Origin of the sequence: Streptacidiphilus monticola, assembly GCF_042658505.1 — a bacterium.
Classification (GTDB): Bacteria; Actinomycetota; Actinomycetes; order Streptomycetales; family Streptomycetaceae; genus Streptacidiphilus; species Streptacidiphilus monticola.
On record NZ_JBHSQJ010000021.1, the window covers coordinates 1 to 57,256 of the forward strand.

General features: G+C 73.1%; 49 protein-coding genes (1 of these 49 cut by a window edge). 34 read left to right on the forward strand and 15 right to left on the reverse strand.

Annotation, left to right across the window (positions count from 1 at the left end; genetic code table 11):
• From ACFP3V_RS06655 to ACFP3V_RS06665, 3 genes are all read left to right on the forward strand, one after another.
• The coding region (locus ACFP3V_RS06655) for an alpha/beta fold hydrolase (RefSeq protein WP_380580761.1) at positions 1-1,059 on the forward strand (1,059 nt) is incomplete at its 5' end.
• Positions 1,059-1,583, forward strand: coding sequence for a tRNA (adenosine(37)-N6)-threonylcarbamoyltransferase complex ATPase subunit type 1 TsaE (gene tsaE, locus ACFP3V_RS06660; protein WP_380580763.1), 525 nt, complete (start codon positions 1,059-1,061; stop codon positions 1,581-1,583). The genes ACFP3V_RS06655 and tsaE, both read left to right, overlap by 1 nt.
• A 29-nt stretch (positions 1,584-1,612) precedes the next feature.
• Positions 1,613-1,768, forward strand: coding sequence for a hypothetical protein (locus tag ACFP3V_RS06665; RefSeq protein ID WP_380580765.1), 156 nt, complete (start codon positions 1,613-1,615; stop codon positions 1,766-1,768).
• 659 nt (positions 1,769-2,427) lie between these two features.
• Here ACFP3V_RS06665 and ACFP3V_RS06670 read toward each other — a convergent pair.
• A complete protein-coding gene (locus ACFP3V_RS06670; protein ID WP_380580767.1) occupies positions 2,428-3,006 on the reverse strand; it encodes a hypothetical protein in 579 nt (192 codons plus the stop codon).
• 120 nt (positions 3,007-3,126) lie between these two features.
• Here ACFP3V_RS06670 and tsaB point away from each other — a divergent pair, with 120 nt between their 5' ends.
• Genes tsaB through ACFP3V_RS06690 form a run of 4 tightly spaced genes read left to right on the forward strand, consistent with a single transcriptional unit; the run spans position 3,127 to position 6,354 of the window.
• On the forward strand, positions 3,127-3,798 hold the full coding sequence (gene tsaB, locus ACFP3V_RS06675; protein WP_380580769.1) for a tRNA (adenosine(37)-N6)-threonylcarbamoyltransferase complex dimerization subunit type 1 TsaB: 672 nt from the start codon (positions 3,127-3,129) through the stop codon (positions 3,796-3,798).
• The gene (rimI, locus tag ACFP3V_RS06680) at positions 3,795-4,316 is read left to right on the forward strand and encodes a ribosomal protein S18-alanine N-acetyltransferase (RefSeq protein ID WP_380580771.1); all 522 of its coding nucleotides are present in this window, start codon (positions 3,795-3,797) and stop codon (positions 4,314-4,316) included. The genes tsaB and rimI overlap by 4 nt, the downstream gene beginning before the upstream one ends.
• On the forward strand, positions 4,309-5,388 hold the full coding sequence (gene tsaD / locus ACFP3V_RS06685; protein WP_380580773.1) for a tRNA (adenosine(37)-N6)-threonylcarbamoyltransferase complex transferase subunit TsaD: 1,080 nt from the start codon (positions 4,309-4,311) through the stop codon (positions 5,386-5,388). The genes rimI and tsaD overlap by 8 nt, the downstream gene beginning before the upstream one ends.
• Before the next feature lie 60 nt (positions 5,389-5,448).
• On the forward strand, positions 5,449-6,354 hold the full coding sequence (locus ACFP3V_RS06690) for a polysaccharide deacetylase family protein (RefSeq protein ID WP_380580775.1): 906 nt from the start codon (positions 5,449-5,451) through the stop codon (positions 6,352-6,354).
• Here the strand turns inward: ACFP3V_RS06690 and ACFP3V_RS06695 are convergent.
• On the reverse strand, positions 6,321-7,520 hold the full coding sequence (locus ACFP3V_RS06695; protein WP_380580777.1) for a THUMP-like domain-containing protein: 1,200 nt from the start codon (positions 7,518-7,520) through the stop codon (positions 6,321-6,323). The two genes, ACFP3V_RS06690 and ACFP3V_RS06695, sit on opposite strands and share 34 nt — an antisense overlap.
• A gap of 345 nt (positions 7,521-7,865) precedes the next feature.
• On the opposite strand from ACFP3V_RS06695, the gene groES reads away from it, so the two are divergent.
• Positions 7,866-8,174, forward strand: coding sequence for a co-chaperone GroES (gene groES, locus ACFP3V_RS06700; RefSeq protein ID WP_380580779.1), 309 nt, complete (start codon positions 7,866-7,868; stop codon positions 8,172-8,174).
• A gap of 116 nt (positions 8,175-8,290) precedes the next feature.
• Positions 8,291-9,919: a chaperonin GroEL gene (gene groL, locus ACFP3V_RS06705; RefSeq protein ID WP_380580781.1), complete on the forward strand. Its 1,629-nt coding sequence runs from the start codon at positions 8,291-8,293 to the stop codon at positions 9,917-9,919.
• A 74-nt stretch (positions 9,920-9,993) separates the two neighbouring features.
• Here groL and ACFP3V_RS06710 read toward each other — a convergent pair whose 3' ends face one another.
• Positions 9,994-10,629 (reverse strand): MOSC domain-containing protein, encoded by a 636-nt coding sequence (locus tag ACFP3V_RS06710; RefSeq protein ID WP_380580783.1) that lies wholly within the window; start codon positions 10,627-10,629, stop codon positions 9,994-9,996.
• A 63-nt stretch (positions 10,630-10,692) separates the two neighbouring features.
• Positions 10,693-11,010 carry a WhiB family transcriptional regulator gene (locus ACFP3V_RS06715; RefSeq protein WP_380580785.1) on the reverse strand — a complete coding sequence of 106 codons (318 nt, stop codon included), beginning with the start codon at positions 11,008-11,010 and terminating at the stop codon, positions 10,693-10,695.
• Between the two features lie 414 nt (positions 11,011-11,424).
• Here ACFP3V_RS06715 and ACFP3V_RS06720 point away from each other — a divergent pair, with 414 nt between their 5' ends.
• From ACFP3V_RS06720 to ACFP3V_RS06785, 14 genes are all read left to right on the forward strand, one after another.
• Positions 11,425-12,036, forward strand: coding sequence for a response regulator (locus tag ACFP3V_RS06720; protein ID WP_380580787.1), 612 nt, complete (start codon positions 11,425-11,427; stop codon positions 12,034-12,036).
• A gap of 217 nt (positions 12,037-12,253) precedes the next feature.
• Entirely contained in the window at positions 12,254-12,907 is a 654-nt protein-coding gene (gene shbA / locus ACFP3V_RS06725) for an RNA polymerase sigma factor ShbA (protein WP_380580789.1), read from the forward strand.
• A 153-nt stretch (positions 12,908-13,060) separates the two neighbouring features.
• The gene (gene guaB, locus ACFP3V_RS06730; protein WP_380580791.1) at positions 13,061-14,560 is read left to right on the forward strand and encodes an IMP dehydrogenase; all 1,500 of its coding nucleotides are present in this window, start codon (positions 13,061-13,063) and stop codon (positions 14,558-14,560) included.
• Positions 14,561-14,771: 211 nt separating this feature from the next.
• Positions 14,772-15,884: a GuaB3 family IMP dehydrogenase-related protein gene (locus tag ACFP3V_RS06735; protein ID WP_380580793.1), complete on the forward strand. Its 1,113-nt coding sequence runs from the start codon at positions 14,772-14,774 to the stop codon at positions 15,882-15,884.
• Positions 15,885-16,208: 324 nt separating this feature from the next.
• The gene (locus ACFP3V_RS06740; RefSeq protein WP_380580795.1) at positions 16,209-17,669 is read left to right on the forward strand and encodes a serine/threonine-protein kinase; all 1,461 of its coding nucleotides are present in this window, start codon (positions 16,209-16,211) and stop codon (positions 17,667-17,669) included.
• 213 nt (positions 17,670-17,882) lie between these two features.
• The gene (locus ACFP3V_RS06745; RefSeq protein ID WP_380580797.1) at positions 17,883-19,013 is read left to right on the forward strand and encodes a protein kinase family protein; all 1,131 of its coding nucleotides are present in this window, start codon (positions 17,883-17,885) and stop codon (positions 19,011-19,013) included.
• A 152-nt stretch (positions 19,014-19,165) separates the two neighbouring features.
• Positions 19,166-20,872: a serine/threonine-protein kinase gene (locus ACFP3V_RS06750; protein ID WP_380580799.1), complete on the forward strand. Its 1,707-nt coding sequence runs from the start codon at positions 19,166-19,168 to the stop codon at positions 20,870-20,872.
• A 107-nt stretch (positions 20,873-20,979) separates the two neighbouring features.
• Entirely contained in the window at positions 20,980-22,599 is a 1,620-nt protein-coding gene (locus ACFP3V_RS06755) for a succinic semialdehyde dehydrogenase (RefSeq protein WP_380580801.1), read from the forward strand.
• A gap of 30 nt (positions 22,600-22,629) precedes the next feature.
• On the forward strand, positions 22,630-24,426 hold the full coding sequence (locus ACFP3V_RS06760; RefSeq protein ID WP_380580803.1) for a GMC family oxidoreductase N-terminal domain-containing protein: 1,797 nt from the start codon (positions 22,630-22,632) through the stop codon (positions 24,424-24,426).
• A 1,075-nt stretch (positions 24,427-25,501) separates the two neighbouring features.
• Positions 25,502-25,780, forward strand: coding sequence for a chorismate mutase (locus tag ACFP3V_RS06765; protein ID WP_380580805.1), 279 nt, complete (start codon positions 25,502-25,504; stop codon positions 25,778-25,780).
• 97 nt (positions 25,781-25,877) lie between these two features.
• The gene (gene guaA / locus ACFP3V_RS06770; protein ID WP_380580806.1) at positions 25,878-27,452 is read left to right on the forward strand and encodes a glutamine-hydrolyzing GMP synthase; all 1,575 of its coding nucleotides are present in this window, start codon (positions 25,878-25,880) and stop codon (positions 27,450-27,452) included.
• A gap of 129 nt (positions 27,453-27,581) precedes the next feature.
• Positions 27,582-28,703 carry an SPFH domain-containing protein gene (locus tag ACFP3V_RS06775; protein ID WP_380580808.1) on the forward strand — a complete coding sequence of 374 codons (1,122 nt, stop codon included), beginning with the start codon at positions 27,582-27,584 and terminating at the stop codon, positions 28,701-28,703.
• A 266-nt stretch (positions 28,704-28,969) separates the two neighbouring features.
• On the forward strand, positions 28,970-29,935 hold the full coding sequence (locus tag ACFP3V_RS06780) for a hypothetical protein (protein ID WP_380580810.1): 966 nt from the start codon (positions 28,970-28,972) through the stop codon (positions 29,933-29,935).
• 63 nt (positions 29,936-29,998) lie between these two features.
• On the forward strand, positions 29,999-30,493 hold the full coding sequence (locus tag ACFP3V_RS06785; RefSeq protein WP_380580812.1) for a DoxX family protein: 495 nt from the start codon (positions 29,999-30,001) through the stop codon (positions 30,491-30,493).
• On the opposite strand, the gene ACFP3V_RS06790 is transcribed toward ACFP3V_RS06785, so the two are convergent.
• Positions 30,424-30,741: a hypothetical protein gene (locus tag ACFP3V_RS06790; RefSeq protein WP_380580814.1), complete on the reverse strand. Its 318-nt coding sequence runs from the start codon at positions 30,739-30,741 to the stop codon at positions 30,424-30,426. The genes ACFP3V_RS06785 and ACFP3V_RS06790 overlap by 70 nt on opposite strands.
• Positions 30,738-32,021: a PspC domain-containing protein gene (locus tag ACFP3V_RS06795; RefSeq protein WP_380580816.1), complete on the reverse strand. Its 1,284-nt coding sequence runs from the start codon at positions 32,019-32,021 to the stop codon at positions 30,738-30,740. The genes ACFP3V_RS06790 and ACFP3V_RS06795 overlap by 4 nt, the downstream gene beginning before the upstream one ends.
• Positions 32,022-32,164: 143 nt before the next feature.
• Between ACFP3V_RS06795 and ACFP3V_RS06800 the strand changes: the two genes are divergently transcribed.
• Complete coding sequence (locus ACFP3V_RS06800; protein ID WP_380580818.1) at positions 32,165-33,502, forward strand: PspC domain-containing protein; 1,338 nt, start codon at positions 32,165-32,167, stop codon at positions 33,500-33,502.
• Positions 33,499-34,152, forward strand: coding sequence for a LuxR C-terminal-related transcriptional regulator (locus ACFP3V_RS06805; RefSeq protein WP_380580820.1), 654 nt, complete (start codon positions 33,499-33,501; stop codon positions 34,150-34,152). The genes ACFP3V_RS06800 and ACFP3V_RS06805 overlap by 4 nt, the downstream gene beginning before the upstream one ends.
• Positions 34,153-34,252: 100 nt before the next feature.
• On the opposite strand, the gene ACFP3V_RS06810 is transcribed toward ACFP3V_RS06805, so the two are convergent.
• The gene (locus ACFP3V_RS06810; protein WP_380580822.1) at positions 34,253-35,326 is read right to left on the reverse strand and encodes a C40 family peptidase; all 1,074 of its coding nucleotides are present in this window, start codon (positions 35,324-35,326) and stop codon (positions 34,253-34,255) included.
• A 173-nt stretch (positions 35,327-35,499) separates the two neighbouring features.
• Positions 35,500-36,048, reverse strand: a complete 549-nt coding sequence (locus ACFP3V_RS06815) for an RNA 2'-phosphotransferase (RefSeq protein WP_380580884.1) — start codon at positions 36,046-36,048, stop codon at positions 35,500-35,502.
• Between the two features lie 71 nt (positions 36,049-36,119).
• On the opposite strand from ACFP3V_RS06815, the gene ACFP3V_RS06820 reads away from it, so the two are divergent.
• Positions 36,120-36,608, forward strand: coding sequence for a low molecular weight protein-tyrosine-phosphatase (locus ACFP3V_RS06820; protein ID WP_380580824.1), 489 nt, complete (start codon positions 36,120-36,122; stop codon positions 36,606-36,608).
• A gap of 67 nt (positions 36,609-36,675) precedes the next feature.
• On the forward strand, positions 36,676-39,174 hold the full coding sequence (gene pcrA, locus ACFP3V_RS06825; RefSeq protein WP_380580826.1) for a DNA helicase PcrA: 2,499 nt from the start codon (positions 36,676-36,678) through the stop codon (positions 39,172-39,174).
• 52 nt (positions 39,175-39,226) lie between these two features.
• Here the strand turns inward: pcrA and ACFP3V_RS06830 are convergent, their stop codons facing one another.
• Positions 39,227-40,471, reverse strand: a complete 1,245-nt coding sequence (locus tag ACFP3V_RS06830) for a M23 family metallopeptidase (RefSeq protein ID WP_380580828.1) — start codon at positions 40,469-40,471, stop codon at positions 39,227-39,229.
• A 129-nt stretch (positions 40,472-40,600) separates the two neighbouring features.
• Positions 40,601-41,389, reverse strand: coding sequence for an esterase/lipase family protein (locus ACFP3V_RS06835; RefSeq protein WP_380580830.1), 789 nt, complete (start codon positions 41,387-41,389; stop codon positions 40,601-40,603).
• A 185-nt stretch (positions 41,390-41,574) separates the two neighbouring features.
• Here ACFP3V_RS06835 and ACFP3V_RS06840 point away from each other — a divergent pair, with 185 nt between their 5' ends.
• Positions 41,575-41,982: a cobalamin B12-binding domain-containing protein gene (locus tag ACFP3V_RS06840; RefSeq protein WP_380580832.1), complete on the forward strand. Its 408-nt coding sequence runs from the start codon at positions 41,575-41,577 to the stop codon at positions 41,980-41,982.
• 783 nt (positions 41,983-42,765) lie between these two features.
• Here the strand turns inward: ACFP3V_RS06840 and ACFP3V_RS06845 are convergent.
• Both ACFP3V_RS06845 and ACFP3V_RS06850 read right to left on the reverse strand, forming a co-directional pair.
• On the reverse strand, positions 42,766-44,247 hold the full coding sequence (locus ACFP3V_RS06845; RefSeq protein ID WP_380580834.1) for a DUF5691 domain-containing protein: 1,482 nt from the start codon (positions 44,245-44,247) through the stop codon (positions 42,766-42,768).
• A gap of 13 nt (positions 44,248-44,260) precedes the next feature.
• Complete coding sequence (locus ACFP3V_RS06850; RefSeq protein ID WP_380580836.1) at positions 44,261-45,625, reverse strand: SWIM zinc finger family protein; 1,365 nt, start codon at positions 45,623-45,625, stop codon at positions 44,261-44,263.
• A gap of 715 nt (positions 45,626-46,340) precedes the next feature.
• On the opposite strand from ACFP3V_RS06850, the gene ACFP3V_RS06855 reads away from it, so the two are divergent.
• The 3 genes from ACFP3V_RS06855 to ACFP3V_RS06865 are packed head-to-tail and all read left to right on the forward strand — an operon-like array spanning position 46,341 to position 51,112.
• A complete protein-coding gene (locus tag ACFP3V_RS06855) occupies positions 46,341-47,432 on the forward strand; it encodes an ATP-binding protein (RefSeq protein WP_380580838.1) in 1,092 nt (363 codons plus the stop codon).
• Positions 47,433-47,486: 54 nt separating this feature from the next.
• Positions 47,487-49,982, forward strand: a complete 2,496-nt coding sequence (locus ACFP3V_RS06860) for a DUF5682 family protein (RefSeq protein WP_380580840.1) — start codon at positions 47,487-47,489, stop codon at positions 49,980-49,982.
• Positions 49,979-51,112, forward strand: coding sequence for a VWA domain-containing protein (locus tag ACFP3V_RS06865; RefSeq protein WP_380580842.1), 1,134 nt, complete (start codon positions 49,979-49,981; stop codon positions 51,110-51,112). The genes ACFP3V_RS06860 and ACFP3V_RS06865 overlap by 4 nt, the downstream gene beginning before the upstream one ends.
• On the opposite strand, the gene ACFP3V_RS06870 is transcribed toward ACFP3V_RS06865, so the two are convergent.
• Positions 51,064-51,573, reverse strand: a complete 510-nt coding sequence (locus tag ACFP3V_RS06870; protein ID WP_380580844.1) for an ATP-binding protein — start codon at positions 51,571-51,573, stop codon at positions 51,064-51,066. The genes ACFP3V_RS06865 and ACFP3V_RS06870 overlap by 49 nt on opposite strands.
• A 408-nt stretch (positions 51,574-51,981) precedes the next feature.
• Here ACFP3V_RS06870 and sucC point away from each other — a divergent pair, with 408 nt between their 5' ends.
• Entirely contained in the window at positions 51,982-53,160 is a 1,179-nt protein-coding gene (gene sucC, locus ACFP3V_RS06875; protein ID WP_380580846.1) for an ADP-forming succinate--CoA ligase subunit beta, read from the forward strand.
• A 17-nt stretch (positions 53,161-53,177) separates the two neighbouring features.
• On the forward strand, positions 53,178-54,059 hold the full coding sequence (sucD, locus tag ACFP3V_RS06880; RefSeq protein WP_380580849.1) for a succinate--CoA ligase subunit alpha: 882 nt from the start codon (positions 53,178-53,180) through the stop codon (positions 54,057-54,059).
• Positions 54,060-54,211: 152 nt separating this feature from the next.
• Here the strand turns inward: sucD and ACFP3V_RS06885 are convergent, their stop codons facing one another.
• Entirely contained in the window at positions 54,212-55,204 is a 993-nt protein-coding gene (locus ACFP3V_RS06885; protein WP_380580851.1) for a sigma factor-like helix-turn-helix DNA-binding protein, read from the reverse strand.
• Between the two features lie 78 nt (positions 55,205-55,282).
• Between ACFP3V_RS06885 and ACFP3V_RS06890 the strand changes: the two genes are divergently transcribed.
• Positions 55,283-56,602 carry a cell division protein PerM gene (locus ACFP3V_RS06890; RefSeq protein WP_380580853.1) on the forward strand — a complete coding sequence of 440 codons (1,320 nt, stop codon included), beginning with the start codon at positions 55,283-55,285 and terminating at the stop codon, positions 56,600-56,602.
• On the opposite strand, the gene ACFP3V_RS06895 is transcribed toward ACFP3V_RS06890, so the two are convergent.
• A protein-coding gene (locus ACFP3V_RS06895; protein WP_380580855.1) for a hypothetical protein crosses the window boundary here: on the reverse strand, positions 56,586-57,256 show its 3' portion. Its footprint extends 106 nt past the window's final position; 671 of the gene's 777 nt are visible here — the last part of the coding sequence; its start codon lies beyond the right edge, outside the window; its stop codon occupies positions 56,586-56,588. The genes ACFP3V_RS06890 and ACFP3V_RS06895 overlap by 17 nt on opposite strands.

Genomic DNA, 57,256 nt, shown 5'->3' on the forward strand with positions numbered 1-57,256 from the left:
GCGGAGGCGGCCGCCGCCGCGCCGGACCCGGATCCCGCGCCGACCGCAGCCACGGCGGACCCGGTCGGCCGGCCGCCCAAGCGGGGGCTGCTGGCCCGGCTGCGCGGAGCCGAGCCGGGCCCGTCCGACGTCCTCGCGGGGAGCGCGACCTGGTTCGGCGCCGGCCGCACGCCGCCGCTGACCGTCGTCTTCAGCCACGGGTACTGCCTCAACGAGGACTGCTGGCACTTCCAGCGCGAGGCCTTCCGCTCCGGCCTCCGGCTCGTCTTCTGGGACCAGCGCAGCCACGGGCGCTCCGAACGCGGCCGCAGCTACCTCGCCGGGGAGCCCGCCTCCATCGACCAGCTCGGCGGCGACCTCAAGGCCGTCATCGACGCCCTCGCGCCCACCGGCCCGCTCGTGCTGGTCGGGCACTCGATGGGCGGGATGACGGTGATGGCCCTGGCCGACCAGCACCCCGAGCTCTTCGCCGAGCGGGTGGCCGGCGTCGCCCTGTTGGGGACCACGGCGGGCGGCTGGAGCGAGGTCACCCTGGGGCTGGGCGGCCTCGGGGCCAAGCTGTTCCACCGGCTGAGCCCGGGCGTGGTCAAGGCGCTGGGCCGACAGCGGGCCCTGGTCGAACGCGGCCGCAGACTCAGCAGCGAGCTGACCGCCGCCGTCTACGACACCTTCTCCTTCGGGTCCGACGACATCGACCCGGCCCTCGCGCGCTTCGCCCGGCGGATGCTGGAGGCCACGCCGATCGACGTCGTCGCCGAGTTCTACCCGGTGTTCCCGGCGCACGACAAGCTCGCCGCGCTGCCCGTGCTGCACGGCATCCCGACCCTGGTCATGGGCGGCACGGCCGACCTGCTGACCCCCTCCTCGCACAGCGAGGCCATGGCCGAGGCGCTGCCCGACGCGGAGCTGGAGATCCTGCCCGGCACCGGGCACCTGCTGATGCTGGAGCGCCCGGACCGGGTCAACGCCGCACTCGCGCGCCTGCTCGTGCGGGCCGCCGCCCGCACCGGGTCCCCGCTGCCCGCCTACGTCAACGAGCTCGCGCAGGAAGGTCACTGATGCCCCACCAGACTCTCGCCGTCCCGGACGCCGCGTCCATGACGCGGCTCGGCCGCAGCCTGGCGCAGCTGCTGCGCCCCGGGGACCTGGTGCTGCTCTCCGGCGAGCTGGGTGCGGGCAAGACCACGCTGACCCGCGGCATGGGCGAGGGCCTGGGCGTCCGCGGCGCGGTGACCTCGCCGACGTTCGTCATCGCCCGCGTCCACCCGTCGCTGCGCGGCGGCCCGGCGCTGGTCCATGTGGACGCCTACCGGCTGAACGGGGGACTGGACCAGATGGAGGACCTGGACCTGGACGCCGAACTGACCGAGTCGGTGGTCGTCGTGGAGTGGGGCGAGGGCAAGGTCGAGGGCCTCGCCGACTCCCGCCTGGAGGTCCGCATCCGCCGGGCCGTCGGAGGTGACGCACCGTCAGGTGACGCGGTCGCGGAGGACGACGCCGACCCGCGGACGGTCACCCTCACGGGTGTCGGCCCCCGCTGGGAGGACGCCGAAACGGAGCTCAAGGGCCTGCGGCTGTTGTGATTCCGACGCCGTGTCGGAATCATGGGGGCATGGCAGAGATGGCAGAGCCAGAGCCCGAGGCCGACGAGGTGCCCGTCGCCGAGCTGCTCGCCGCGGCCGCGGCGGCGCGGCGCCTGTGCACGCCCCCCTCCGGGGAGGAGAGCGACGACCCCCTCCTGCCCGCGGACGAGAACGCCGCCGCATAACGCCCCGCTTGGCGGCGCAGCCGCCAGGGGCGCGGGGAACTGCGCGACCAGCCCAGCACCCGCGGAGGTCCGGCCCCCACGTGCGGGACGAACCTCCTGGGTGGTGTGTTGCCCCCGCAGCTGCTCCTCGCGGACGAGAACGCTGCCGCATCACGCCCCGCTTGGCGGCGCAGCCGCCAGGGGCGCGGGGAACTGCGCGACCAGCCCAGCACCCGCGGAGGTCCGGCCCCCACGTGCGGGACGAACCTCCTGGGTGGTGTGTTGCCCCCGCAGCTGCTCCTCGCGGACGAGAACGCTGCCGCATCACGCCCCGCTTGGCGGCGCAGCCGCCAGGGGCGCGGGGAACTGCGCGACCAGCCCACCACCCGCGGAGGTCCGGCCCCCACGTGCGGGACGAACCTCCCCGGGTGGTGTGTTGCCCCCGCAGCTGCTCCTCGCGGACGAGAACGCTGCCGCATCACGCCCCGCTTGCGGCGCAGCCGCCAGGGGCGCGGGGAACTGCGCGACCAGCAGCCCACCACTCGCGGAGGTCCGGCCCCCCGTGCGGGACGAACCTCCCTGGGTGGTGTGCTGCTGCTCGCGCAGTTCCCCGCGCCCCTGGCGGGGCCTTCGGCCCCCTGGCGGGNCCCTGGCGGCTGCGCCGCCTGACGGGGGCGCGGCTACGGGACGACGATCACCTTGGTGTCGTAGGGCGCGAAAGCGAACAGCGCCGCGCTGTCCGCGACGGTCTCGCGGATGCCGCCGGTCTTCTTGTTCGGGTCGGGGACAGGGGTCGCGCCGTCCACCGCCGCGCTGAAGCCGACCGCCACGCCGCCCGACGTGGCGAACAGCACGCCGTTCTTGATCAGGGCGCCGTCCGACCCCGTGTAGGGGCCCGCGTTGACGTGGAACACCTGGTAGCTGCCCACCGCCGGGGCGACCGTCCCCGGCTGCACCGTGAAGGTCCGGTCCTGCTTCGGGTTCGCGGGGTCCACCAACCAGATCCGCTTCGCGGACAGCGAGTACACCACCCGCTTGCCCGTCCCCGAGTTCGCCGGGATCGCCGGAACCGCCTTCGACGAGGCGCCCGCGCTCGTGGAAGGGGACGCTCCCGCCCGGGCCGGGGCTGTCGCCACCGTCCCGCCGATCGGCGTGCTGGTGTCCGCCGAGCTCCGCGCCTGGGCGGCGAGGACGCCGACCGCGGCCAGGGCCGCGGCCGTCAACAGGGTGACGGCGCCACCGGTGCCGAACTTCGCCACGGCTCCTCCTGCGGGGGCTCTTACCTTCCGGCGTGTGAGATCAGCTTCTCATCCTCCCATCCCGGCTCCGCGCCGGGACGCGCGTCCGGGAACCCCGCCGGCACGCTCTAACCTGGACGGGTGCTGCTGCTTGCCTTCGACACCGCGACCCCCGCCGTCACCGCCGCCGTGCTGGACACGGAGACCGGGCGGGTGCTCGCCGCGGCCGACCGGATCGACGCCCGTCGGCACGGCGAGCTGCTGCTCCCCACCGTCGACGAGGTGCTGGGCGAGGTCGGGGTGACGAAGCATCAGCTCGGCGCGGTCGTGACCGGCACCGGACCGGGGCCCTACACGGGCCTGCGCGTCGGGCTCGCCACCGCCGCCACACTCGGGCACGCGCTGGGCATCCCCGCCTACGGCATCTGCACCCTGGACGGCATCGCCCACGCCGCGCACCTGCAGCGCGTCGACGGTCCCTTCGTCGTGGCGACCGACGCCCGGCGCAAGGAGGTCTACTGGGCCGTCTACGACGCGGACGGCGTCCGCACCGAGGGCCCGAGCGTCGACCGTCCCGCCGACATCGCCGAGCGGGTCGCCGGGCTGACGGCCGTCGGCGCGGGCGCGCTGCTCTACCCCGACACCTTCCCGCGTGCGCTGCCGGAGCCGGCCCACCAGTCCGCGGCCGCGCTGGCGCTGCTCGCCGCCCGGCGGCTCGCCGCGGGTGAGGAGCTGGAGGCCCCGCTCCCGCTCTACCTGCGGCGGCCGGACGCCGAGGTGCCGAAGAACTACAAGACGGTGCTGCCCGCATGATCGTGCTGCGCGAGATGCGCTGGTGGGACATCGAGCCCGTGCTGGAGCTGGAACGGGAGCTGTTCCCCGAGGACGCCTGGTCCCCGGCCATGTTCTGGTCCGAGCTCGCCGACGCCCGGCACCCGCGGGCCACCCGGTGGTACACCGTCGCTGAGGATCTGTCGGCCGGCGGCCGCATCGTCGGTTACGCGGGGCTGATGGCCGTCGCCCGCGAGGGCGACGTGCAGACCATCGCGGTCGCCCGGGAGCACTGGGGCACCGGCCTCGGCGCCCGGCTGCTGACCCGGCTGGTGACCCAGGCCGCCCAGGCCGACTGCACCGACCTGCTGCTGGAGGTCCGGGTCGACAACGAACGGGCCCAACGGCTGTACGAGCGCTTCGGGTTCGAGCCCGTGGGCATCCGCCGCAACTACTACCAACCCTCCGGGACGGACGCCCTGGTGATGCGGCTGGAGAAGCCGCAGCCGCACGAGGAGGCGTTCGGGGACGACACTGAGGAAGGCCGCCGCGATGGCTGACGAACCGCTGGTGCTCGGCATCGAGACCTCCTGCGACGAGACCGGCGTCGGCATCGTCCGCGGGACCACCCTGCTCGCGGACGCGGTCGCGTCCAGCGTCGAGGAGCACGGGCGCTTCGGCGGCGTCGTGCCCGAGATCGCCAGCCGGGCGCACCTGGAGGCGATGGTCCCCACCGTGCAGCGGGCGCTGGACGAGGCCGGGATCAAGGCGAGCGACCTCGACGGCATCGCCGTCACCGCCGGACCCGGCCTGGCCGGCGCGCTGCTGGTCGGCGTCAGCGCCGCCAAGGCCTACGCCTACGCGCTCGGCAAGCCGCTCTACGGCGTCAACCACCTGGCCTCGCACATCTGCGTGGACCAGCTGGAGCACGGCCGGCTGCCCGAGCCGACGATGGCCCTGCTGGTCTCCGGCGGGCACTCCTCGCTGCTGCTGACCGAGGACATCACCAGCGACATGCGCTCCCTCGGCGCGACCATCGACGACGCGGCGGGTGAGGCCTTCGACAAGGTGGCCCGGCTGCTGAACCTCGGCTTCCCCGGCGGCCCGGTGATCGACCGCTACGCGAAGGAGGGCGACCCGGCCGCGATCGCCTTCCCGCGCGGGCTGACCGGGTCCAAGGACCCCGCCTACGACTTCTCCTTCTCCGGCCTGAAGACCGCCGTGGCGCGCTGGGTCGAGGCGAAGCGGCGGGCCGGCGAGGACGTCCCGATCCGCGACGTCGCCGCGTCCTTCCAGGAGGCGGTGACCGACGTGCTCACCCGCAAGGCGGTCCGGGCCTGCAAGGACAACGGCGTGGACCACCTGATGATCGGCGGCGGCGTCGCGGCCAACTCCCGGCTGCGGGCGATGGCGCAGGAGCGCTGCGACCGGGCGGGCATCACGCTGCGCGTGCCGCGGCCCAAGCTGTGCACCGACAACGGCGCGATGGTCGCTGCTCTCGGCGCGGAGATGGTCCGGCGCGACCGCGCCCCTTCGGCGCTCGGCCTGTCCGCGGACTCGTCCCTGCCGGTGACGGAGACCCATGTCCCGGCGGACCACGACGCCTTGCACCGCCATGCCGAGCACGGTTAAGGCTCGGCAGGATCGGTGAGAATCCGTCACAACCCGGTCCGAACTGGGAACTTCCCGGGAATGCGCCGTGTCTCCCAGGGTGTGATCAAACCCCTCGCCGTCGTCGCGCTGGCGGCCGCGGGCGCCGTCGCGCTCAGCGGCTGCTCCGGCTCCGCGACCCCGAAGCCGTCCCTCCCGTCCCCCGCCGTCTCCCCGGGAGGCGGCGGCGACCAGGGAGGAGGAGCGGTCCCCGTGGTCAACGGCGGCACGCCCTCGGCCGCGCTCTGGGCCAAGTGGGGGCTCAAGCCGCTCGCCGTCGCGCCCCCGCCGCCCGCCGTGCCCCCGATCCGGCTGAGCCGCTCCGGGAAGGTGCCGGTGATCTCGGACGTGCCGACCCGGCAGAAGATCGTCTTCATCACCATCGACGACGGGGCCGAGAAGGACCCCCGATTCGTGCAGATGATGCGGGACCTGCGGGTGCCGTTCACGATGTTCCTGACCCGGGACATCATCAAGAACGACTACGCCTACTTCAAGCCGCTCCAGGCGCTGGGCAACAGCATCCAGAACCACACCCTGAGCCACCCGGTGATGCCCTCGCTGTCGCTCTCCGCGCAGAAGGCGCAGATCTGCGGCGACGAGCAGACGCTGCGTCAGCAGTACGGCACCACGCCCTACCTGTTCCGCCCGCCGTACGGGGCGGGCGCGTACACGGCGAACCTGAACGCCGCGGTGCAGGCCTGCGGGCCGCGCGCGATCGTGCTGTGGCGGGAGTCCATGCAGATCAAGGGCCTGCAGTACCAGGACCCGAAGAAGCAGCTGCACCCGGGCGACATCATCCTGGCCCACTTCCGCGGCCCCTCCGAACTACGGGGGGAGACCATGGTCCACATGTTCCAGAACCTGCTCCGCCGGATCGAGGAGCAGGGCTTCGCGGTGGCCCGGCTGGACGACTACGTCGCCCCGCCGTCGGCGGCGACCGGCTGACCGAGCAGCATCACCGGCGCGCCGTCCGCCCGGGTCAGGAAGACCGTGCAGGAGTGCGGGCCCTCCGGCTTCACCTTGCGGCGCAGCTCCTCCGGCTCGACGGCGGAGCCCCGCTTCTTGACGGTGAGCGTGCCGACGCCGCGCTCGCGCAGGATCGCCTTGAGCCGCTTGAGGTTGAACGGCAGGGTGTCGGTGATCTCGTAGGCGGTGGCCCAGGGGGTGGGCCGGAGTTGATCGGCCGTCAGATAGGCGATGGTCGGGTCGATCAGCGTGGCGCCCAGCTCGGCGGCGACCTCGGCGACGAGGTGGGCGCGGATGACCGCGCCGTCGGGCTCGAAGAGGAAGCGCCGCACGGGACCTGACGGCGGGTCGGGCAGCGTCCCGCCGGTGAGGCTGGCCCCGGCGGGCAGCAGCGTGGCGCGGTGCGGCTGCGCGGCCTCGGTGCCGAACCAGAGCGCGGCCTCCTTCACGTCGCCCTGCTCGGACACCCACTCCGCCTCGGCGTCCTCGGGGACGGCCTCGTGCGGGATCCCGGGGGCCACCTTGAGCGCGGCGAAGGGCGTGGTGCGGGCGGCCCCGACCGCCCAGGAGAGCGGCGGGGAGTAGGCCTCCGGATCGAAGATCCGGCCCCGCCCGGAGCGGCGGGCGGGGTCGACGAAGACGGCGTCGAAGCCGGCCAGGTCCACCTCGGTGACGTCGGCGCGGAGTTGGGTGATCCGGTCCTGCAGCCCCAGCGCGGCGGCGTTCGCCTCGGCGACCGCGCAGGTGAGCTCGTCCCGGTCGACGGCGAGCACCTCGATGCCGGCCCGGGCGAGGGCGAGGGCGTCGCCGCCGACGCCCGAGCAGAGGTCCGCGACGCGCCGGACGCCCAGCCCCGCCATCCGCGCGGCCCGCCAGGCGGCGACCGCGGACCGGGTGGACTGCTCGACGCCGTGCGGGGTGAAGTACATGCGACCGGCGTCGGGCCCGAACTTGGCCCCGGCGCGGGCCCGGAGGTTCGCCTGCTCGAGCGCCGCGCGCACCAGCTCCGGCCCGAAGTCCCGGCGCAGCCGGGTCGCCACCGCCAACTCGGTGCCCGGCCGGTACTCGCCGACCGCGTCGAGCACGGCCTGACCTTCGGCGGTCAGCAGGGCACGAAAGCTCTCGATCTCCACAGACAGAACCATGCACCATCCCCCAGGGGCGCGAGGATCCCACCCTTCGGGCGGGAGGTGCCCCAACCGAGCAACCCACCACGCGGGGGAGGTTCGTCCCCATGTGCGGGACGAACCTCCGTGGGTGGGGGGTTGCTCGCGCAGTGGGGATCCCCGCGCCCCCAAGGGGTGCGCCACGCGCATTGGCACTCTGGTTGACTGAGTGCTAAGCGACGCATACTGTCGTCGTTAGCACTCTCCGAGGGAGAGCGCTAAGCGTGACAGTGGCTGGTCCGGCACCGCGACGACGGGTCTGCTGCGCGTCCACGCTCATCAGACATGAAACCCCGCGAGATCTCCGAAGGGGGAGGTCGGATCGTGACGACCACCAGCTCCAAGGTTGCCATCAAGCCGCTCGAGGACCGGATCGTGGTCCAGCCGCTCGACGCGGAGCAGACCACCGCCTCTGGCCTGGTCATTCCGGACACCGCCAAGGAGAAGCCCCAGGAGGGCGTCGTCCTGGCCGTCGGCCCGGGCCGCTTCGAGGACGGTCAGCGCCTGCCGCTCGACGTCAAGGTCGGCGATGTCGTGCTCTACAGCAAGTACGGCGGCACCGAGGTCAAGTACAACGGCCAGGAGTACCTGGTCCTCTCGGCCCGCGACGTGCTCGCGATCGTCGAGAAGTAAGACCACCAGCTGATCCTCCATCAGCTCACCGACGCTGACCGCAGAGTCGTGACCCGCCCCGGGCACCCGTAACGGGGCCCGGGGCGCGGTTGTTCGAGAGGGAAACCCGAAAAGCCATGGCGAAGACCCTTCAGTTCGACGAGGACGCCCGCCGCTCGCTGGAGCGCGGCGTCAACAAGCTGGCCGACACGGTCAAGGTGACGATCGGCCCCAAGGGCCGCAACGTCGTCATCGACAAGAAGTTCGGCGCCCCGACCATCACCAACGACGGCGTGACCATCGCCCGTGAGGTGGAGCTCGAGGACGCCTACGAGAACCTTGGCGCGCAGCTCGTCAAGGAGGTCGCCACCAAGACCAACGACGTCGCGGGTGACGGCACCACCACCGCCACCGTGCTGGCCCAGGCCCTGGTGAACGAGGGTCTGCGCAACGTCGCCGCCGGTGCCGGCCCGGCCGGTCTCAAGCGCGGTATCGACGCCGCCGTCAAGGCCGTCGCCGAGCACCTGCTCTCCGTCGCCCGTCCGATCGAGGGCAAGGAGGACATCGCCGCCGTCGCCGCGCTGTCCGCCCAGGACCCGCAGGTCGGCGAGCTGATCGCCGAGGCCATGGACAAGGTGGGCAAGGACGGTGTGATCACCGTCGAGGAGTCCAACACCTTCGGCCTGGAGCTCGAGTTCACCGAGGGCATGCAGTTCGACAAGGGCTACCTGTCCCCGTACTTCGTCACGGACGCCGACCGCCAGGAGGCCGTCCTCGACGACCCGTACATCCTGATCAACCAGGGCAAGATCTCCTCGATCCAGGACCTGCTGCCGCTGCTGGAGAAGGTCCTCCAGGCCGGCGCCAGCAAGCCGCTGCTGATCATCGCCGAGGACGTGGACGGCGAGGCGCTGTCCACCCTGGTCGTCAACAAGATCCGCGGCACCTTCAACGCCGTCGCGGTGAAGGCCCCGGGCTTCGGCGACCGCCGCAAGGCCATGCTGCAGGACATCGCCGTGCTGACCGGCGCCACCGTCATCGCCGAGGAGGTCGGCCTCAAGCTCGACCAGGTCGGCCTGGACGTGCTGGGCACCGCCCGCCGCGTGACCGTCACCAAGGACGACACCACGATCGTCGACGGCGCGGGCGCGTCGGACGAGGTCGCCGGCCGGGTCGCGCAGATCAAGGCCGAGATCGAGGCCACGGACTCCGACTGGGACCGCGAGAAGCTGCAGGAGCGCCTGGCCAAGCTGGCCGGCGGCGTCTGCGTCATCAAGGTCGGCGCGGCCACCGAGGTCGAGCTCAAGGAGAAGAAGCACCGCCTGGAGGACGCCATCTCCGCGACCCGCGCCGCGGTCGAGGAGGGCATCGTCGCCGGTGGCGGCGCCTCCCTGGTGCACGCCCAGAAGGCGCTGACCGACGGGCTGGGCCTGGTCGGCGACGAGGCCGTGGGTGTCGCGGTCGTCCGCCGCGCCCTGGTCGAGCCGCTGCGCTGGATCGCCCAGAACGCGGGCCTCGAGGGCTACGTCATCACCACCAAGGTGTCGGAGCTCGGCAACGAGCGCGAGGGCTACAACGCCGCCACCGGTGAGTACGGCGACCTGATCAAGCAGGGCGTCATCGACCCGGTCAAGGTCACCCGCTCCGCGCTGGAGAACGCCGCGTCCATCGCCTCCCTGCTGCTCACGACCGAGACCCTGGTCGTCGAGAAGAAGGAAGAGGAGCCGGCCGCCGCCGCGGGCCACAGCCACGGCCACTCCCACTGACGCCGTCAGTCGCAGCACCGCGAGGGGCGCGAGGAACCCGGCCGCAGGCCGGGGACTCCTCGCGCCCCTCGCGCTCACCCCAGCTTCCGTTTGACGGCTGCTGACAGGGCGTCAATTCCGCGCAGGCGATCCAGCAGCTCCCGCTCCGTCGTCAGGGCGCGGAAGGTCAGGCCGATCGTCACCTCGTGCGGCGGCAGGTGCAGCACCTCCACCTCGTCGCCCGCCGTGATCTGACCGGGCGTCAGCACCCGCAGGTACGCACCGGGGACAGCGGCCTCCGTGAACCTGCGGACCCACTTCTGCTCGCCCAGCTCCCCGGCGAAGGTCCGGCACGGGATGCGGGGCGAGGTGACCTCCAGCACCAGCTCCGCGCCGATCCGCCAGCGTTCCCCGATCCTGGCCCCGGTGACGTCCACGCCCCGCAGGGTGAGGTTCTCGCCGAAGGTCCCCGCGGGCAGCTCCCGCCCCAACTCCCGTTCCCAGGCGTCCAGATCCTCCCGGGCGTAGGCGTAGACGGCCTGGTCGCCGCCGCCGTGGTGGCGCGCGTCGCAGATCTCGTCCCCGGCCAGGCCGCTGGTGCCGCGCTCCGGGCCGGGCGCCGCGACGGCCACCGGGCCGGTCGCCGGTCGCTTGCCGATCGCGGTCCGCCCCACGTCCGAATGCTCGCTCGCACGCCCACGGCCGGTGTTCACAGACAGCAAAGTCCCCATAGGCCGAAGCCTAGAGGGGGACTCCAGTCGCCGAAGAAACGTTTCTTCACTCAGTGGGGCCGGCTACTCCACCGGCAGCAGGCTCAACGGGTCCATGGTCCGACGCCGGGCCCGGCCCAGCAGCTCCTCACGTTCGTCCTCGGTCAGACCGCCCCAGACGCCGTAGGGCTCGCGGACGGCCAGGGCATGGGCAGCGCACTCGGCGCGGACCGGGCAGCGGGAGCAGACCTCCTTGGCGGACTGCTCGCGAGCGGTGCGAGCGGCGCCGCGCTCGCCTTCGGGGTGGAAGAACAGCGAACTGTCCACACCGCGGCATGCGGCAGAGAGCTGCCAGTCCCACAGGTCCGCGTTCGGACCGGGGAGGCGGGAGTAGTCGGCCATCGTTGTCGTTCCCTTGCGGTGTGCGTGTTGCTGACAAGAAGGTGCGATCTGATGGAAATATGACTCTTGCAGAAGTAATGGACAAGAGGCCATCAGCGTGGCATAACGTGCCGATAACCTCAAAATCCCACAAGGAAGGACTAATCGGGCATCCGCCGACGTGAGCGTGTCCTTCGAGCGGCGGCACTCGTTGGGAGTACACGAGGTGGGTGATCCGTAGCGGATCAACCACGTAGAGTGGCATGTGCGGCTGCCAGGCCGTAACTCAAACGAGTGACGGTCGTTGGGAGTGCGGAGGCGGTCGACGGACCGGCGTCGGAGTGAACGGCGACGGACCCGCCGAAGGCCGTACCGGTGAGATTCGTAACCAGCCAGGAGGCTCAACGTGACGCGGATCAGCTGCGGAGGCGGGTCATGACTTCGGTGCTCGTGTGTGACGATTCCCCGCTCGCCCGTGAGGCGCTGCGCCGGGCGGTCGCGACCGTCCCGGGCGTGGACCGGGTGACCACCGCCACCAACGGCGAGGAGGTGCTCCGCCGTTGGGTCGCCGACCGGTCCGACCTGGTGCTGATGGACGTGCGGATGCCCGGCCTCGGCGGGGTGGAGACCGTGCGCCGGCTGCTCTCCGCGGACCCGGGCGCCCGGATCATCATGCTGACCGTCGCCGAGGACCTGGACGGCGTAGCCCTGGCGGTCGCCGCCGGCGCCCGCGGCTACCTGCACAAGGACGCCTCCCGCGCCGAGCTGCGGGCCACCGTCACCCAGGCGCTGGCCGACCCCACCTGGCGGCTCGCCCCGCGTCGGCTGCGCTCCGCCGAGATGGGCGCGGCCCCGACGCTGACGGCCCGTGAGATCCAGGTGCTCGAGGGCATGAGCCACGGCCGCAGCAACGCCGAGATCGGCCGCGAGCTGTTCCTCTCCGAGGACACCGTGAAGACGCACGCCCGCCGGCTGTTCAAGAAGCTCGGCGCCTCGGACCGCGCGCACGCGGTGGCCCTCGGTTTCCGCTGGGGCCTGGTTCGCTGACGGACCGTCGGATCTGACGGTCCGTCGGGTGCGCCCCACCGGGACCCCGTGACGACGGCGTTCGTCACCGCCCCGCCCGAGGGCGCACCATGGGGGTAGGCAGCACGGGGCTGCCGGGCGGGGAATGGGCAGGAATGGTGCCGTGGCGCATAACGTTCCGATGCACAAGTCCGGAGGCGGTGTCACCTTTTCCGGACCAACCAGGCACCATGGACCGGTGCGTGACGACGAAGCGACTGCCGCCCCGGGTGGTGTCCAGCCTGCTGAGGACGAGACGCCGCTGCTGTCCATCGCGGCCCTCGTGGTGCGCGCCGTGGAGGGCGACCCGGTGGCCACGGACGATCTGCTGGCCCAGGTCCATCCGCTGGTGCTGCGCTACTGCCGGGCCAAACTGATCCGGCTGCCGGGCAGCGCCCGGCACCACATCGACGACGTGGCCCAGGAAGTCTGCCTCGCGGTGCTCTGCGCGCTCCCGCGCTACCGCGACGAGGGACGCCCCTTCGAGGCCTTCGTCTTCGGCATCGCCGCCCACAAGATCGCTGACCTGCAGCGGGCCGCCATGCGCGGCCCCGGGCAGTCGGTCCCGCTCGGAGAGGAACTGCCGGACAAGCCCGACGACGCCCTCGGCCCCGAGGAGCGCGCGCTGCTCAGCAGCGACGCCGAGTGGGCCCGCGGCCTGCTGGCCGCGCTGCCGGAGCGGCAGCGGGAGCTGGTGCTGCTGCGCGTCGCCGCGGGCCTGACCGCGGAGGAGACCGGCGAGGTGCTGGGAATGTCCCCGGGCGCGGTCCGCGTTGCCCAGCACAGGGCGCTCAGCCGGCTGCGCGCACTCGCCGAGAGCGCGACGAGCGGCCCCGAGGCCCGGTCCGCGTAACCCGCACCGAGCGCGGCGGTTGTGAGCCCTACCTCAGTGATCGCTGGGGCGCAAGAGGGCACCCGTGGGATCGGTAGAATGACGTATCGGTGCCGAGCTGCCCACCAACGCGGCCCCCGAGGCGCCGAGTCGCGCCGGTACGGGAAGGTACTCATGTCTTACAACGCCGCAGGTGTACCCGAGAAGTTCGCGATGCTCGGGCTCACCTATGACGATGTCCTGCTGCTGCCCGGCCCTTCCGAGGTGCTGCCGAATCAGGTGGACACCTCGTCGCGGGTCTCGCGCAATGTGCGGGTGAACATCCCGCTGCTCTCCGCCGCCATGGACAAGGTCACCGAGGCGCGCATGGCCATCGCCATGGCCCGCCAGGGCGGCGTCGGCGTGCTGCACCGCAACCTGTCCATCGAGGACCAGGTGAACCAGGTCGACCTGGTCAAGCGCTCCGAGTCCGGCATGGTCACCGACCCGATCACGGTCGGCCCCGAGGCCACCCTGGCCGAGGCGGACGCGCTGTGCGCGAAGTTCCGGATCTCCGGCGTGCCGGTGACCGACGCCGAGGGCCGCCTGGTCGGCATCGTCACCAACCGCGACATGTCCTTCGAGACCGACCGGGGCCGACAGGTCCGCGAGGTCATGACCCCGATGCCGCTGATCACCGGCGAGGTCGGCATCTCCTCCGAGGACGCGATGGCGCTGCTGCGCCGCCACAAGATCGAGAAGCTGCCCCTGGTCGACGCCGAGGGCAAGCTGCGCGGTCTGATCACCGTCAAGGACTACGTCAAGGCGGAGCAGTACCCCAACGCGGCCAAGGACGCCAACGGCCGGCTGATCGTCGGCGCGGCGGTCGGCGCGAGCGCGGAGGCCCTGGACCGGGCGGTGGCCCTGGCCGAGGCGGGCGTGGACTTCGTGGTCGTCGACACCTCGCACGGCCACAACCGCAACGCGCTGGAGTGGATGGCCAAGATCAAGTCGACCATCGGCATCGACGTGATCGGCGGCAACGTCGCGACCCGGGACGGCGCGCAGGCGCTGATCGACGCCGGCGTCGACGGCATCAAGGTGGGCGTGGGCCCGGGGTCGATCTGTACCACCCGCGTGGTGGCGGGCGTGGGCGTGCCGCAGGTGACGGCGATCTACGAGGCCGCGGAGGCGGCGGCCGCCGCGGGCGTGCCGGTGATCGGCGACGGCGGCCTGCAGTACTCCGGCGACATCGGCAAGGCGCTGGCGGCGGGCGCGGACACCGTCATGCTGGGCTCGCTGCTCGCGGGCTGCGAGGAGTCCCCGGGCGAGCTGCTGTTCATCAACGGCAAGCAGTTCAAGTCCTACCGCGGCATGGGTTCGCTGGGCGCGATGCAGAGCCGCGGGCAGGCGAAGTCCTTCTCCAAGGACCGCTACTTCCAGGGCGAGGTCTCCTCGGACGAGAAGCTGATCGCCGAGGGCATCGAGGGCCAGGTGCCGTACCGCGGGCCGCTCGGGTCCGTGCTGTTCCAGCTCGTGGGCGGTCTGCGCCAGACGATGGGCTACGTGGGCGCGAAGACGATCGCGGAGATGAAGGACGCCCGGTTCGTCCGCATCACGTCGGCGGGTCTGAAGGAGTCGCACCCCCACGACATCCAGATGACGGTGGAAGCCCCCAACTACCACGGCAAGTGACGCCGCGTCAGGGGCCGGAGGCCCCTTGAGGGGCGCGCGGACACTGCGCGAGCGACCACACCACCCGGGGAGGCTCGACCCCTTGAGACGGGACGGACCTCCCCGAGCGGTGTGCTGGGCGCGCAGTGTCCTCGCGCCCCTGCGGACTGCGCCCCCTGGGCGTGGCTGATACTGGTGCTTGGCAAACTGCAGGCTGAGGGAAGGGCACGACGTGACCGAGATCGAGATCGGGCGGGGTAAGCGGGGGCGGCGGGCGTACGCGTTCGACGACATCGCGGTCGTGCCGAGCCGGCGGACCCGGGACCCGAAGGAGGTCTCGATCGCCTGGCAGATCGACGCCTACCGCTTCGAGCTCCCCTTCCTCGCGGCGCCGATGGACAGCGTCGTCTCGCCCGAGCAGGCCATCGCCTTCGGCCGCCTGGGCGGCCTGGGCGTGCTGAACCTGGAGGGCCTGTGGACCCGTTACGAGGACCCGACCTCGCTGCTCCAGGAGATCACCGACATCAAGGACGAGGCGGTCGCCACCCGCCGCCTCCAGGAGATCTACCGCGAGCCGATCAAGGCGGAGCTGATCACCCGCCGGCTCAAGGAGATCCGCGACTCCGGCGTCGTCACCGCCGCCGCGCTCTCGCCGCAGCGGACCGCCGAGTTCTCGAAGGTCGTCGTGGACGCGGGCGTGGACATCTTCGTGATCCGCGGCACCACCGTGTCCGCCGAGCACGTCTCCAGCGCCGCCGAGCCGCTGAACCTCAAGCAGTTCATCTACGAGCTGGACGTCCCGGTCATCGTCGGCGGCTGCGCCACGTACACCGCGGCGCTGCACCTGATGCGCACCGGCGCGGCGGGCGTGCTCGTCGGCTTCGGCGGCGGCGCGGCGCACACCACCCGGACGGTGCTCGGCATCCAGGTGCCGATGGCCACCGCGGTCGCCGACGTGGCCGCCGCGCGGCGCGACTACATGGACGAGTCCGGCGGTCGCTACGTGCACGTCATCGCGGACGGCGGCGTGGGTTTCAGCGGCGACCTCTCCAAGGCGATCGCCTGCGGCGCGGACGCCGTGATGATCGGCGCGGCGCTGGCGCGGGCGACGGACGCCCCAGGTCGCGGCTTCCACTGGGGCAGCGAGGCCGTCCACGAGGAGCTGCCCCGCGGCAAGCGGGTGAACCTGGGCACGGTCGGTTCCACCGAGGAGATCCTGCTCGGCCCCTCGCACACGCCCGACGGCACGATGAACCTCTTCGGCGCGCTGCGCCGGGCGATGGCCACCACCGGCTACTCGGAGCTCAAGGAGTTCCAGCGCGTCGAGGTCACCGTCGCCCGTTAGCCGACGCCCCGTCAGGAGGCGCAGCCTCCAGGGGCGCGAGGACACTGCGCGAGCAACCACCCACCCGGGGAGGTCCGGCCAGTTCGAAAGGGCCGAACCTCCCCGGGTGGTGTGTTGTCGGCGGTGGGGGCACCGCCCGCCGTGGGGGGAGAGCCCCGGCCGGAGGCTGGGCGGGGGTGGGCATTTCCCGCGCCCCTGAGGGGGCTCCGCCCCCAACGTGGCCCGTCGTTCGTTGTTCGGGATGATGGACACGACACGAGAGCGGCGCGGAGGGGTGGCATCCGGATGGCAGAGGACCGGCTTCTCGGGGGCAGATACCGGCTGGTGTCCGTGCTCGGACAGGGCGGCATGGGCACCGTGTGGCGGGCCGAGGACGAGGTGTTGGGGCGTCAGGTCGCCGTCAAGGAGCTGAGGTTCAGCACCGAGGTCGACGACGACGAGCGGCACCGCCTGGTCACTCGGACGTTGACGGAGGCCAAGGCCATCGCCCGGATCCGGCACGTGGGCGCGGTGACCGTCTTCGACGTCGTCGAGGAGGACGGCCGGCCCTGGATCGTCATGGAGCTGGTCGACGGCCGCTCCCTCAGCGAAGTCATCCGCAGGGACGGCGTGCTGACGCCCCGTCGGGCCGCCGAGGTGGCGCTGGAGCTGCTGTCGGTGCTGGCCGAGGCGCACCGGTCCGGGATCGTGCACCGGGACGTGAAGCCGTCCAACGTGCTGATCGGCGCGGACGGCCGGGTGGTGCTCACCGACTTCGGCATCGCCCGGGTGGAGGGGGACCCCTCGGTCACCTCGACCGGCATGCTCGTCGGCGCGCCCTCGTACATCTCGCCCGAGCGGGCGCGGGGCCGGGCGGCCGGCGCGGCGAGCGACATGTGGTCGCTGGGCGGCACGCTCTACGCGATGGTCGAGGGGCACCCGCCCTACGACAAGGGCTCCGCGCTGTCCACGCTGACCGCCGTGATGACCGAGGAGCCGGAACCGCCGCGCCGCGCCGACCTGCTGGCGCCGGTCATCGCCGGGCTGCTGCGCAAGGACCCCGAGCAGCGGCTCGACGCCCAGACGGCCCAGGCCATGCTGCGGGCGGTGCTGGGCGAGTACGAGCGGCGCGAGCGGACCACGACGACCGCCCCGCTGCCGCAGCCGGAGCGGACCCTGGTGGAGAGCGCCCCGGCCCGGCCCTCGCGTAAGCCGCTGCTGGTGCTGGCCGTCGTCCTGGCGGCCGTGCTGGTGACGGTGGCCTTCGCGGCGATCCGCCATCACCGCAAGCAGGCTGACGCCCCGTCGGGCGCGGCCGCGGCCACGGCGACGGCGAGGGCCTCCGCGTCACGCTCCGGCTCCTCGGACGCGGCCGGGGCCGACGCCGGGTACCGGGAGGTGGCCGGGCCGGGTGGCTCGCACATCCAGATCCCGTTGGGCTGGACGCTGGAGAGCAGCTCGGCCACGGCGTGGAAGTACCGCGGTCCGGCGGGGGTGCTGGACCTGGAGTTCACACCGACGCCGCTGACGAAACTGGGCGCGCTCGGCGCCTGGCAGCAGGAGGAGCCCCATGTGGCCGGCACCTGCTCGGACTACCGCCGGATCGAGCTGAAGCAGGTCGCCTACCGGGGCTGGGACGCGGCCGACTGGCAGTGGGTCTGCGGCAGCCACCGGGCCCTCAACCGCGGCTTCGTGGTGGACGCTTCGCACGGCTACGCCATCTACTGGACCGCCCCCGCGCTCACCTGGGAGAGCAAGCGCAACCAGGAGCTGCTGCGGCGCTTCTTCTCCAGCTTCCGCGCCTGAGTCCGGCCCGGCTCCCCACGGCCTGCCGCCCGGTCGCCGCTGAGGTCGCCGTACAGGGCCTGGTGCCGGGTCCGGACAGGTCCACCGGGTTGCGTCGCCCGGCACGGCACTCCCCCCAGCCTTCGGCCGGGAGTGCCCCCACACCGGACACCGCAACCCGGCGAACCTGTCCGGACACGGCACTAGGGTGGACGGTGGGAGGAGGTGTCGGGGATGAGCGCGCGCGCAGGGCTGCTGGCAGGCCGCTACCTGGTGACCGGTCGCCGCGGCGCCGGGCTGGAGGCGCGGGACGAGCGCAGCGGTGCCCCGGTGCTGCTGGAGGAGCTGCCGCTGCCCGAAGTGGTGAGCCCCTACGACCAGTTGGCGGCTCCGGCCGGGCTTGACGAGGCGTCGGGCCGGGCGCTCGCCCATGCCGCCTTCGTCGCGGAGACCGTTCCGGACCACCCGCGGCTGTGCCAGGCCTTCCAGGTGTTCGCGGAGGACGGCCGGCTCTGGGTCGCCGGTGAGCTGGTGCCGGGTCAGAGCCTGGCCGAGCTGCTCCGGGCAGGGCCGCTGTCCCCGTACCGGGCGGCCGAGTTGGGGCACGACCTGGCCGCGGCGCTGTCCGCGGTGCACCGGATGGGGCTGGTGCACGGAAACGTCACTCCCATGTCGGTCACCGTCTGCGAGGACGGCACCGCGTTGCTCGGTGGCCTGGCGCTGGGCGCGGCACAGGAGGCGCTGTGCGGCGGGCCAGGTCTGGAGGAGGCGGGCGCCGGGGTTTCGACGGCGCTGTGGAATCCGGCCCGGGTCCGGGCCCGGGACGCGCGTGCGGTCATCGTCGGTGCCGTGCCCGAGCGTTGGGCCCCGGAGCAGGCGGGCGTGGTCGAGGGCGCCGGCCTCCCGGTCGGCACGGCGGCCGACAGCTGGGCGCTGGGGGTGCTGCTGCACCGGGCCGTGACCGGGGAACCGCCGTTCCCGGAGGGCGACGCGGCCGCGCTGATCGCGGCCGTCCGCGGTGGCGCCGCGTACAGCGCGCCGCGCGCGGCCGGTCCGCTGGCCCCGCTGCTGGCCCGGCTGCTCGACGCCGACCCGCTGCGGCGGCCCGACGCGGTCCAGGTCCGGGCTGAGCTGCGGGAGTTGCTGGTCCGGGCTCCCGAGCCGCTGGAGGTGCTGCCGACGGCGGCCGCGCTGCTGCCCGGGCAGCGGGACGAGCGGGCGCGGGTGGTCCGCCGCGAGCAGCCGGTGCACCACGCGGCGAAGCGGCGCCGGGGGAGCGGCGCGCTGCTGGGTCCGCTGCTGGTCGGCGGGATCGTTGCGGTCGTCGTCCTGGTCCTGCTGCTGGCCGCGTTGACCTCGCGTTGAGCGCCGCTTGCCAGGGTTCGTCCGGGAAGGTGCAACTGAACGGGCTGCAAAAGGGTCTCGACACATGGCCCGGCATTACCAGCCGCAGGCGCAGTCCCTAGTCTGGTAGTTCGACAATCCGGCGGAGAGCCGAGTTCTGGGGGAAGGCACGCGTGGGAACGGACACGGAGCGGCTGCTGGCGGGCCGCTACCTGCTCGGCCGGCGCCTGGGGCGCGGGGGCATGGGCACGGTCTGGCGTGCCACGGACCAGATGCTCGACCGCGAGGTCGCGGTCAAGGAACTGTCGGTGGGTCACCTCGCCGAGGAGGACCTGCAGATCGTCAGCTCCCGGATGAAGCAGGAGGCCCGTGCCGCGGCCCGGATCAAGCATCCGGGCGTCATCACCATCCACGACGTGCTGGAGCAGGACGGCAAGCCGTGGATCGTGATGGAGCTGGTCGACGGCCGTTCGCTCGCGGAACTCGTCGAGCAGGAAGGCACCCTGACGCCGCGTGAGGCGGCGCGGATCGGCGCCCAGGTGCTGACCGCCCTGCACCGGGGCCACCAGGTCGGCGTCATCCACCGGGACGTCAAACCGGCCAACGTGCTGCTGGAGCGCGGCACCGGCCGGGTCGTGCTGACCGACTTCGGCATCGCCACCTTCGAGGGCGACTCGGCGCTGACCCGCACCGGCGACCTGGTCGGCTCGCCCGACTACCTGGCGCCCGAGCGGGTGCACGGCGGCCGTCCCGGGCCCGAGTCGGACCTGTGGGGGCTGGGCGCCACGCTGTACGCGGCGGTGGAGGGGCAGTCCCCGTTCCGGCGCGAGTCGCCGCTGACGACGCTGGCCGCGGTGGTGTCCGAGCCGCTGCCGGAGCCGCGGAACGCCGGCGCGCTGGCACCGGTGCTGCAGGCGCTGATGGCCAAGGAGCCGGCCGGGCGGCCCAGCACCGAGGACGCGATCCGGATGCTGGAGGACGTCGCCGCCGGCCACACCACCAGCTTCGCGGTCCCCGGGCCGCTGCACACGCCGACCCGCGGCGTGCCGGTGGTGGATCGTCAGGAGCCGTACCAGCCGACCGAACTGGTGCCCCGTCAGCAGCCCGGGCCTGTGGTGCCGGAGCAGCCGACCGGTCCGACGGTGCTGCAGCAGCAGGCCCCGCCGGAGCCGCCGGTGACGTCCCGGTCGGCGCCGCCGCCGGCCGCGCCGAGGCGCAGACGCGGTGCCTGGGCGTGGATCGTGGTCGCCGGGATCGTCGCGGCGGCGATCGGCGGCGGGGTGGCGTACAAGCTCAACTCGCACGCCCAGGCCGGGCCGTCGGCCAACCCGCCGGCCTCCTCCTCGCCGGATCCGTCCGGCAGCCCCTCGCCGGTGCAGTCCCAGCACGCGGTGCCCGACCAGCAGTTGCCCACCGGCTACCACTGGGTGCACGACCCGGTCGGCTTCAGCTTCCCGCTGCCCGACACCAGCCAGTGGACCCGCAACGACGACCGCGGGCTGCTCGCCATCACCTACGGCACCGGCGGCGCCGGGGACCTGTACCGGATCGTCTTCGGGGTCACCCCGGGGCAGGCGGAGACACCGCTCCAGCACGCGCAGGAGATGTCCGCCGCCAACGCCAAGCAGTTCAGCAGCTACCGGCTGAAGGGTCTGGAGGAGAACACCTACCACGGCATGCCCGGCGCGCTCTGGGAGTTCACCCTCGACGCCACCCTCAAGGACGGGCAGACACACCACCTGCACGGCAAGGAGCAGCTGTTCAAGGACCCGAAGACGGGGACCGAGTACGACCTGTACGTGGTCTACCCGGAGGACTCCTGGCTCGCCAGCGGTTACGGCCGGTTCACCACGCTCTGCCAGTACTTCACCTGGCGGTAGCCGCGGCCGCGCCGCGTGGGCCGGGCTCGGGGCGGCGCGCGCCGGACCGAGGGAATTGGGTTACCGACGGGTACCCTTCCGGTCCCCGAGGCCCTACTCTGCCAGTCATGACTGACACGATCGCGGAGACGGGCAAGAGCGGACGGAACCCGGTGGCCGCCGCCGGGACGCGCACCGTGGCCGAGGCGGTGACGCCGGACCTGGTACGGCGGCTCACCTCCGCCGTGGTCGTCAGCGACACGCCGACGCTGGCCGGCACCCGCGTGCCGTTCACCGGCGAGCCGCTGGCCGAGATCCCGGAGTCCACCCCCGAGGACGTGGCCACCGCCTTCGCGCGGGCCCGCGCGGCCCAGCCGGCCTGGGCGGCACGGCCGGTCCGCGAGCGCGCCGCGGTGCTGCTGCGCTTCCACGACCTGCTGCTGGCGCACAAGGACGAGCTGCTCGACCTGGTCCAGGCCGAGACCGGCAAGGCCCGCGCGCACGCCGCCGAGGAGGTGCTCAGCGCCGCCGTCGAGGCCCGCCACTACGGCCGGGCCGGCGCCTCCTACCTGCGACCGCGCCGCCGCCGTGGGGTGTTCCCGGTGCTCACCCAGGTCACCGAACTGCGCCAGCCCAAGGGCGTGGTGGGCCAGATCTCGCCGTGGAACTACCCGCTGGCGCTCTTCGTCGGCGACGCGCTGCCCGCCTTCGTCGCGGGCAACGCCGTCGTCACCAAGCCCGACACGCAGACCGCGCTGACCGCTCTGCGCGCCCGCGAACTGCTGGTCGAGGCCGGGCTGCCGGCCGAGCTCTGGCAGATCGTGATCGGGGACGGACCGGTCGTCGGCCCCGAGGTGGTGGCCCACGCCGACTACGTCTCCTTCACCGGCTCCACCCGCACCGGCCGGGAGGTGGCCACCAAGGCGGCCGCGCGGCTGATCGGCGCCTCGATGGAGCTGGGCGGCAAGAACGCCATGCTGGTCCTCGCCGACGCGGACCTGGACCGGGCGGCCGAGGGCGCGGTGCGCGCCTGCTTCTCCTCCGCCGGCCAGCTGTGCATCTCCATCGAGCGGCTCTACGTGGCCGAGGCGGTCGCGGACGCCTTCCTGGAGAAGTTCACCGCCCGCACCCGTGCGCTCAGGCTGGGCAACTCCCTGGCCTGGGGCGCCGACATGGGCTCCCTGGTGTCCAAGCGCCAACTGGACACGGTGACCCGCCACGTCGAGGACGCGGTGAAGAACGGCGCCCGGGTGCTGACGGGCGGTCAGGCCCGGCCCGATGTCGGCCCCTTGTTCTACGAGCCGACCGTGCTGGAGGGCGTCACCGAGGCTGCGGCCGTGTGCACCGAGGAGACCTTCGGCCCGGTCGTCTCCGTCTACCGCTTCCGCGACGAGGAGGAGGCCGTCGCCCGCGCCAACGACACCGCGTACGGACTCAACGCCAGCGTCTGGAGCCGCAGTACGCGGCGGGCGCGCGCGGTCGCGGCCCGGCTGCACAGCGGCACCGTCAACGTCAACGAGGGCTACGCGCCGGCCTACGGCAGCGTCGCGGCCCCGATGGGCGGCATGGGCGACTCGGGCGTCGGCCGCCGCCACGGCGCCGAGGGCATCCTCAAGTACACCGAGGTGCAGACGGTCGCGGTGCAGCGGCTGATCAGCATGGGCCCCTCCTTCGGAATGAGCGACGAGGCCCATGCGAAGTTCCTGCAGACCTCGCTCAAGGCGCTCAAGGCGCTGCGCTTCAAGTGAGCAACCGAACCTGCCGGGAGGGCAACGTCGATGGCGACGGAGAGCACCACCAGTAAGGCACCGCTGGAGGCCGAGGCCGGCTTCGACTACGACGTGCTCGTGGTCGGCTCGGGTTTCGGCGGATCGGTCTCCGCGCTGCGGCTGACCGAGAAGGGGTACAAGGTCGGCGTCCTCGAGGCGGGCCGCAGGTGGACCCGGGAGACCCTGCCGAAGAACTCCTGGGACGTGAAGAGCTTCCTGTGGGCGCCCGCCCTCGGCTGCTACGGCATCCAGCGCATCCACGTGCTCAACGACGTCATGGTGCTCGCGGGCGCGGGTGTCGGCGGCGGCTCGCTCAACTACGCGAACACGCTCTACGTGCCGCTCAAGCAGTTCTTCGCCGACCCGCAGTGGCGTCACATCACGGACTGGGCCGAGGAGTTGGCACCCTTCTACGACCAGGCGCAGCGGATGCTCGGGGTGCGCACCAACCCCACGATGACCCCCTCCGACGAGCACCTCAAAGCGGCCGCCGACAAGCTCGGCTACGGCGACACCTTCCACCTCGCGCCGGTCGGCGTGTTCTTCGGCGACGGTGCCGACGCGGGCGGCGCGGGCCCGAAGGCGGCACCGGGCGAGGAGGTCCCCGACCCGTACTTCGGCGGCGTCGGACCCGCGCGGCGGGCCTGCACCGAGTGCGGCGAGTGCATGACCGGCTGCCGCCACGGCGCGAAGAACATGCTCACCGAGAACTACCTGTTCCTGGCGGAGGCCGGCGGCGCCGAGATCCTGCCGCTGACCACGGTCGAGACCATCCGCGCGGACGGCCCCGGCTACGCGGTCACCGTCCGGCCGACCGACCGGCCGCGGCGGAAGGGGCAGACCCGGACGCTGCGCGCGCGGTACGTCGTGGTCTCGGCCGGGACCTGGGGCACCCAGAAGCTGTTGCACCGGCTCAAGGACGAGGGCGAACTGCCGCGCATCTCCGACCGGTTGGGCGTTCTCACCCGCACCAACTCCGAGGCCCTGGTCGGTGCGCAGACCACGGACCGCCGCTACGGGCGGCGCGCGGACTTCACCAAGGGCGTGGCCATCACCTCCTCCGTGCACCCCGACGAGACGACACACATCGAGCCGGTGCGCTACGGCAAGGGCTCGAACGCGATGGGCCTGCTCACCGTGCAGAAGGTCCCCGGCGAGGGCCGGCTGCCCAGGCCGGTCCGACTGCTCGGCCGGATGCTGCGCCGTCCGGACGTCGCACTGCGGGCGCTGGACAAGCGCCGCTGGTCGGAGCGGATCATCATCGGGCTGGTGATGCAGTCGCTGGACAACTCGGTGATCGTCTCGCGGCGGAAGTCCGGGCTGTTCAAGGGCCAGTTGACGTCCCGTCAGGGCCACGGCGCCCCCAACCCGAAGTGGATCCCGGCGGCGGAGCGGGCCGCGGACGCCCTGGCGGACGAGATCCGCGGCTTCTCCGGCACCAACATCGGCGATGTCACCGGCAGGACCATGACGGCCCACTTCATCGGCGGCTGCGCGATCGGCGACAGCCCGGAGTCCGGCGTGGTGGATCCCTACCAGCGGCTCTACGGCTATCCGGGCATCACGGTCGCGGACGGCTCGACGATCTCGGCGAACCTCGGGGTGAACCCGTCCCTGACGATCGCGGCGCAGACGGAGCGGGCGATGGCGTTCTGGCCCAACAAGGGCGAGGCGGACCCCCGCCCCGCGCAGGGCGAGCCGTACCTCCGCGTCGCCCCCGTGGCCCCCCATCGCCCCGCCGTCCCGGCAGGCGCGTTCGGCCAACTCCTGCTCCCCGTCCCGGAAGTACCTTCCCGCAACGAATGACTTGCGGGGAGCCGTTACGGGCGCGGGGAACCGCGCGAGCAACCCACCACCCACGGAGGTCCGTCCCCGCTCAACGGGTCGAACCTCCGTGGGTGGTGTGCCGCTGGCGCAGTTCCCCGCGCCCCCGGCGGGGCCGTGCAACTGGCTCTTCGAGGTGGCGAACTGGCAAGGGGCCCCGCGGGGGAAGACGGGGCCCCTTGCGTCGCAGCACGCGGCGTCAGGGCAGCGCCGGCGCTGGGGTGACGGCACCGGGGGGAAGGCGCCGTGCGGAGGATGGTCCTGATGAACGGGTCGCGGATCACGGAAAGTGACGAGTGGGCCCGTCCGCTTCGAGCTGTGACATCAGCGCCCCGGTGGCGCCGCCTGCATCGAACTCCACCCCCTCACCAGCATCGTGGGGGATGGGAAGCCGAGTCCGCAACCTGTTCGGCACACTTCGGCATAGTCGATTTTGACGCGCCGTCAGCTCCGCCCGACTACTCTCCGCAAGGGGCGCACGTGGGCGCGCATAGAGCGCGCACCCGCGCGGGCCAGGGCGCGTCGGGTCCGGAGGCGTTCGGGTGGGGCGGCGGGTCCGGGGCGTTCCGCCCCCGAGCGTCCCCGGGGGCGGAACGCCCCTTCCCGCACAGTCGCGACCGGGCCGCTGTCCCCTGCTGTCCGGTCTTCGCGCCGGGGCGAGGTCCCACGGCGCGCACTGGGCGCGCCTCATCGCTCCGGCGGACTGCTTCCTGCACTTCCACGCGTGGTCCTGCCGACCGCACGGGCGCCCCCGAGAGGGCGGGAACCCGCCCCTGGCGGGGGCGTGCACCGGGTGCGGTCGTCCGGAACAACGATTCTGCTGACGGGTGGTCACGCGAAGGCGCCCGTACTGTCCCCCGAAGGGGGTAGCATGACCCGCATGTTCAGCGCAGCGTTCACCTTTACCTATGGCGCCGGAGGCTCCGGTCGCCATGGTGCTGCCGTCTGAACCCATCCAGACGAGTCCACGCAGGCGCCCCGGGCCACACGGCCCGGGNTCGCGTCTCTCCGGGCACCAGGTCCCCGGGGCTCCACCGACCAGGAGGAGCCTCCCGACATGTCCGACACCACCGCCACCCTCACCGCCGACGAGGCCGCCGCCGTCATCGCCGGTGCGCGCGCCCGGATCGACGCGCTCGACACGCAGCTGCTGGACCTGATCGACCAGCGCCGTGCCGTCTCGGCCGAGGTTCAGGCCGCGCGCATCGCCTCCGGCGGCCCGCGCCTCTCGCTGACCCGCGAGATGGAGATCCTGGAGCGCTACCGCGCCCGGCTCGGCCGTGCCGGGACCGACGTCGCCATGCTGCTGCTCGAACTGTGCCGGGGCCGCGCCTGACGTTCCCTCCGTGCGGACCCGTCCCCGTCCGTCAGGACGCCGTCAGGCGCCCGGTAGACTGGCGGGGACCCCCGCAATTCCGCCGGAAGGCCGCCACGTGGCATCTGCGACCCCCGACACCGTTCTCGTCGTCGACTTCGGCGCGCAGTACGCACAGCTGATCGCGCGGCGCGTCCGCGAAGCACGTGTGTACAGCGAGATCGTCCCGCACACCATGCCGGTGGACGAGATGCTCGCGAAGAACCCGAAGGCGATCATCCTCTCCGGTGGTCCGTCCTCGGTCTACGAGCCCGGTGCCCCCACCGTCGACAAGGCCCTGTTCGAGGCGGGCGTGCCCGTCTTCGGCATGTGCTACGGCTTCCAGCTGATGGCGACCAGCCTCGGCGGCACCGTCGACAACTCCGGCGCCCGCGAGTACGGCCGCACGCCGCTGACGGTCAGTCAGCCGGGCTCGACCCTCTTCGAGGGCACGCCCGAGGTGCAGTCCGTCTGGATGTCCCACGGCGACGCCTGCTCCGCCGCTCCCGCCGGCTTCACCGTCACCGCCTCGACCGACGTCGTCCCCGTCGCCGCGTTCGAGAACGACGACCTCAAGCTCTACGGCGTGCAGTACCACCCGGAGGTGCTGCACTCCACCCACGGCCAGCAGGTGCTGGAGCACTTCCTGTACCGGGGCGCCGGGATCAGGCCCGAGTGGACCACGCACAACGTGGTCGAGGAACAGGTCGCGGCGATCCGTGAACTGGTCGGCAGCAGGCGGGCGATCTGCGGGCTGTCCGGCGGCGTCGACTCCGCCGTGGCCGCCGCGCTGGTCCAGCGGGCCATCGGCGACCAGCTGACCTGCGTCTACGTCGACCACGGCCTGATGCGCAAGGGCGAGACCGAGCAGGTCGAGAAGGACTTCGTCGCGGCCACCGGCGTCAAGCTGAAGGTCGTCGAGGCCGAGGAGCGGTTCCTGTCCGCGCTGGCCGGGGTCACCGACCCCGAGGAGAAGCGCAAGATCATCGGCCGCGAGTTCATCCGCGTGTTCGAGCAGGCCCAGGCGGAGATCATCGCCGAGGCCGGGGCCGAGGGCGAGCCGGTCGAGTTCCTGGTCCAGGGCACCCTCTACCCCGACGTGGTCGAGTCCGGCGGCGGCTCCGGCACCGCGAACATCAAGTCGCACCACAACGTCGGCGGCCTGCCCGAGGACCTCGAGTTCCAGCTGATCGAGCCGCTGCGCAAGCTGTTCAAGGACGAGGTGCGCAAGGTCGGCGAGGAGCTGGGCCTGCCTGCCGAAATCGTCCACCGCCAGCCGTTCCCGGGCCCGGGCCTGGGCATCCGGATCGTCGGCGAGGTCACCAAGGAGCGCCTGGACCTGCTCCGCGAGGCCGACGCCATCGCGCGGCACGAGCTGACCGCGGCCGGGCTGGACCGCGAGATCTGGCAGTGCCCGGTGGTGCTGCTGGCCGACGTCCGCTCGGTCGGCGTCCAGGGCGACGGCCGCACCTACGGCCACCCGATCGTGCTGCGCCCGGTCTCCTCCGAGGACGCGATGACCGCCGACTGGTCGCGCCTGCCCTACGAGGTGCTGGAGAAGATCTCCACCCGGATCACCAACGAGGTCCGCGATGTCAACCGCGTCGTCGTCGACGTGACCAGCAAGCCGCCGGGGACCATCGAGTGGGAGTGACGCTCCCGCACTGCTGAGAGGCGAGGGCCGCGAGTTTTCCACAGGGGAGACCGCGGCCCTTCGCCTTGTCCGGACGGGTTGCTATGGTCTGGTTCGGCTCGACCGCACCAGTACGGGGGAGATTTCCGCATGGGCCTCATGGACCGCATCCGCGGTGAGTTCATCGACATCCTCGAGTGGACCGACGACAGCCGGGACACCATCGTGTGGCGCTTCCCGCGCTACGAGAACGAGATCAAGATGGGCGCCAGGCTCGTCGTGCGCGAGTCCCAGGTGGCGGTCTTCGTCAACGAGGGGCAGCTGGCGGACGTCTTCCAGCCCGGCACGTACACCCTGGAGACGCAGAACCTCCCGCTGCTGTCCACGCTGAAGGGCTGGAAGTACGGCTTCCACTCGCCGTTCAAGGCGGAGGTCTACTTCGTCAACACGAGGCAGTTCACCGACTTCAAGTGGGGCACGCAGAACCCGGTCATCCTGCGGGACCCGGAGTTCGGCATGGTGCGGGTGCGCGCCTTCGGCGCCTTCGCGGCGCGGGTCTCCGACGCGGCCGCGCTGCTGCGCGAACTCGCGGGCACGGACCCGCAGTTCCGCACCGAGGAGGTGGGCGAGTACCTGCGGCAGCTCGTCGTCTCCAAGCTCGGCTCGGCGCTGGGCGCGGCCGGGATCCCGCTGCTGGACCTGGCGGCCCGTCAGGACGGCATCGGGCAGCAGCTCGCGGGCGTCCTGACCGAGGAGCTGGCCTCGGTCGGCATCGCGATCCCCAAGTTCGTCATCGAGAACATCAGCGTCCCGCCGGAGGTGGAGGCGGCGATCGACACCCGCTCCCGGATGGGCATCGCGGGAAACCTCGACGACTACACCAGGTTCCAGGCGGCCAACGCGATCGAGACGGCCGCGGCGAACCCGGGCGGGGGCGGTGAGGGGGTCGGGCTGGGCGTCGGCATGGCCCTGGGCCAGCGCATCGCGCAGGGTCTGACGCCCCAGGCACCGGCCCCGGTGCCCGCGGCGGCTCCTCCGGTCGTGACGCCGCCGCCGTTGCCGACGGCGGTGCAGTGGTTCATCGCGGTGAACGGGCAGCAGCAGGGGCCTTTCGACGAGAATGCCCTTGCGGGGCAGGTGAGTTCGGGCAATCTGACGCGGACGACGCTGGTCTGGCGCAACGGCCAGGCGAACTGGCAGCCCGCCGAGCAGATAGCGGAGTTGGCGCCCCTGTTCGCCAACGTTCCTCCGCCGCTCCCGCCGCAGGGCTGAGCTGCGCGAGCAGCCCACCACTCAGGGAGGTTTGGCAGCAAGGTTCGGTGTGCACGTGGGTGGGTGGCTGGGCGCGCAGTTCCTCGCGCCCCGTTGGTGACCGTAGGGGGAGAAGGCTGATGACGGATCAAGGGTTCGCGCCTGCCGCGGATCGGGCGTTCGAGTGTGAGGCGTGTGGCGCGCGCAGCGAGTACGCGCCGGGGACGTACGCGCTGCGGTGTCCCTACTGCAAGCACGAGCAGGGGATCGTGCCGATCCCCCGGCAGGTGACGGAGCATCCGATCGGGGAGCTCGCCGCGCTGCCGCGGCGGGCTGCCGTACCCGCCGGGATGAAGGTCTTCACCTGCCCTGGCTGCCACGCCGTGACCGAGAGCGACTCGCTCAGTGACAAGTGCCAGTTCTGCGCGACGCCGCTGGTGGCCGACGCCGCGGCCATGGAGCGGGTCGTGCCGGAGGCCGTCCTGCCCTTCGGCATCGGCCGCGAGCAGGCACGCGAGGAACTGCGCAAGTGGACGAAGTCCCGCTGGTTCGCGCCGTCCAGCCTGAAGAAGGTCACCGAGGCCGAGACCTTCCGCGGCAGCTACCTGCCGCACTGGACCTACGACGCGGACACGGTGACCGAGTACACCGGCGAGCGCGGCGAGCACTACTGGGAGACGGAGACCTACACCGAGACGGTGGACGGCGAGACCGTCGAGCGCACCCGGCAGGTCCAGCGCACCGCCTGGTATCCCGCCTCGGGCACCGTGGGGCGGTTCTTCGACGACGTGCTCGTGCCGGGCAGCACCTCCGTGCCCGAGCAGCAGCTCGACAAGCTGACCCCGTGGCCGCTGCCGGAGGCCGTGCCCTACCAGGAGGAGTACCTGGCCGGGTTCCGCACCGTGCGGTACGACGTGGAGCCGGAGGACGGGCTGGAGTCGGCCAAGCGGCGGATGGCGCCGGTCATCCGGGCGGACTGCACCAGCGACATCGGCGGTGACGAGCAGCGGGTCCACTCGATGTCCACCAGCTACAGCGACGTGACCTACAAGCTGCTGCTGCTCCCGGTCTGGTTCCTGACGTACCTTCACGCCGGCAAGGCCTGGCAGGTGATGGTGAACGCCCGCACCGGCGAGGTCATCGGGGAGCGCCCGTACAGCCCGTTGAAGATCGCCGTGGCCTGCCTGGCGGCGGCCCTGGTGGTCGCGGCCGTGGTGCTTGTGGTGATGATGAACAAGTCTCACCATCATTGACCGCGGGCTGAACCGGACGCGCCCTCGCCGCGTACTGGAGTCCGAGGCGAGGAGGAGCAGGGGATGGTCAGCAGATGGAAGGCGTTGGGCGAGCAGTACGCGCTGCTGCCGCTGCGCTTGTTCCTAGGGGTCACCTTCATCTACGCGGGGCTGGACAAGCTCACCGACGCGCACTACTTCCAGGGCGTCGGTGACGGCCAGTCCTTCGCGGCGATGACGAGCGGGCTGAAGGGGTCCAGCCCGATCGGGCCACTGCTCGACCTCGCGCTCAAGGCGCCGACGGCCTTCGCCCTCGCCTTCGCGCTGGGCGAGCTGGCCGTCGGGCTCGGCGCCCTGTTCGGAGTGCTCGGGCGGGTCGCCGCTATCGGCGGCGTCCTGCTGAACCTGAGCCTGTTCCTGACGGTCAGTTGGCAGGTCCACCCGTACTACCTGGGCAACGATCTGATCTACCTGATGGCCTGGGTCCCGCTCGTCCTGGCAGGCACGCCCTACCTGTCGGCGGACGCCTGGTTCACGTCGGTGCGGGCCGCGCGGTCGGCGCGGCGCCTGGAGCGCTGACGGATCACCCCGGCGAGACCGCCCGCGCCGAGGCCGATCAGCTCGACCGGGACCACCAGCCGCGGGCTGACGTGCAGCACGCCGGCCGACTGCAGCAGGTAGACCACCGCCACCAGCACGAAGACCGCGCCGGCGATCAGCGAGAAGGCGTCGAAGCGGTGCCGCTCCAGATCGGGGTGGTGGTGCCGGTGCTGTGCGGTCCTCGGTTGCCCGGTCCCGTGCTCGGTCATCCCCTGATGCTTCGTCATCCGCGCTCCACCTCCACGGTTCCGGCGCCGACCTCGACATCGACGGAGAGGGTGCCGTTGGCCGTGCTCCCCGTGGGGTTGAGGTCCGCCGTCCGGGAGCTGCCCAGGCCGCCGGCCGAGCCGTCCGGCAGGTGCACCTCGCCGACTCCCACCTTGGCGCTGATCACGGCTTCGGGAGCCGCGGGCAGCAGCACCCGCAGGCTGCCCGCGCCCAGGTGGACCCGGGTGACCAGGGTGTGGCCCTGGCCGGGGGCAAGCGCGCGGAGGTCCAGCGTGGCCGTGCCGTTCCCCAGTTGGTAGCTGTCGGCGAGGTCGGTGGCCGAGGTGGGCGCCCAGGTGACCCGGGGGCTGTGCTTCTCCCAGGCCCAGGGAGCGGCGCCGACCACGATGGTCGCCGCGCTCAGCACGGCCGCCAGCGCGACGAGGCCGCGTGGGCGCCCCCAGAGCGAGCCGAGCATGATGCCGACGCCGAGCGTCCCGAGCGCGGCGGCCAGCACCGCGAGCGTGTTGACGTGGCCGTCGTGCCGGTTGCCGTACACCGCCGTCCAGGTCGCCGCTCCGATGGCCAGCAGCGTGAACAGCGGGCCGAGCCAGCCGCGACCTCGCCTGCGACGGCCGGGAGTTGACGGCGGCTCAACGGCGTCCGGGGCGGCGTCCTCGGTGGTCCCGCCGGTGGTCTCGCCTGTCGTCGCCTCGGAGCTCGCCGCCCCGGTCGGGACCGTCGCCTTGGCCAGGGGATCGACCGGCGCCGTCACCTCGGCCTTGGGCATCGGGTCCGGGCGCTGCCACCAGCCCGGCACGGAGGGCGGCGGCGCGTCCTGCGGCGGCTCCGGAGGAACGGGCGGGCGGCGGTGCTTGGCGGGGTCGTAGCGCAGGGCGGCGAAGGCCAGCAGGCCGATCAGCAGCAGCGGGAACAGGTGCCCGCGGGCGCCCATGTAGTTGAAGAAGATGCCGGTGCCCAGGACGGTCACCAGGACCGCGCCGAGCGACTGGCCGTCCACCCGACCGGAGAGCAGCCGCTGCAGCTCGTTGCGGCCGGTGCCCTGCACCGGCACGATCAGCCAGGCCATCCCGTAGAGGAACAGGCCGACGCCGCCCCAGAGGCAGAGCACGGCGATCACCACCCGGAAGACCAGCGGGTCGATGTCCAGGTGCCGTCCGAGCCCGCCGCACACGCCGGCCACCACGCGGTGGTCGGTGCTGCGCTCCAGCGGGGGCCGCTGCTCGGGAGCCGGGTCCGGGGCCGGTGCGGCCGTCACCGTCTGCTGATCCTCCGTCATGGGACCATCCTCCGGCGCGGCGGTGCCCCTGCCCATCCGTCATCTCCCTGCTCCGACCCTGAGTTCACCCTGACACAGCCCGCGCGCCGTTTCCGGGCACACCCTGATGCTTTTCCATCCCCGGACGTGTGACGATCGGTCTCGTGGCTGCCACCGACCTCAACCCCGCCCCCGCGGATCCCCCCGTGCGCAAGCTGTACCGCCGCCGCGAGGGCCGGATCATCGGCGGCGTCGCCAGCGGTCTCGCGGCCCACCTCGGCCTGCCGGTGCTCTGGGTCCGGGCCGCCTTCGTGGTGCTGACGCTGGGTCAGGGGCTCGGGCTGCTGCTCTACGCCGTCTTCTGGTTCGTGGTGCCGATGGGCAGGGCTGGGGGCGGTGATCCCGCCGTCTGGCAGCAGGGCGGTGTCGGACCCTACTCGCTGGAGAAGCCGCCGCGCGGCCTGGGACGGGTGCGGCAGGGCCTGCAGCAGCTGTTCCGCGGCGACCCCGCCTCGGCTGACGAGCGGGAGCGGGCGCCGCTGCTGGCCCTGATCGCATTGGCGGCGGGCGGCCTGGTGCTGCTGGACACGATCGGCGGCGGAAGCCAATCCCCTTACGTCTGGCCGGTGTTGATCGCCGGTGCGGGTGTGGCCGTGGTCTGGCGGCAGGCCGACGACACCCGCTGGGCCCGCTGGCTCTCCCTCGGCGAGTCCAGCCGCGGCACCTCCGCGCTGCGGCTGGCGGCCGGCGTGGTGCTGGTCGCTGCGGGCGTGGTGGGGTTCCTGGTGGTGTCCGGCTCGCTGGGCGACTTCGCCAAGGTGTTCCAGGCGGTGCTGGCGGTCCTGGCCGGCGTCCTGCTGCTGGCCGGCCCCTACCTGCTGCGCATGTGGCAGGACCTGACGACCGAGCGGCGCGAGCGCATCCGCGCGCAGGAGCGGGCGGAGGTCGCCGCCCACATCCACGACTCGGTCCTGCACACGCTGACGCTGATCCTGCGCAACGCGGACGACCCGAAGGAGGTCGCCCGCCTGGCCCGGGCCCAGGAGCGCGACCTGCGGCAGTGGCTGTACCGCTCCTCGAACGGGGAGGCCGAAGCGGCCGAGGGGGCTCCGGACACCCTGGGCGAGTCGGTGCGTCGGGTCGCGGCGGAGGTCGAGGACCTGCACGGGGTGCCGGTGGAGGTCATCTGCGTCGGCGAGTGCCCGATGGACGAGAAGCTCGGCGCGCAGCTGCAGGCGGCGCGGGAGGCGATGGTCAACGCGGCCAAGTACGGTGGCGGCGAGCCCGTCTCGGTCTACGCCGAGGTGGAGGGCGACACGGTGTGGATCTTCGTCCGGGACCGCGGCCCCGGCTTCGACCTGGACGCGGTGCCGGCCGACCGCATGGGCGTCCGCGAGTCGATCATCGGCCGGATGCAGCGGAACGGCGGGCACGCCAGGGTCCGGCCGGCCCCCGCGGGCGGTACGGAGGTCGAGCTGGAGATGGAGAGGGCGGCGTCATGAGTGAGCGTCAGGTGCGGGTCGTGCTGGTCGACGACCACCGGATGTTCCGGACCGGGGTCCGGGCGGAGATCGGCCAGACCGAGCGGACCGGCGTGGACGTGGTGGGGGAGGCCGACGACGTCGAGCAGGCGGTGTCGGTGATCACCGGGACCCGCCCGGACGTCGTGCTCCTCGACGTCCACCTGCCCGGCGGCGGCGGGGTGGAGGTGCTGCGGCGCTGCGCGGCGCTGGAGGGTGTGCGCTTCCTGGCCCTGTCGGTCTCGGATGCGGCGGAGGACGTCATCGGCGTGATCCGCGGCGGCGCGCGCGGCTACGTCACCAAGACCATCACCGGGACGGACCTCGTCGACGCGATCTTCCGGGTGGCGGACGGGGACGCGGTGTTCTCGCCGCGGCTGGCCGGCTTCGTGCTGGACGCGTTCGCGGCGACGGACACGCCCCCGGTGGACGAGGACCTGGACCGCCTGACGCAGCGCGAGCGGGAAGTGCTGCGGCTGATCGCGCGGGGGTACGCCTACAAGGAGATCGCGAAGCAGTTGTTCATCTCCGTGAAGACGGTGGAGAGCCATGTGTCAGCGGTCCTGCGGAAGCTGCAGCTGAGCAACCGCCACGAACTGACCCGCTGGGCCACCGCCCGACGACTGGTCTGAGCCCCGCGGGGGCCTTTGGGCGCGAGGATCCCCACCCTTCTCGCGGTGGGGCACCTCCCGCCCGAAGGGTGGGGATCCTCGCGCCCCGGAAAGGGGCCCGTCAGGGGCGGACGGCGCCGGAGATGGGCATTTCGTGGAGGGGTGCGTACTCCACCGACGCGCCGGGGTGGGGGGCGTGAATGATCTCGCCGCCGCCGACGTAGATCGCCACGTGGCTGACACCCGCGTAGTAGAACACCAGGTCGCCGGGCTGGAGTTGGGACACGGCGATCCGCGTCCCCGCGTTGATCTGCTCGTACGTCGTCCGGGGCAGCGACACCCCCGCCGCGCGCCACGCCGCCTGCGTGAGTCCGCTGCAGTCGAAGGAGTTCGGGCCGGTCGCGCCCCAGACGTACGGCTTGCCGAGCTGTGCCCTGGCGAAGGCCACCGCCGCTGCCGCCCGGCCGCTGACCGGGACGTTCACGACGGGTGCGGAGCCGCCCTGGGTCGAACCGCCCTGCGCCGGGACCTGCGTCTGCGGGCTCCCGCCCGCCGACGCGGCCTGGAGCGTCTGCCGCGCCTCGGCGTCGAGCGTGGCCAGCAGCTGCTGGGCGGCGGCCAGGCCCGCCTGGATCGTGGCCTTCGCCGCCGCGAGGCGGCGCTGCTCGGCCTGGAGCTGGACCAACTTGGCGCGGGCGGCGGCCTCCTGCGCGTGCAGGGTGGTGGCCTGGGAGGAGTACTGCCGCATCAGTTCCGCCTCGGCGGCGCTCACCTGCTGGAGCGTTCCGGCCTGGCGGAGGTAGTCGTCGGGGTGGGCGGACATCAGCAGCTGGAGCTGCGGGTCCATGGTGCCGGTGGCGTACTGCGCGGCGGCGACCTGCCCGAGGCGGGTGCGGAGGTCGTTGAGCCGGCTGTCGGTGCGCGCGGCCTGGTCCTGCAGGTTGCTCGCCTGGCGGGTGAGTTCCGCGGTGCGCTCTGCGGCGCCGTCGTAGTCCTGGGTGGCCTTCTCGGCCTGCTGGTACAGCGCGTCGACCTGCGCCTTCACCTGCTGCGGCGTGGGCCGGGGCGCGGCGTGCCCGGGCTGGGCCTGGGCGAGGATGCCGACCGAGGCGGCCGCTGCGGCGGCCATCGTGGCGGCGGTGCGGGCGGCGGGCCCGCTGAGCGGGTTGGTTCTGGGTTTTCGGTGCGACGCCACGGGGGCGTTCCCTTCTCCGGGGGAGCTGGTCGGTTGGCGACGCTAGCCCCGTGGGAGTGGCGGGAGTCCTGAGCTTGACGAGGCTGACCGGAAGAATACGGAACCTGTCGCTCCGGTTGCCGTTCTTGCCCATCCCGCTTTCGGAAATGACCGTTTGACAGATCGTCAGCGATTCAGTCCGACGATCCGATCACGCGCAGGAACTCCGGCGGCACCGCCTCCGTCAACCACACGCCGTTGGCGCTCACCCGGAAGCGCGCCCCGGCGGCCCGCATCCCCGCCGCGTCCACCTCCAGGACCACGGGGCGCCCGCGGCGCGCGCCCACCCGCCGGGCTGTGTCCACGTCCGCCGAGAGGTGCACGTCGTGCCGCGTCATCGGGGCGAGTCCGGTGCGGAGGACGGCGTCGAGCGCACCGGGATGCGTGCCGTGGAAGAGCACCGCCGGGGGCTCGGCCTCCGCGTAGCCGAGGTCCACCGGCACGGTGTGCCCCTGGCTGGCCCGGATCCTCGTGCCCGTCTCGTCGAAGGCGAAGCGCTGCTTGTCGTTGCCGGCCACCACCGCGTCGAGTTCGGACCGGCTGACCCGGCCGCCGAGCGCGGCGAGCAGCGCCTCCACCTCGGCCCAGCCCGCCGGATCCAGCGTCAGCCCCACCGATTCCGGATGGTGACGGAGGATCAGGGACAGCCGTTTGGAGGTCTTCACCAGCATCTTTCGGTCCATGGAATCCATGCGCACGACGGTAGGGAGCCCGGGGCCCGCTGTCGCCGGGTTTTCCGGGCCGATCGGGGATCATGGGGCGCATGGTGCGCATCTGCTTCGTCTGCACGGGCAACATCTGCCGCTCGCCCATCGCCGAGCACGTCCTGCGGGAGCGGCTCGTGGACGCCGGGCTGGCGGACCGGGTCGTCGTGGACAGCGCCGGGACCGGCTCCTGGCACGAGGGCGACTGCGCCGACGCGCGTGCCGAGCGGGTGCTGCGCGAGGCCGGCTACGGCGCGGAGCACACGGCCCGTCAGTTCCGGCCCGAGTGGTTCGCGACCCGGGATCTGGTGATCGCCCTCGACCGGGGCCACGAGCGGGAGCTGCGACGGCTCGCGCGCACCCGGGAGGAGGCCGCGAAGATCCGCCTGTTCCGCTCGTTCGACCCCGCCGCCGGGGCCGGCGACGACCTGGACGTGCCCGACCCCTACTACGGGGGCGTCGAGGACTTCGAGGAGACGCTCAAGCTCTGCGAGGCGGCCGCCGACGGCCTCGTGGACGAGGTGCGCCGGCGTCTGTGAGGTGCCGCCGCCCGGGCTTGCCGAACCCGGACCGGAGTGTCGGCGGGCGGTTCTAGACTCGTCAGCGATGAGCAGCCTCTTTGACGACATTCCCCTGCCCGGCCTGGACGCGCCGGAGGAGGGCTCCGCGCCCCCTCCCGTCGAGGACGAGTTCCCCTACGAGGAGGAGCTCCCGGCCGACCTGTTCGGCGAGAGCTTCCAGCAGCAGTACTACGGCAACGGCTCGCCGCGCCCGGTGGCGGACCCGGAGACGCTGCTGGACGGGATGAACCCGCAGCAGCGCGAGGCGGTCATGCACTCGGGCTCGCCGCTGCTCATCGTCGCGGGCGCGGGCTCGGGCAAGACCCGGGTGCTCACCCACCGGATCGCCTACCTGCTCGCCGCCCGCAACGTGCAGCCGGGCGAGATCCTGGCGATCACCTTCACCAACAAGGCCGCGGGAGAGATGCGCGAGCGCGTCGAGGCGCTGGTGGGCCCGCGAGCCAAGGCGATGTGGGTGTCCACCTTCCACAGCGCCTGCGTCCGCATCCTGCGCCGGGAGAGCAAGCGGCTCGGCTTCACCTCCAGCTTCTCGATCTACGACGCGGCCGACTCGCAGCGCCTGATGGCCCTCGTCTGCCGCGACCTCGACCTGGATCCCAAGCAGTTCCCGCCGAAGTCCTTCACCGCCAAGGTCTCCAACCTCAAGAACGAGCTCATCGACGAGGAGACCTACGCGGCCCAGGCGCAGAACCCGATGGAGCGCAAGCTCGCCGAGGCCTACGCGCTCTACCAGCGCCGCCTGCGCGAGGCCAACGCGCTGGACTTCGACGACATCATCATGACGACGGTCAACCTGCTCCAGGCCTTCCCCGAGGCCGCCGAGCACTACCGCCGCCGGTTCCGGCACATCCTGGTGGACGAGTACCAGGACACCAACCACGCCCAGTACATGCTGGTCCGTGAACTCAGCGGCGGCGCGGCCGGGCAGGGCCCGAAGCTGACGGTGGACGGCGAGTTCGTGAACCCGGCCGAGGCGGGCCTGGCGCAGATCCCGCCGGCCGAGCTGTGCGTCGTCGGTGACGCGGACCAGTCCATCTATGCCTTCCGCGGCGCGACCATCCGCAACATCCTCGACTTCGAGGAGGACTACCCGAACGCGACGACGATCCTGCTGGAGCAGAACTACCGCTCCACGCAGACGATCCTCTCGGCGGCCAACTCGGTGATCGAGCGGAACACCAACCGGCGCAAGAAGAACCTGTGGACGGCCGGGGCCGAGGGCGTCAGGATCGTCAGCTACGCGGCGGACGACGAGCACGGCGAGGCGCAGTTCGTCGCCGACGAGATCGACCGGCTCGGCGACCAGGGCGAGGCCAGGCCCGGCGACGTCGCGGTGTTCTACCGGACCAACGCCCAGTCCCGTGTGTTCGAGGAGGTGTTCATCCGCGTCGGCCTGCCCTACAAGGTCGTCGGCGGCGTCCGCTTCTACGAGCGCAAGGAGGTCCGGGACGTCCTGGCCTACCTGCGGGTGCTGGCCAACCCCGAGGACAGCGTGCCGCTGCGCCGGATCCTCAACGTGCCCAAGCGGGGCATCGGCGAGCGGGCCGAGGCGATGATCGAGGCGCTGGCGGTGCGCGAGCGGATCTCCTTCGCCCAGGCGCTGGAACGGGTGGACGAGGCCTACGGCATGGCCGCGCGCTCGGTCAACGCGGTGAAGAAGTTCAACGACCTGATGGCCAAGCTGCGCGGCGTGGTCGAGGGCGGGGCCGGCCCCGCTGCCGTGCTGGAGGCGGTGCTCGAGGAGACCGGCTACCTGGCGGAGCTCCAGGCGTCGACGGACCCGCAGGACGAGACGCGGGTGGAGAACCTGCAGGAACTCGCCGCCGTGGCACTGGAGTTCGAGCAGGAGGAGCCGGTCGAGGGCCCGGACGGCGAGCCGGCGCAGACCGGCCTGCCGGGCTTCCTGGAGCGGGTGGCGCTGGTGGCCGACTCCGACCAGATCCCGGACGACCCGGAAGGCGAGGGCCGCGGCGTCATCACGCTGATGACCCTGCACACGGCCAAGGGCCTCGAGTTCCCCGTGGTCTTCCTGACCGGCATGGAGGACGGCGTCTTCCCGCACATGCGGGCCCTGAGCAACGCCAAGGAGCTGGAGGAGGAGCGGCGGCTCGCGTACGTCGGCGTGACCCGGGCGCGCGAGCGGCTCTACCTCTCACGGGCGGTCCTGCGCAGCGCGTGGGGGCAGCCCTCCTACAACCCGCCCTCGCGGTTCCTGGAGGAGATCCCGGAGAACCTCGTCGAGACGCGGCGGGCCGCGTCCGCGTCGGCCCCGAGCCCGGTCTCCTCGCGGATGACGGGCAGCCGCGCCTCGGCACCGGCGGGGTGGGGCAAGAGCGCGAGCAGGATGCGGGACAAGCCCGTGATCACGCTGAACGTCGGCGACCGGGTGACCCACGACCGCTTCGGCCTCGGCACGGTCGTGTCGGTCTCCGGCCCGGCGGACGACGCCAAGGCGACCATCGACTTCGGCGGAGAAGGCGTCAAGCAGCTGCTGCTGCGCTACGCGCCGGTGGAGAAGCTCTGACGGGTCGGCAGCCCCCGCTGCGGGGCTGCCATCTCCGGCGGGGGCGACCGCCTCAGCGCGGGTCGAGCCCGTGGGCGAGGAGCCAGGGGAGCGGGTCGATGGCGTCCCCGCCGGCGGGGTGCACTTCGAAGTGCAGGTGCGGGCCGGTGGAGTTGCCCGTGTCGCCGGAGTAGGCGATCACGTCGCCGACGTTCACCTTGCCGCTGCGGACCTTGTAGCGGCTGAGGTGGCAGTACCAGGTGACCGTTCCGTCGGGGGCGGTGAGCTTCACCATGTAGCCGTAGAACGGGTTCCACTCCGTCGTCACTGTGCCGGCGGTGACGGCGTGTACGGGGGTGCCCACGCTGACCGGGAAGTCGATGCCGGTGTGCAGGCGGCTCCAGTGGGTGCCGGCCTGGCCGAACAGCGCGCTGAGGCCGGTGTGGAAGGCGATCGGCAGGGTGTAGCGGGGCGCTTCGGCGGCCTTCTTCTTCGCGGCGGCCTGGCGCAGCTGCAGCGCGGTGCGCTGCTGGTCCCGGCTGGCCCGCTCCGCCGCGGCCTGCGCGGCTGAGGCCGCCAGGGCGGAGGCTTTCGCCGAGGCCGCGCTGTTGGCCTGGGTGGCGGCCGATGCGGAGGCGGCCGAGGCCGTGGAGGAGCCGGCCGGGGCCATGACCGCGGCAGCGGTCCCGGCCATGCCGAGGAAGGCGACCGAGGGCACGCCCACCTTCAGCAGCGTGCTCCGCTTGCGCGGCGCGGAGCGGCGCCGCGCGGCACGCGGTCCGAGGTCCGGCTGGTCGGCGTCCGGCTGGTCGGCGCTCTGCTCGGCCTCGTCCTGCTCGTCGGCGTCCGCGTCGAAAGCGTCGGCCGGGTCGGCCGGGTCGTGCGCGTCGGACGGGTCGGCCGTCGTGTGGTCGAGAAGCAGGACGGACGGGTCGAGGAGGGAGGTCGACTCGGCGCCGTCGCCGAATCCGGCGGCGTCCTCCGGCGCGTAGGACGGTACGGCCTCCGCCCAGACGGCCCCCGGGCCGGACGCCGGCATCGCCGCGAACTGCTGGTCGTAGCAAGCGACTTGGGAGTAGCCGTCGTACTGCGGCCCGCCCTGGTACTGCTCCGGCACCGGGTACGCGTAGACGGACGCGTCGTAGCCGTAGGCGTAGGCGGAGTCGTACCCCTGAGCCGCGGCGTAGGGGTCCTGCTCGGGGGCGAAGCCGACGGGGACGTACGTGTACTGCTGCGTCACCGGGTCGTACTGGTAGGCGTACCCGGGATCCGGCTGGGCCAGGGTCTCGTAGCCGTACCAACTGGTGTCAGTGGTCACGGGAGTCCCTATCCACCTCGACAGCAGGAAATTGCGGTGACTGTATCCCCGCCCCAGGACCGGATACAAGCGAACGACCGAACTGTCAGGCTAGGTACTACTTGTCCGATCAGTCATGCTGACGAGGTGTCAGGCCACCTCCGCCGCAGGGCCCGCGGCGGCCTCCGGCGTGGGGGTGAGCGCCTCGCGGATGCGGGCCAGAACGGCGCCGTGCATCGGCAGGGAGAGGTGCCCGACCCCGGGCACCAGCACGTTCTCCGCCAGCAGATCCGGATGGTCCAAGCGTGCGCTGTGCTGCGGAAGGATGACCGGGTCGAGGTCGCTCCAGATCGACAGGAAGCGCGTCGCGCAGCCGGGCGCGGGCCGCTGGAGTTCCTCGAGCACCGCGCTGCCCGGGAGCAGCTGTCGAACGATCGGCAGCGGCTGGAGCAGGTGTGCGGCCAGCGTCCCGCGGTGCGGGGTGGCCACCGTGACCACGGTGTGCACATGCGCGTCGCCGCCGAGCCGCTGCACGTAGTAGCGGGCGACCAGGCCGCCGAGGCTGTGTCCGACCAGGGCCACCCGGGCCCCGCCGTACACCCTGCGGGTGTGCTCCACATGCCGGCCGAGCAGGGCGGCGGCCTCGGGCAGGCTGAGGGCGAGCGAGTTGTAGTTGAGGCTGTGCACGTGGTCCCAGCCGTGCACCCGCAGGTGGTGCCGGAGCAGCGTGAAGACCGCGCGGTTGTCGAACAGCCCGTGCAGCAGGATCACCGGGTGGTGCCTGGCCGCCTCCTCGTGCAGGCAGTGCGGCCGGCGCAGCGGCCAGTCGCCGCCGTGGAGCCCGACGGGGTACATCAGCACGTGCCCGGCGAGTGCGGCGGACTCCAGGCCCGCGCAGCGGGCGAGGGCGAGGCCGCTGCTGCAGAGAGGGATGCTCACGGGAGACCTCCCCAGGGCTCCGCGGCGCTGTCGGCACGGAGCTGACGTTCGCTCAGATGTGATTCTCCCCTCGCCTGCCCCCGTGAAACGGATTTCCGGCTCCGCTGGCGCTAGTCTCCAGCTCAGCGCACGGTGGGAACGCCGGTTAACTACAGGGTCGTAGCAGTGGAGTGCAGGAGGCAGTGATGGGTGTGTCCGGGCCGATCCGGGTGGTCGTCGCGAAGCCGGGCCTCGACGGCCACGACCGGGGCGCGAAGGTCATCGCGCGCGCCCTGCGCGACGCGGGCATGGAGGTCATCTACACCGGCCTGCACCAGACGCCCGAGCAGATCGTCGACACCGCGATCCAGGAGGACGCGGACGGCATCGGCCTGTCGATCCTCTCGGGCGCGCACATGACGCTGTGCGCGCGGGTGGTGGAGCTGCTGAAGGAGCGCGACGCGGCGGACATCGTGGTCTTCGGCGGCGGCATCATCCCTGACGCCGACATCCCGCTGCTGAAGGATCTCGGCGTCGCCGAGATCTTCACCCCCGGCACGCCGACGACGGACGTCGTGGCCTGGGTCGAGGGCCACGTCCGCCAGGCGGCGTAGCCGCACCCCTTCCCGCCCCTGTACCCGCCGACCCGGTGGGGCGCGCGTGTCCCCCGTGCCGGCAACCCGGCACGGCCCCGGTCAGGCGGCGCAGCCGCCCAGCCCAGCGAGGCGCAGCCGCCGGGCGGCGTAGCCGCCGGGGGCGCGGGGAACTGCGCGACCAGCCCCCACTGAGGGGGGTTCGACGCTGAGTGCGGGCCGGACCTCCCTGGGTGGTGGGTTCCTCGCGCAGTTCCCCGCGCCCCGGGCGGCTTGCGCCGCCCGACGGGGTTGCCCCATGCACCCCTGGCGGCTGCGTCGCCCAGGGGGCGATAGGCCGCTCGACACGGCCACACCTGCCCCGGGCGGCTTGCGCCGCCCGGCTGCGGGGCGTCAGGCCGCTCGGGCTGCCATCCACCCCTGGCATTGGCGGCTGCGCCGACCAACGGCTGAGCCGTGCGCCGGGCGTTATGCCGGGCGGTCGGGCTGAGCGCGCCCCTGGCGGCTTGCGGCACCCTGCGGCGGGGCGTGGCCGCTGTGGACTGCCATCCGCGCCTGGCGCTGGCGGCTGCGCCGGCTGACGGCTGAGCCGTGGGGCCGGGCGTTATGCCGGGCGGTGGGGGGAGTGTGCCCTGGGGCCCGCTGTGCCCGGCGGGAGGCCGGGTCGCTCGGGTGTGCCATCCGCGCCTGGCGCGGGCAGCTGCGCGGCCTGACGGCTGAGCCGCATGCCGGCCGGGGGTGCCAGCGCGAGCCTGGGCGGCTGCGCCGCCTCACGGCGCGGGTGCTTGGCCGGGCAGTACCCTCTCAACGGTCACAGGGGGCCGGGCTCAGTTCGGAGAGCATCGTCGCGCGGAGGCGCAGCGTGCCGGCGAGGTTGGCGAAGATCTCCGCCCAGGCCGCGGAGCCGGCTTCACCCAGCTCGTCGATCAGTGGGGCCGTTTCCGGCGCGAGCGAGCGTTCCGCGAGGCCCAGGACGCCGCTGTGGCTCCACGGATAGCCGCCCCGCCGGGCCGCGCGGGCCAGCGCGGAGACGACTGCCTGGCTCAGTTCGCGCGGCCACGGCGCCGTGCACGGCACCAGCAGCTGGAACGCGTCCGCGAGCCCGTGCTCCGTCAGGAACCGCGCGGTCCAGGCGGCCCGCTGTTCCGGGGGCAGCACCGTCAGCAGCTTCGCGGCCGTTCCCACGGCCGGTTCCGTCGGGCCGTTGAGCAGCGCGTGCGCCCAGGCCGCGTCCGCCTGGCGGACCGCGGCCCGGGCCCAGGCGTCGTGGAGCTCGGCGCGCCACTCCCCGGCGACCGGGACCGCGACCATCCGCTCCGCCGAGCCGAGTTGCTCCGTCCACACCGACAGCGGCGCCGCTGCGACGATCTCGCCCAGCCAGTAGGCGCGGTCCCCACGCCCCGTCGGTGACGTGGGCGCTATGCCGTCCCGGCGCATCGCCGTGTCGCACTCACGGGGCGGCTCCACCTCCAGCAGCGGGGCGCCCACCGTGCCGGTCAGCCGGACGCAGGCGCTCGCCCGGTCCGCCATGCGCAGCGACAGCGCGGAGCCGGGCAGGGCGGAGAGCAGCTCCGCGGCGGTCGTGCGGACGTTCTTGGCCCGGTCCGACAGGGCCTCCTCCAGGAAGGGCTCGTCGGCCAAGGAGAGGCCGTCCTGCAGCGCGTCCAGGAACAGCAGCCGGTCTTCCGCGCGCTCGCTCCGCCACGTGCTGCGCAGGAGCTCCAGACCTGCCCCGGGGTCCCGGCGGCGGAGCCGGGTCAGCTGGGTCACCCGCTCGGCGAACAGGCCCTCCTGCCACAGCGTCAGGTCCGGCTCCACCCCGGCGTCCGCGTCGCTCACCGCCGTGCGCAGCACGTAGCGCCAGTCGGGGTTGGCCTCCGCCAGGCGGCGGCCGAGCGGGCCGGCCAGTGCCACGACGTCGGCACGCAGTTCGCTGCGAGCGCGGCCCGCGTCCAGCAGGGCGGGCACCGATTCGCGCGGCGCGCGGTATCCGTGGCCACGGGCGGCGGCCAGCCACTGGGGGAGCAGCTCACCCATGCTGACCAGCGTGGGATCGCCGCCCCGCCGCTCGGCCAGCAGGGCGGTCAGGCGCCGCCGGGCCGCCTCCGGCAGCTCCGGGCGGGCATCTGCGGCCGACGTGGCGGGCAGCGGCAGGGGCGGCCCCGGACGGCGTCCGGCGCGGCGGCGCACGGTCGCCTCGGCCGCCGCGGCCAGCGGCCGGGCGGCGGCCTCCCCGGTGCGGTCGGTGCCGACGAGCGCGGTCGAGAGCAGGGACTGCCAGGTCACGATGCCTCCGGGATCAGAGCGCGACGGCGCGGGGGTAGGCGGACTGGGGATGCCAGGCGGTGACGGCGGTGAAGCCGTCCGGCCCGAACTCCCCGAACAGCGTCAGCGGCTCTCCGGCGGAGACCGCGGCGGGCAGCCAGGGCGAGCCGAGCAAGGGGACCGATCCGGTGGCGTCGGTGACGTGCCAACGGCCGGACGCCGCAACGGGGGTGACGCCCTGGAGGACCACCGGCCAGGAGTCCAGCCAGGGGTCGTCCGCCAGCGCCTCGGCCCAGGCAGCGTGCGCTTCGTCCACGGAGGCGCCCGGCGGGGGCGCGGGCGGCGTGCTGGGAGCGCCGTAGCGCTCGCCGAGTACGGCCCGGAGCGGCCGGGCGGCGGGGTGGTAGGCGAGATCGGCCTCCAGGTGCAGGCCGGTGGGCAGTGCGAGATCCGGCGCGACCCCCGGCCGGCCGAACGAGAGCAGCAGGGCGATCCGCCCGGTGGCGCTGCCGTGCAGCCAGATCCGACGGGTCGTCAGCCGGTCGTCCGCGGAGTCGCGGGAGCCGAGCACCAGCCAGTGGTCGCGGACCCGAACCCCTTGGAGCACCTCGGCGCTGTCGGTGGTGAAACCGACCCTGGACCGGACCGTCGCGGCCAGCCCTTCGGGCAGCTCCGCCACGCGCTCGTAGCCTGCGGCGAGCAGGTCGAGCAGGGCGTAGGACTCCAGCAGGCGGCCCGGCCAGCCCTCCCCGCTCGCCGATATCGCGCCCAACTCCCGCACCCGCGAGGCGAGTCCGGGAGCCTGGGCGTCGACCATGCGGGCCGCGACGGCGTCCCAGGGCCGGTACCCCTGCGCGGGCGCGTCGGCCAGCCCGGCGCGGAGCCCGTCCGCGAGCCGGCTGCGCAGCTCGGCCGCGCCGGCGGCAACCCGGGCCTCGCGAGCGGCGCGGCGTCCGGGGTCGGCGGACTTGGCGGCCTTCGCCTCACCGCGCTGCCGTCGCCCCTCCAGCCAGCCGGCCGCCCACTCGGGCGGCTCGGCGGCCGGCGCGCCCTCGGCGGACCACCGCAGCAGCAGGGCGAGGGCGTGCTTGCAGGGGAACTTGCGGGACGGGCAACTGCAGTGGAAGGCCGGCCCGGTGAGGTCCACCACGGTNAGGGCGAGGGCGTGCTTGCAGGGGAACTTGCGGGACGGGCAACTGCAGTGGAAGGCCGGCCCGGTGAGGTCCACCACGGTGCGGTAGGGCTTGCTCCCGCTGCCCTTGCAGGCACCCCACAGGGCGCCTTCGGCGCAACCCACCTCGGCCCACGGCGCGGGACCGACGAGCTTGCCCGCGGCCTTCGCTGACGTGGCGTCAGGGGAGAGGGAGAGAACGTGATCGGTAGTCCAGCGATCGTTCATGCCTTTGAAGGTAGGCCGCCCCACTGACAGTTGCGGGTGGGCGGCCGGACCCTGGGTGGATCCGCCCGCGTCCGGTACAGGACCCCCCGGGGGTGGGCCGAGAGCGCACCTGCGGCGGAGCCGCACATGTCGCTGACCTCCCGCCCCTTGGCGCTTGGCCCGGCCGTGGGGCCCCGGTCATCCTCGACGCGCTTCGCGCGGCCATGGACCAGCGGCACCTTGGCGCTTCACGCGCCTGGGGCCCCGCCGCCTCCGGTGTTTTCGCGTGCGGTGGGCCCCGTACCCCTGCGGGTGCTTTGTGCGGCCGTGGTCGTTCGGCGTGATGGGAGCGGCCCCAAGGCTCTCGCGCGGCCCGCGCGGCAGTGGCCCCGCCGCCTCCGGTGTTTTCGCGTGCGGTGGGCCCCGTACCCCTGCGGGTGCTTTGGTCGGCCCTGGTCTGTTCGGCGTGATGGGAGCGGCCCCAACGCTCTCGCGCGGCCCGCGCGGGGGTGGCCCCGCCGCGCCGCCAGGGCGCTTCGCGCCGCGGGCCGGCCCGTGCCGGGCCGGCGCTTCGCGCCCTGGGAGCGGCGGTGGGACCAGCGGGCGGCGATGGGGGCCGGGTTCTGTCAGTGGTCGGGTGCAGAGTGGTTCCTGCCGACAGCGAATCGCTGGTTCGGGCCACTCTCCGCATCCCTGAGCTGCCGTCAGACACGGCGACACCTGCCTGAGGAGAACCATGTCCGCAAGCATCAGCACGCCCCTCCGTCCGCACGCCGAGGACGCCTACGCCGACGAGCTGGCCGCCCTCGCCGCTGCCGACGAGCGGCCGCGGCCGGCGCGGTGGCGGCTGTCGCCGCACGCCGTGGCCACGTACCTGCTGGGCGGCACGCTGCCGGACGGCACGGTGATCAGTCCGAAGTACGTCGGCCCCCGCCGCGTCGTCGAGGTCGCGATCACGACCCTGGCGACCGACCGGGCGCTGCTGCTGCTCGGCGTGCCCGGCACCGCCAAGACGTGGGTCTCCGAGCACCTCGCGGCAGCGATCAGCGGGGACTCGACGCTGCTGGTCCAGGGCACCGCCGGCACCGCGGAGGAGGCCGTCCGCTACGGATGGAACTACGCCCGGCTGCTCGCCGAGGGGCCCAGCCGCGAGGCGCTCGTGCCCAGTCCGGTGCTGCGGGCCATGGCGGACGGGAAGACCGCCCGCGTCGAGGAGTTGACCCGCATCCCGGCCGACGTGCAGGACAGTCTGATCACCATTCTGTCCGAGAAGACGCTGCCCATACCGGAGTTGGGCGAGGAGGTCCAGGCGGTCCGCGGCTTCAACCTCATCGCCACCGCCAACGACCGCGACCGCGGCGTCAACGACCTCTCCTCGGCACTGCGCCGCCGCTTCAACACGGTCGTCCTGCCGCTGCCCGCGTCCCTGGACGACGAGGTGGCCATCGTCGCGCGCCGGGTCGAGGAGTTGGGCCGCTCGCTCGAGCTGCCGCAACTGCCCAGCGGGGTGGCTGAGATCAGGCGCGTCGTCACCGTCTTCCGCGAGCTGCGCGACGGCGTCACGGACGACGGACGGACGAAGGTGAAGTCGCCGTCCGGCACCCTCTCCACCGCCGAGGCCATCTCCGTCGTCACCAACGGGCTGGCGCTCGCCGCGCACTTCGGGGACGGTGTGCTGCGCCCTGCGGACGTCGCGGCCGGGATCACCGGTGCGGTGGTGCGCGATCCGGCGACGGACCGTCAGATCTGGCGCGAGTACCTGGAGTCCGTCGTCCGCGAGCGGGACGACTGGAAGGACTTCTACCGCAGCTGCCGCGAGCACGTGTGAGCCCTGCCGTCCGCCGACCACCGACCGCCGACCGAGAAGAGAGGAGCAAGGGCCTTGAGCCAGACCTTCCCTGAGGCGCCGCCCGTCGCCCTGCTCGGAGTGCGCCACCACGGGCCAGGCTCCGCGCGGGCCGTCGCCGCCGCGCTCGCCGCCTACCGGCCCGACTGCGTGCTGATCGAGGGGCCGCCCGAGGCCGACGCGCTGCTGCCGCTCGCCGCCGAGCCGGACATGGCCCCGCCCGTCGCCCTGCTGGCGCACGTCGTGGACGAGCCGGCGCGGGCCGCGTTCTGGCCCTTCGCCGCCTTCTCGCCGGAGTGGGTCGCGATCCGCTGGGCCCTGGACGCCGGCGTGCCGGTCCGCTTCATCGACCTTCCGGCCGCGCACAGCCTGGTGCTGCCGCCCGAGGGGTCGGCCGCCGACCGCACCGACCCGATCGCCGAACTCGCCCGCGCCGCCGGGGACGAGGACTCCGAGCGCTGGTGGGAGGACGCGGTCGAGCACCGGCTCGGCGCTCAGGGGAACGTCCTGGCCCCCTTCGCGGCACTCGCCGAGGCGATGGCGACGCTCCGCGAGGGCCGGGCCGACGAACCGTCGGACGTCCGCCGCGAGGCGTTCATGCGCAAGCAACTGCGCGCGGCCCGGCGGGCCGGGCACCAGCGGATCGCCGTCGTCTGCGGTGCGTGGCACGTCCCCGCGCTGGCCGCGAAGGTCCCGGTGGCGCAGGACGCGGAACGGCTCAAGGGTCTGCCCAAGGCGAAGGTGGAGCTCACCTGGGTGCCGTGGACACACGGGCGGCTCTCGGCCGCCTCCGGCTACGGCGCCGGCATCGCCTCACCCGGCTGGTACCAGCACCTCTTCGAGTCGGGCCCGGACGTGCTGCCCCGCTGGCTCGCCCGCGTGGCCGAACTCCTGCGCAGCGAGGACGTGTCGGTCTCCTCGGCCCACGTGATCGAGTCGGTCCGGCTGGCCGAGGCGCTCGCCGCGATGCGGGGCCGCCCGCTGGCCGGCCTCGTCGAGACGCTGGACGCGGTCCGCGCGGTGATGTGCGAGGGCTCCGACGTCCCGCTGGGCCTGGTGCTCGACCGGCTGGTGGTGGGGGACGTGCTCGGCCAGGTGCCCGAAGCGGCGCCGGCGGTCCCGCTGCAGCGGGACCTGACGCGGGCTCAGCGCGCCCTGCGGCTGCGGCCGGAGGCCGCGGAGCGAGCACTCGACCTGGACCTGCGGAAGGAGACCGACGCGGAACGCAGCCGGCTGCTGCACCGGCTGCTGCTGCTCGGCATCGACTGGGGGCAGCCGGCCCGTCCGGAGCGTGGCAGCACCGGGACCTTCCGGGAGAGTTGGAAGCTGTGCTGGTACCCGGAGTTGGCGGTGCGGACGGCCGAGGCCGGCGGCTGGGGGACGACGGTGCTCGCCGCGGCGACGGCGCGAGCCGCGTCCCGTGCGGCCGAGGCCGCGGATCTGCCGGAGCTCACCGCGCTTGCCGAGGCCTGCCTGCTGGCGGACCTGCCCGAGGCGCTGCCCGTGGTCATCACGGCGCTGGGAGACCGCGCGGCGCTGGACTCCGACGCCGCCCACCTGGCCCAGGCGCTCCCGGCCTTGGTCCGGGCCCTGCGCTACGGCGACGTCCGCGGCACCGACGCGTCCTCGCTGCGCGGGCTCGCCGAGTCACTGGCGGTCCGCCTCTGTGTCTCCCTCCCGGTGGCCTCCGGCAACCTGGACGCCGACGCGTCCCGCACCATGGCCGCCCACCTCACCGCCGTCCACGCCGCCATCGCTCTGCTGGCCCCCACCCGCTCTGATCCCCCGGCTCCCGATCCAGCCCCGTCCGCGGCCGCGGCTTCGCCGCACGCCGGCGTGGAAGGCGGGGACGCGGCTGCACCAGCGCCGGGCGGGGCTTGGCCGAACATGACCGGGGACGAGGGGACGGGGCTTGGGGCGCCGGAGGCGCCGGAGGCATCAACGGATCGTCCGGCCGGTGGCCGACTCGTCGCCTCCGCCACAGCCTCCACCGTCGCCACGCAGTGGCGGGCCGCGCTGCGCGGGCTGGTGGGGCGGGAGTTGGCGGCGCCGCTGGTGCGGGGGCGTGCGGCGCGGCTGCTGCTCGACGACGGGCTGCTCGAACCGGAGGAGGCGCAGCGGGAGTTGGGGCTCGCCTTGTCGACGGCGGTGCCGCCCGCCGAGGCAGCGGCGTGGATCGAGGGCTTCCTCGCCGGGAGCGGCATGCTCCTGCTGCACGACCGCAAGCTGCTCTCCCTTCTGGACGACTGGCTCGTCGGCATCCCGGCCGGGGCCTTCCCCGAGCTGCTGCCGCTCCTCCGGCGCACCTTCGCCCAGCTGGAGCCAGGCGTCCGGCGCAACGTCGGCCACCTGGTGCGGGCCGGCGGCGAGGGTCACCCGCCCTCCGCCCAGGACGAGTTCGACATCGACGAGACCCGTGCCGCGCCGGCCGTCGCCACCGTGCGACTGCTTCTCGGTCCCGGCACCCCCACAGCCGTGAGCAACGGCTACGGCTACGGCAACCGCAGCGGCGACGGAAGGATCGGGGCATGAGCGCGGACACCGAGGAGCGGCTGCGCCGCTGGCGGCTGGTGCTGGGCGGCGAGCAGGACGGCACCGGTGTCCAGCTCACCGGCGCGGACGCGGGCATGGACCGGGCGCTGGGCAGCCTCTACGGCGAGCGCAGCGCCGGCCTCGGCGGCTCCGCCCCCAAGGTCGCGCGCTGGCTCGGGGACATCCGGGGCTACTTCCCGTCCAGCGTCGTGCAGGTGATGCAGCGCGACGCGGTGGACCGGCTCGGGCTGACCCGGCTGCTGATGGAGCCCGAGCTGCTCGAGGCCGTCGAACCGGACGTGCATCTGGTCGGCACGCTGCTCTCGCTCGGGCGGGCGCTGCCGGAGACGACCCGGGAGACCGCCCGCGCCGTCGTCCGCAAGGTCGTCGCGGAGCTGGAGCGGCGCATCGCCACCCGGACCCGCTCCGTCGTCGGCGGCGCGCTGGACCGCAGCGCACGCACCCACCGCCCCCGGCACCGGGACATCGACTGGGACCGCACCATCCGCGCCAATCTGCAGAACTACCTCCCCGAACAGCACACCGTGGTCCCCGAGCGCCTGGTCGGCTATGCCCGCGCCGGACGCAGCGTCAAGAAGGAGGTCATCCTCTGCATCGACCAGTCCGGGTCCATGGCGGCGTCCGTCGTGCACTCCTCGGTCTTCGGGGCCGTGCTGGCCTCCATGCCGTCCCTGACGACCCGTCTGGTCGCCTTCGACACCGAGGTGGTGGACCTCACCGACGCTCTGGACGACCCGGTGGACGTGCTCTTCGGCGTCCAGCTGGGCGGCGGCACCGACATCAACCGGGCGCTCGCCTACTGCCAGTCGAGGATCACCCGTCCCGCCGACACCGTCGTCGTGCTGATCAGCGACCTGTACGAAGGCGGCATCCGGGACGAGATGCTCAGGCGGGTGGCCGCGATGAAGGCGGCGGGCGTGCAGTTCATCGCCCTGCTCGCGCTGTCCGACGAGGGGGCCCCGGCGTACGACCGCGAGCACGCCGCGGCGCTCGCCGCACTCGGCGCTCCGGCCTTCGCCTGCACTCCGGACCTGTTCCCGGAGCTGATGGCGGCGGCGATTCAGAAGCTGCCGCTGCCGATACCGGAGGGGACCGCGGCCACGGCCTGACGGTCCGTCAGCGGCAGGGCGGCCCAGACCGTCTTGCCGCCCCGGCCCATCCGGGGCACGGTCCCCCAGGCGGCGGCGAAGGTGTCGATCAGGAACATCCCCCGGCCGTGCTCGTCGTCCTCTCCGGCCTGGCCGACCTGGGGCAGGTCGCGCCGGTCCTCGTCGTCCACCTCGACGAAGAGCATCCCCCGGGCGCTCCACATCCGGACGTTCAGCCGGGAGCTGCTGGTGTGCGTGACGGCGTTGCCGACCAGCTCCGACATGCACAGCTCGGCGTCGCCCTCGGCCTCCGAGGGGAGCTTCCACATGGCCGCGGTGATCCGGACGAAGCGGCGGGCCCGGCTCACCGAGGCGGGCACGCCGGGAAAGGTCGCGGCGGCCTGCCGGTCCATGGGCCATGCCGTGCGGGCGTGGCTCAGGTCCCGGTCGCTGCGGAGCCCACTGCCGACTCTGTACATCATTACCTACTGTGACGAGTCCGTTACGTATCTCACACTCTCCGACCATGGGCGGCTCCGCAACCGAAAACGCCGGAAACTGCCCCTTCGGGCGTGTCTCCGGCCGGGCGGGTCGCCGACCCGTTCGGACTCCCGGCACTGGCCCTACCGGGGGGTTGTGACCGTAATCACCGGGTGATCGGGGCCTGCGGGTGAAACACGCCGCCGCCGACAGGGATAACCTGCGGGATGGACATACCGCGTGCCACGCCGCCGTGTGATCCCCGTAGCGAAGGTGCCCGCCGGGCCGGACTTCCGAGTCGGCCGGGCGTACCTCCTCCGTCCACGACGACCACCAGCGGTGCGCTGCGCCGCAGGCGTAGTGCGGCACGCGGGGTAGAGAAGCAGACGCGATCACAAGGACGGACGCGCGTGGACCTGTTCGAATACCAGGCGAGGGATCTCTTCGCCAAGCACGGTGTACCGGTGCTGGACGGCGAAGTCATCGACACGCCGGAGGCCGCGCGTGCGGCGACCGAGCGCATGGGCGGCAAGTCCGTCGTCAAGGCGCAGGTCAAGGTCGGTGGCCGTGGCAAGGCGGGCGGCGTCAAGCTGGCCGCCACCCCGGACGAGGCCGTCGCCCGTGCGACGGACATCCTGGGCATGGACATCAAGGGCCACACGGTCCACAAGGTGATGATCGCGGAGACCGCTCCGGAGATCGTGGAGGAGTACTACGTCTCCTTCCTGCTGGACCGGGCCAACCGCACCTTCCTCTCCATCGCGTCCGTCGAGGGCGGCATGGAGATCGAGGAGGTCGCGGCCACGCGTCCCGAGGCCGTCGCCAAGACCCCGATCGACGCCAACGAGGGCGTGACGGCCGAGAAGGCCGCCGAGATCGTCGCCGCCGCCAAGTTCCCGGCCGAGGTCGCCGACAAGGTGGCCGACGTCCTGGTGAAGCTGTGGGAGGTCTTCGTCAAGGAGGACGCCCTCCTGGTCGAGGTCAACCCGCTGGCCAAGGTCGCCTCCGGTGATGTGCTGGCCCTGGACGGCAAGGTCTCCCTGGACGAGAACGCGGAGTTCCGCCACCCCGAGTTCGAGGAGCTGCACGACAAGGCCGCCGCGAACCCGCTGGAGGCCGCGGCCAAGGCCAAGGGCCTCAACTACGTCAAGCTCGACGGCGAGGTCGGCATCATCGGCAACGGCGCGGGTCTCGTCATGAGCACCCTGGACGTCGTCGCCTACGCCGGCGAGAACCACGGTGGCGTCAAGCCCGCCAACTTCCTCGACATCGGCGGCGGCGCCTCCGCCGAGGTGATGGCGAACGGCCTGGAGATCATCCTGGGCGACCCGGACGTGCGCTCCGTCTTCGTCAACGTCTTCGGTGGCATCACCGCCTGCGACGCCGTGGCCAACGGCATCGTGCAGGCCCTGGAGCTGCTCAAGTCCAAGGGCGAGGAGGTCACCAAGCCTCTGGTCGTCCGCCTGGACGGCAACAACGCGGAGCTGGGTCGTCAGATCCTGACCGACGCGAACCACCCGCTGGTCCAGCAGGTGGACACCATGGACGGAGCGGCCGACAAGGCCGCCGAGCTCGCGGCTGCGAAGTAAGGGCTGGGGACACCGAAATGGCTATCTTCCTCACCAAGGACTCCAAGGTCATCGTCCAGGGCATGACCGGCTCCGAGGGCATGAAGCACACCCGCCGCATGCTGGCCTCGGGCACGAACATCGTCGGCGGCGTGAACCCGCGCAAGGCCGGCACCACGGTCGACGTGGACGGCACCGAGGTCCCCGTCTTCGGCACCGTCAAGGAGGCCATCGAGGCCACCGGCGCCGACGTCTCCGTCATCTTCGTCCCGCCGGCGTTCACCAAGAGCGCGGTCGTCGAGGCCATCGATGCCGAGATCCCGCTGGCCGTCGTGATCACCGAGGGCGTGCCGGTGCACGACACCGCCGCGTTCTGGGCCCACGCGGGCGCCAAGGGCAACAAGACCCGGATCATCGGCCCGAACTGCCCCGGCCTGATCAGCCCCGGACAGTCCAACGCGGGCATCATCCCGGCGGACATCACCAAGGCCGGCCGCATCGGCCTGGTGTCCAAGTCGGGCACGCTGACCTACCAGATGATGTACGAGCTGTCCGACATCGGCTTCTCCTCGGCCGTCGGCATCGGTGGCGACCCGGTCATCGGCACCACGCACATCGACGCCCTGCAGGCCTTCCAGGACGACCCCGACACCGACCTGATCGTCATGATCGGCGAGATCGGCGGCGACGCGGAGGAGCGCGCGGCGGCGTACATCAAGGAGCACATCACCAAGCCGGTCGTCGGCTACGTGGCGGGCTTCACCGCGCCCGAGGGCAAGACCATGGGCCACGCCGGCGCCATCGTCTCCGGCTCCTCCGGCACGGCGCAGGCGAAGAAGGAGGCCCTGGAGGCCGCGGGCGTCAAGGTCGGCAAGACCCCGTCCGAGACCGCCCGGCTCGCCCGTGAGCTGATCGGCTGATTCGTCGGCACACCGAGTCGCTGAGCTGCTGACGGCCTGTCAGCGGCAGCGCCCTCCGGGCCGCACCAGCCCTCCACGGAGGTCCGTCCCCACGCGGGGGCGGACCTCTCGTGCTTTTGCGGTCGACCGGCCAGTGGCGCGGGCCGGACCGGTCAGTGGTGGCCGCAGGGGATCGCGAAGAGGCCGCAGAAGGACCAGGCCGGCGCTGCGCGGTCAGCCGCGCGGCTCGGCACCCGCAGCGGAGTCGCCGGGAACGCCGCCCGCTGCCACAGGCCCGGGTCCGCGACCTCGGCGGGCGCCTCCGCCGCCGCTCCGCGCGCGGGCGTTCCGCCGCCCACCCGGGCCGCGGTCACGGCCGCCGGGGATGTTGAGGTCGGGGCCGACGTGGGCGAGGCCGGCGTGGCCCGTACCGGGGCCTCGCGAGCGAAGGAGCCACCGTCCGCGGTCGCGCCGGCGATCGCGCCCACCGTGCCGAGGACGAGCACGGCCGCCGCCACCGTGAGTCCGCCGTCGTGCAGCCTCGCCCGCATCCGCGTCCGGGCGGGACGCACGTTCCGCGGCTCCGCGCCGCAGCTGCGGATCGCCGCAGCCCGGGCCTGGGCGCCCAGCCTGCGCCCGAAGCCCGCGCTTGACGGGTCGTCACCGACCAGCGCGGGCACGCTCCGCGCGAGCTGCCTCCGGGCCCGGGCCACCCGGCCGTACGCCGCGGGCGTGCTGGACTCGACCTCGGTCGCGGTCTGTTTCCAGTCCAGGCCGACGACGTCGTGGAGCACCAGCGCGTGCCGCTGCGGCCGGGGGAGCCGCAACAGGGCGCGGACCAGGGCCCGGTCCCGCAGGCCGAGGTGGCCCGGCGTGTCGTCGGGGACGCGGAGTTGACGGTGCGGCAGGCGCAGCAGGTGCTGCATGCGCGGCCCACCGCGATGCCAGGGGGAGAGCGCCAGCTCCATCGCCCGCGCCCGTACCCATCCCTCGGGCGAGGAGTCCGCGCCCACCACCGCCCAGTTGTTCCACGCCAGTTGGAAGGCACGCCGGACGCAGTGCGCGGCGCGGTGCCGGTGGCCGGTGAGCAGGTAGGTCTGCCAGGTCAGCCGGGCGGTGGCGTCGAGTTCGAGGGCGTCGAAGGCCTCACGGGCGCTTGTCTGCATATACGAATTGTTCGGGCAAAGAGTGACAACTGCCATGTTTGTAGGCGGAACGGGTGTGGCGCGGGCGCATGGTGAGGCATGGCCGAAACCCAGTCCACCGCTCCGGTCCGAGCGCTGCGCGCACCCGCGCAGCTGACCGCCGTCGCCGCCGGGGCGGGCGCGGCCGGGGCCGGGATCACCCTGCTGGCGCTGCCGCTCTTCCTGCTCTGGCTGGTGACGCCGTACGCGGGCGGCGGCCTCGGCGATGTGCTGCATCTGGCCGCCTGCCTGTGGCTGCTGGCCCACGGCGGACCGCTCGGCCGCGCCGGCGCGCCGTTGGGAGTGGCCCCGCTGCTGGTCACCGCGGCGGTACTGACCCTGCTCTGGCGCACCGCGCGTCGGGCCGGGCAGGACGCCGGTCGTCCGGCTTCCGCGGCGTGCGCCATCGCGTCCGGCTACCTCGCGGTCGGCGCGGCGGCCGCGCTGGCCGCCGACGGCGGTGGGATCCGGGCCCGTCCGTTCGCCGACCTGGTCTGGATGCTGCTCGTCATCCCGCCGACGGTGATCCTCGGTGTCCGCGCCGGGAGTGGGGCGGAGTGGCGGCCGCTGACCGATGCCGCCCGTGTGGTCCGGGGCTGGGGACAGTACCTGGGCATCTGGGCGGTGGGTGTGGAGCAGGAGGAGCAGGGGGAGCAGGCCGGGATCGAGGGCAGGCCCAGCCGGTGGGCCTTCGGTTTCCGTGCCCAGTGGGCGCGCTGGCCCCGGGCCGAGGGTGCCCGCGCGGGTCTCGCCGCCGCGCTGGCCCTGCTGGGCGCGGGCGGCCTGGTCCTGCTCGCCGGGCTCGTGCTCAGCGGCGGCACGGCCGGGTCGGAGGCCGCGCAACTGGCCCCCGACGTGCCCGGACAGCTGGCGCTGCTGCTGACCTGCCTGGCCCTGGTTCCCAACGCGGCCGTGTGGGGCGCGTCCTACGCCCTGGGCCCGGGCTTCTCCCTCGGGGTGGGGGCCCACGCGTACGCGTGGTCTGCGGCTCAACTGCCTCCGCTGGCGCTGCCGTTGCTGGTGGCCGCCCCCGCGCCCGGCCGCTCGGCGGCGGGCTGCGCGGCGCTGGCCCTGGCACTGGCGCCCGGCCTGACGGCGGGCTGGTTCCTGCGCGGGACGGACGGGTTCGTGCGCACGCTGCAGGCGGCTCTCGCGTCCGCCCTGGTGGCCGGAGCCTGCACCGCCGCCGCCACCCTCCTGGCCGGCGGCGTCCTCGGCACTGACGCCCTGTCACATGTCGGCCCGGACCCGCTCCTCAGCGGCGCCGCCGCAGCGGGATGGACCTTCGCGGCCGCCGTCCCCACGGCCACCCTCTCGCACTGGGTCCAGACCCGACGGGGGCGGCGCGGCCGGAGCCTGCCGCTCAGCCCGACGCGTTGAGCTTGACGAGCCAGTGGGGCGGGCGGGGAGTGACGGAGGTGGCGCAGGCGTTGTACGCCGCCTTGGTCGGGGCGTGCGTCTGGCAGTCGTAGAAGGACTTGTAGTACAGCTGCAGGCCGAAGACGACCGCCACCAGCACCAGTCCCAGCACGCCCGCGATGAGGCCCCCCGTCGCGGCGGGGGCCTGGGGCTTGTACTCGGTCGGCGGCACCGGGTAGAAGTGCCCCGGCACCGGACCCTGCGGGGCCGCCACGGGCGGGACCGGCGCACCGCCGGTGAGCGCGGAGGCGGGCGTCTTCGCCTTTCCCCGAAGGGAACTGACGCCCCAGTAGACGCCGAGCGCAGCGAGCAGGAGCGTCACGTAGGGGACGCCCAGGATGAAGAAGAAGATGCTCCACATGCCCGCGAGCAGCGCGTACCGTGCCCGCCGCTGCACCGGGTCGCTGGGGTCGAAGCGGGGCTGCTGCGGCGGAGGGTAGGGGAAGCGGGGCTGCTGGCCCTGGTAGCCGGGGCTCCACGGGTGTGGCGGCGGCACGTGCGCGTGCCCGCGCTCCGGCGGGGTCGGCGTGGGGGCCTGCGGCGGGCGCGGAGCGCCGTCCTGCGGGGAGCCGGTGCCGGGCTGCTCGGGCCGTTCGCCGCTGCCGCCGTCCTCGG

Coding starts and splice junctions, on each gene's coding strand:
- tsaD (WP_380580773.1), top strand. CDS start 4,309: ATGGCTGACGAACCGCTGGTGCTCGGCATCGAGACCTCCTGCGACGAG.
- ACFP3V_RS06765 (WP_380580805.1), top strand. CDS start 25,502: ATGTCCGACACCACCGCCACCCTCACCGCCGACGAGGCCGCCGCCGTC.
- ACFP3V_RS06865 (WP_380580842.1), top strand. CDS start 49,979: ATGAGCGCGGACACCGAGGAGCGGCTGCGCCGCTGGCGGCTGGTGCTG.
- guaB (WP_380580791.1), top strand. CDS start 13,061: ATGTCTTACAACGCCGCAGGTGTACCCGAGAAGTTCGCGATGCTCGGG.
- ACFP3V_RS06775 (WP_380580808.1), top strand. CDS start 27,582: ATGGGCCTCATGGACCGCATCCGCGGTGAGTTCATCGACATCCTCGAG.
- groL (WP_380580781.1), top strand. CDS start 8,291: ATGGCGAAGACCCTTCAGTTCGACGAGGACGCCCGCCGCTCGCTGGAG.
- ACFP3V_RS06840 (WP_380580832.1), top strand. CDS start 41,575: ATGGGTGTGTCCGGGCCGATCCGGGTGGTCGTCGCGAAGCCGGGCCTC.
- rimI (WP_380580771.1), top strand. CDS start 3,795: ATGATCGTGCTGCGCGAGATGCGCTGGTGGGACATCGAGCCCGTGCTG.
- ACFP3V_RS06885 (WP_380580851.1), bottom strand. CDS start 55,204: ATGCAGACAAGCGCCCGTGAGGCCTTCGACGCCCTCGAACTCGACGCC.
- ACFP3V_RS06755 (WP_380580801.1), top strand. CDS start 20,980: ATGACTGACACGATCGCGGAGACGGGCAAGAGCGGACGGAACCCGGTG.
- pcrA (WP_380580826.1), top strand. CDS start 36,676: ATGAGCAGCCTCTTTGACGACATTCCCCTGCCCGGCCTGGACGCGCCG.
- ACFP3V_RS06790 (WP_380580814.1), bottom strand. CDS start 30,741: ATGACGAAGCATCAGGGGATGACCGAGCACGGGACCGGGCAACCGAGG.
- ACFP3V_RS06795 (WP_380580816.1), bottom strand. CDS start 32,021: ATGACGGAGGATCAGCAGACGGTGACGGCCGCACCGGCCCCGGACCCG.
- ACFP3V_RS06785 (WP_380580812.1), top strand. CDS start 29,999: ATGGTCAGCAGATGGAAGGCGTTGGGCGAGCAGTACGCGCTGCTGCCG.
- ACFP3V_RS06855 (WP_380580838.1), top strand. CDS start 46,341: ATGTCCGCAAGCATCAGCACGCCCCTCCGTCCGCACGCCGAGGACGCC.
- ACFP3V_RS06870 (WP_380580844.1), bottom strand. CDS start 51,573: ATGATGTACAGAGTCGGCAGTGGGCTCCGCAGCGACCGGGACCTGAGC.
- ACFP3V_RS06690 (WP_380580775.1), top strand. CDS start 5,449: ATGCGCCGTGTCTCCCAGGGTGTGATCAAACCCCTCGCCGTCGTCGCG.
- sucD (WP_380580849.1), top strand. CDS start 53,178: ATGGCTATCTTCCTCACCAAGGACTCCAAGGTCATCGTCCAGGGCATG.
- ACFP3V_RS06710 (WP_380580783.1), bottom strand. CDS start 10,629: ATGGGGACTTTGCTGTCTGTGAACACCGGCCGTGGGCGTGCGAGCGAG.
- ACFP3V_RS06805 (WP_380580820.1), top strand. CDS start 33,499: ATGAGTGAGCGTCAGGTGCGGGTCGTGCTGGTCGACGACCACCGGATG.
- ACFP3V_RS06745 (WP_380580797.1), top strand. CDS start 17,883: ATGAGCGCGCGCGCAGGGCTGCTGGCAGGCCGCTACCTGGTGACCGGT.
- ACFP3V_RS06890 (WP_380580853.1), top strand. CDS start 55,283: ATGGCCGAAACCCAGTCCACCGCTCCGGTCCGAGCGCTGCGCGCACCC.
- ACFP3V_RS06695 (WP_380580777.1), bottom strand. CDS start 7,520: ATGGTTCTGTCTGTGGAGATCGAGAGCTTTCGTGCCCTGCTGACCGCC.
- ACFP3V_RS06815 (WP_380580884.1), bottom strand. CDS start 36,048: ATGGACCGAAAGATGCTGGTGAAGACCTCCAAACGGCTGTCCCTGATC.
- ACFP3V_RS06720 (WP_380580787.1), top strand. CDS start 11,425: ATGACTTCGGTGCTCGTGTGTGACGATTCCCCGCTCGCCCGTGAGGCG.
- ACFP3V_RS06760 (WP_380580803.1), top strand. CDS start 22,630: ATGGCGACGGAGAGCACCACCAGTAAGGCACCGCTGGAGGCCGAGGCC.
- ACFP3V_RS06715 (WP_380580785.1), bottom strand. CDS start 11,010: ATGGCCGACTACTCCCGCCTCCCCGGTCCGAACGCGGACCTGTGGGAC.
- tsaE (WP_380580763.1), top strand. CDS start 1,059: ATGCCCCACCAGACTCTCGCCGTCCCGGACGCCGCGTCCATGACGCGG.
- ACFP3V_RS06665 (WP_380580765.1), top strand. CDS start 1,613: ATGGCAGAGATGGCAGAGCCAGAGCCCGAGGCCGACGAGGTGCCCGTC.
- ACFP3V_RS06820 (WP_380580824.1), top strand. CDS start 36,120: ATGGGGCGCATGGTGCGCATCTGCTTCGTCTGCACGGGCAACATCTGC.